48 protein-coding genes and 2 pseudogenes (1 of these 50 running past the window's edge) are annotated in these 56766 nt (G+C 70.8%); 30 read left to right on the top strand and 20 right to left on the bottom strand.

Annotated features, from left to right (window positions below; translation table 11 throughout):
- The 3 genes from serS to ACZ6TI_RS05620 form a co-directional block, all read left to right on the top strand.
- Window positions 1-898: the 3' portion of a serine--tRNA ligase gene (gene serS, locus ACZ6TI_RS05630; protein ID WP_465343799.1), read on the top strand. The gene continues 362 nt to the left of window position 1, outside the view; the window shows 898 of its 1260 coding nt (coding positions 363-1260); the start codon falls outside the window, past its left edge; its stop codon occupies window positions 896-898.
- A gap of 108 nt (window positions 899-1006) precedes the next feature.
- On the top strand, window positions 1007-1819 hold the full coding sequence (locus ACZ6TI_RS05625; RefSeq protein ID WP_465343798.1) for an HAD hydrolase family protein: 813 nt from the start codon (window positions 1007-1009) through the stop codon (window positions 1817-1819).
- On the top strand, window positions 1819-2619 hold the full coding sequence (locus tag ACZ6TI_RS05620) for an HAD family hydrolase (RefSeq protein ID WP_465343797.1): 801 nt from the start codon (window positions 1819-1821) through the stop codon (window positions 2617-2619). The genes ACZ6TI_RS05625 and ACZ6TI_RS05620 overlap by 1 nt, the downstream gene beginning before the upstream one ends.
- On the opposite strand, the gene ACZ6TI_RS05615 is transcribed toward ACZ6TI_RS05620, so the two are convergent.
- Window positions 2616-3179, bottom strand: coding sequence for a bacterial proteasome activator family protein (locus ACZ6TI_RS05615; RefSeq protein WP_465343796.1), 564 nt, complete (start codon window positions 3177-3179; stop codon window positions 2616-2618). The genes ACZ6TI_RS05620 and ACZ6TI_RS05615 overlap by 4 nt on opposite strands.
- Before the next feature lie 8 nt (window positions 3180-3187).
- Window positions 3188-4030, bottom strand: coding sequence for a dimethylargininase (ddaH, locus tag ACZ6TI_RS05610; protein ID WP_465343795.1), 843 nt, complete (start codon window positions 4028-4030; stop codon window positions 3188-3190).
- A 74-nt stretch (window positions 4031-4104) separates the two neighbouring features.
- Here ddaH and ACZ6TI_RS05605 point away from each other — a divergent pair, with 74 nt between their 5' ends.
- Complete coding sequence (locus ACZ6TI_RS05605; RefSeq protein WP_465343794.1) at window positions 4105-4566, top strand: Lrp/AsnC family transcriptional regulator; 462 nt, start codon at window positions 4105-4107, stop codon at window positions 4564-4566.
- On the opposite strand, the gene ACZ6TI_RS05600 is transcribed toward ACZ6TI_RS05605, so the two are convergent.
- Complete coding sequence (locus tag ACZ6TI_RS05600; RefSeq protein ID WP_465343793.1) at window positions 4532-5203, bottom strand: TetR/AcrR family transcriptional regulator; 672 nt, start codon at window positions 5201-5203, stop codon at window positions 4532-4534. The genes ACZ6TI_RS05605 and ACZ6TI_RS05600 overlap by 35 nt on opposite strands.
- 91 nt (window positions 5204-5294) lie before the next feature.
- Between ACZ6TI_RS05600 and ACZ6TI_RS05595 the strand changes: the two genes are divergently transcribed.
- Complete coding sequence (locus ACZ6TI_RS05595) at window positions 5295-6146, top strand: NAD(P)H-binding protein (protein WP_465343792.1); 852 nt, start codon at window positions 5295-5297, stop codon at window positions 6144-6146.
- Window positions 6147-6180: 34 nt separating this feature from the next.
- Window positions 6181-8085 (top strand): beta-propeller domain-containing protein, encoded by a 1905-nt coding sequence (locus tag ACZ6TI_RS05590; RefSeq protein WP_465343791.1) that lies wholly within the window; start codon window positions 6181-6183, stop codon window positions 8083-8085.
- Here ACZ6TI_RS05590 and ACZ6TI_RS05585 read toward each other — a convergent pair whose 3' ends face one another.
- Genes ACZ6TI_RS05585 through mobA form a run of 3 tightly spaced genes read right to left on the bottom strand, consistent with a single transcriptional unit; the run spans window position 8086 to window position 10013 of the window.
- The gene (locus tag ACZ6TI_RS05585; protein ID WP_465343790.1) at window positions 8086-9165 is read right to left on the bottom strand and encodes a T3SS (YopN, CesT) and YbjN peptide-binding chaperone 1; all 1080 of its coding nucleotides are present in this window, start codon (window positions 9163-9165) and stop codon (window positions 8086-8088) included.
- 24 nt (window positions 9166-9189) lie between these two features.
- Window positions 9190-9459, bottom strand: coding sequence for a DUF6457 domain-containing protein (locus ACZ6TI_RS05580; RefSeq protein ID WP_465343789.1), 270 nt, complete (start codon window positions 9457-9459; stop codon window positions 9190-9192).
- A 2-nt stretch (window positions 9460-9461) separates the two neighbouring features.
- Window positions 9462-10013 carry a molybdenum cofactor guanylyltransferase gene (gene mobA, locus ACZ6TI_RS05575; RefSeq protein WP_465344291.1) on the bottom strand — a complete coding sequence of 184 codons (552 nt, stop codon included), beginning with the start codon at window positions 10011-10013 and terminating at the stop codon, window positions 9462-9464.
- Between the two features lie 165 nt (window positions 10014-10178).
- Here mobA and fdhD point away from each other — a divergent pair, with 165 nt between their 5' ends.
- Both fdhD and ACZ6TI_RS05565 read left to right on the top strand, forming a co-directional pair.
- On the top strand, window positions 10179-11006 hold the full coding sequence (gene fdhD / locus ACZ6TI_RS05570; protein WP_465343788.1) for a formate dehydrogenase accessory sulfurtransferase FdhD: 828 nt from the start codon (window positions 10179-10181) through the stop codon (window positions 11004-11006).
- Between the two features lie 59 nt (window positions 11007-11065).
- Window positions 11066-12682, top strand: coding sequence for an alkaline phosphatase D family protein (locus tag ACZ6TI_RS05565; RefSeq protein ID WP_465343787.1), 1617 nt, complete (start codon window positions 11066-11068; stop codon window positions 12680-12682).
- Between the two features lie 8 nt (window positions 12683-12690).
- Here ACZ6TI_RS05565 and ACZ6TI_RS05560 read toward each other — a convergent pair whose 3' ends face one another.
- A complete protein-coding gene (locus ACZ6TI_RS05560) occupies window positions 12691-13671 on the bottom strand; it encodes a DUF4192 domain-containing protein (protein ID WP_465343786.1) in 981 nt (326 codons plus the stop codon).
- A gap of 59 nt (window positions 13672-13730) precedes the next feature.
- A complete protein-coding gene (locus ACZ6TI_RS05555) occupies window positions 13731-14234 on the bottom strand; it encodes a GNAT family N-acetyltransferase (RefSeq protein WP_465343785.1) in 504 nt (167 codons plus the stop codon).
- 56 nt (window positions 14235-14290) lie between these two features.
- Between ACZ6TI_RS05555 and ACZ6TI_RS05550 the strand changes: the two genes are divergently transcribed.
- The 6 genes and pseudogenes from ACZ6TI_RS05550 (at window position 14291) to ACZ6TI_RS05525 (ending at window position 23212) form a co-directional block, all read left to right on the top strand.
- Window positions 14291-15172 carry a fructosamine kinase family protein gene (locus ACZ6TI_RS05550; protein WP_465343784.1) on the top strand — a complete coding sequence of 294 codons (882 nt, stop codon included), beginning with the start codon at window positions 14291-14293 and terminating at the stop codon, window positions 15170-15172.
- Window positions 15173-15355: 183 nt separating this feature from the next.
- Window positions 15356-16393 (top strand): GTP 3',8-cyclase MoaA, encoded by a 1038-nt coding sequence (gene moaA / locus ACZ6TI_RS05545; protein WP_465344290.1) that lies wholly within the window; start codon window positions 15356-15358, stop codon window positions 16391-16393.
- A gap of 99 nt (window positions 16394-16492) precedes the next feature.
- Window positions 16493-16735 carry a MoaD/ThiS family protein gene (locus ACZ6TI_RS05540; RefSeq protein ID WP_465343783.1) on the top strand — a complete coding sequence of 81 codons (243 nt, stop codon included), beginning with the start codon at window positions 16493-16495 and terminating at the stop codon, window positions 16733-16735.
- Window positions 16736-17388: 653 nt separating this feature from the next.
- Window positions 17389-18090: pseudogene (locus tag ACZ6TI_RS05535) on the top strand (HAD-IC family P-type ATPase); the annotation flags it as partial.
- 321 nt (window positions 18091-18411) lie between these two features.
- A complete protein-coding gene (locus ACZ6TI_RS05530; RefSeq protein ID WP_465343782.1) occupies window positions 18412-19968 on the top strand; it encodes a metallophosphoesterase in 1557 nt (518 codons plus the stop codon).
- Window positions 19969-20047: 79 nt separating this feature from the next.
- Window positions 20048-23212: a UvrD-helicase domain-containing protein gene (locus ACZ6TI_RS05525; RefSeq protein ID WP_465343781.1), complete on the top strand. Its 3165-nt coding sequence runs from the start codon at window positions 20048-20050 to the stop codon at window positions 23210-23212.
- 177 nt (window positions 23213-23389) lie between these two features.
- Here ACZ6TI_RS05525 and ACZ6TI_RS05520 read toward each other — a convergent pair.
- A pseudogene (locus ACZ6TI_RS05520) lies at window positions 23390-23644 on the bottom strand (prepilin peptidase); the annotation flags it as partial.
- Between the two features lie 227 nt (window positions 23645-23871).
- Between ACZ6TI_RS05520 and ACZ6TI_RS05515 the strand changes: the two are divergent.
- The 4 genes from ACZ6TI_RS05515 to ACZ6TI_RS05500 all read left to right on the top strand — a co-directional run bounded on the left by ACZ6TI_RS05515 (window position 23872) and on the right by ACZ6TI_RS05500 (window position 27962).
- Window positions 23872-24582, top strand: coding sequence for an LppU/SCO3897 family protein (locus ACZ6TI_RS05515; RefSeq protein ID WP_465343780.1), 711 nt, complete (start codon window positions 23872-23874; stop codon window positions 24580-24582).
- Window positions 24583-24691: 109 nt separating this feature from the next.
- Window positions 24692-25894, top strand: coding sequence for an AAA family ATPase (locus tag ACZ6TI_RS05510; protein ID WP_465343779.1), 1203 nt, complete (start codon window positions 24692-24694; stop codon window positions 25892-25894).
- A gap of 35 nt (window positions 25895-25929) precedes the next feature.
- A complete protein-coding gene (locus ACZ6TI_RS05505) occupies window positions 25930-26469 on the top strand; it encodes a DoxX family protein (RefSeq protein WP_465343778.1) in 540 nt (179 codons plus the stop codon).
- Between the two features lie 209 nt (window positions 26470-26678).
- Entirely contained in the window at window positions 26679-27962 is a 1284-nt protein-coding gene (locus ACZ6TI_RS05500; RefSeq protein WP_465343777.1) for a glycosyltransferase 87 family protein, read from the top strand.
- Here ACZ6TI_RS05500 and ACZ6TI_RS05495 read toward each other — a convergent pair.
- From ACZ6TI_RS05495 to moaC, 4 genes are read right to left on the bottom strand one after another with little or no spacing between them, the layout of a single operon-like run.
- Window positions 27949-28368, bottom strand: a complete 420-nt coding sequence (locus ACZ6TI_RS05495) for a molybdenum cofactor biosynthesis protein MoaE (RefSeq protein WP_465343776.1) — start codon at window positions 28366-28368, stop codon at window positions 27949-27951. The two genes, ACZ6TI_RS05500 and ACZ6TI_RS05495, sit on opposite strands and share 14 nt — an antisense overlap.
- Window positions 28368-29588 (bottom strand): molybdopterin molybdotransferase MoeA, encoded by a 1221-nt coding sequence (locus tag ACZ6TI_RS05490; RefSeq protein WP_465343775.1) that lies wholly within the window; start codon window positions 29586-29588, stop codon window positions 28368-28370. Before ACZ6TI_RS05490 ends, ACZ6TI_RS05495 begins: the two co-directional genes overlap by 1 nt.
- A 7-nt stretch (window positions 29589-29595) precedes the next feature.
- Window positions 29596-30066, bottom strand: a complete 471-nt coding sequence (locus tag ACZ6TI_RS05485) for a MogA/MoaB family molybdenum cofactor biosynthesis protein (protein ID WP_465343774.1) — start codon at window positions 30064-30066, stop codon at window positions 29596-29598.
- Window positions 30063-30554, bottom strand: a complete 492-nt coding sequence (gene moaC, locus ACZ6TI_RS05480; RefSeq protein WP_465343773.1) for a cyclic pyranopterin monophosphate synthase MoaC — start codon at window positions 30552-30554, stop codon at window positions 30063-30065. The genes ACZ6TI_RS05485 and moaC overlap by 4 nt, the downstream gene beginning before the upstream one ends.
- A gap of 535 nt (window positions 30555-31089) precedes the next feature.
- On the opposite strand from moaC, the gene ACZ6TI_RS05475 reads away from it, so the two are divergent.
- The 5 genes from ACZ6TI_RS05475 to ACZ6TI_RS05455 are packed head-to-tail and all read left to right on the top strand — an operon-like array spanning window position 31090 to window position 36768.
- Window positions 31090-33627 (top strand): putative bifunctional diguanylate cyclase/phosphodiesterase, encoded by a 2538-nt coding sequence (locus ACZ6TI_RS05475; RefSeq protein WP_465343772.1) that lies wholly within the window; start codon window positions 31090-31092, stop codon window positions 33625-33627.
- Window positions 33624-34871 (top strand): glycosyltransferase 87 family protein, encoded by a 1248-nt coding sequence (locus ACZ6TI_RS05470; protein ID WP_465343771.1) that lies wholly within the window; start codon window positions 33624-33626, stop codon window positions 34869-34871. The genes ACZ6TI_RS05475 and ACZ6TI_RS05470 overlap by 4 nt, the downstream gene beginning before the upstream one ends.
- Window position 34872: 1 nt before the next feature.
- Window positions 34873-35304, top strand: a complete 432-nt coding sequence (locus ACZ6TI_RS05465) for a TFIIB-type zinc ribbon-containing protein (protein ID WP_465343770.1) — start codon at window positions 34873-34875, stop codon at window positions 35302-35304.
- 46 nt (window positions 35305-35350) lie between these two features.
- A complete protein-coding gene (locus ACZ6TI_RS05460) occupies window positions 35351-35977 on the top strand; it encodes a maleylpyruvate isomerase N-terminal domain-containing protein (RefSeq protein WP_465343769.1) in 627 nt (208 codons plus the stop codon).
- On the top strand, window positions 35977-36768 hold the full coding sequence (locus ACZ6TI_RS05455) for an SDR family oxidoreductase (protein ID WP_465343768.1): 792 nt from the start codon (window positions 35977-35979) through the stop codon (window positions 36766-36768). Before ACZ6TI_RS05460 ends, ACZ6TI_RS05455 begins: the two co-directional genes overlap by 1 nt.
- 215 nt (window positions 36769-36983) lie before the next feature.
- On the opposite strand, the gene ACZ6TI_RS05450 is transcribed toward ACZ6TI_RS05455, so the two are convergent.
- Window positions 36984-38189, bottom strand: coding sequence for an SUKH-3 domain-containing protein (locus ACZ6TI_RS05450; RefSeq protein ID WP_465343767.1), 1206 nt, complete (start codon window positions 38187-38189; stop codon window positions 36984-36986).
- 105 nt (window positions 38190-38294) lie between these two features.
- Between ACZ6TI_RS05450 and ACZ6TI_RS05445 the strand changes: the two genes are divergently transcribed.
- The 4 genes from ACZ6TI_RS05445 to ACZ6TI_RS05430 are packed head-to-tail and all read left to right on the top strand — an operon-like array spanning window position 38295 to window position 44163.
- The gene (locus tag ACZ6TI_RS05445; RefSeq protein ID WP_465343766.1) at window positions 38295-38699 is read left to right on the top strand and encodes a YbaB/EbfC family nucleoid-associated protein; all 405 of its coding nucleotides are present in this window, start codon (window positions 38295-38297) and stop codon (window positions 38697-38699) included.
- Complete coding sequence (locus ACZ6TI_RS05440) at window positions 38692-39024, top strand: hypothetical protein (RefSeq protein ID WP_465343765.1); 333 nt, start codon at window positions 38692-38694, stop codon at window positions 39022-39024. The genes ACZ6TI_RS05445 and ACZ6TI_RS05440 overlap by 8 nt, the downstream gene beginning before the upstream one ends.
- Window positions 39021-43952 (top strand): toxin glutamine deamidase domain-containing protein, encoded by a 4932-nt coding sequence (locus ACZ6TI_RS05435; protein ID WP_465343764.1) that lies wholly within the window; start codon window positions 39021-39023, stop codon window positions 43950-43952. The genes ACZ6TI_RS05440 and ACZ6TI_RS05435 overlap by 4 nt, the downstream gene beginning before the upstream one ends.
- Complete coding sequence (locus ACZ6TI_RS05430; protein WP_465343763.1) at window positions 43930-44163, top strand: hypothetical protein; 234 nt, start codon at window positions 43930-43932, stop codon at window positions 44161-44163. Before ACZ6TI_RS05435 ends, ACZ6TI_RS05430 begins: the two co-directional genes overlap by 23 nt.
- A 105-nt stretch (window positions 44164-44268) precedes the next feature.
- Here ACZ6TI_RS05430 and ACZ6TI_RS05425 read toward each other — a convergent pair whose 3' ends face one another.
- Complete coding sequence (locus ACZ6TI_RS05425) at window positions 44269-46953, bottom strand: replicative DNA helicase (RefSeq protein ID WP_465343762.1); 2685 nt, start codon at window positions 46951-46953, stop codon at window positions 44269-44271.
- A gap of 529 nt (window positions 46954-47482) precedes the next feature.
- On the opposite strand from ACZ6TI_RS05425, the gene ACZ6TI_RS05420 reads away from it, so the two are divergent.
- Window positions 47483-50707 carry a hypothetical protein gene (locus tag ACZ6TI_RS05420; protein WP_465343761.1) on the top strand — a complete coding sequence of 1075 codons (3225 nt, stop codon included), beginning with the start codon at window positions 47483-47485 and terminating at the stop codon, window positions 50705-50707.
- A 145-nt stretch (window positions 50708-50852) separates the two neighbouring features.
- The gene (locus ACZ6TI_RS05415; RefSeq protein ID WP_465343760.1) at window positions 50853-51251 is read left to right on the top strand and encodes a YciI family protein; all 399 of its coding nucleotides are present in this window, start codon (window positions 50853-50855) and stop codon (window positions 51249-51251) included.
- Window positions 51252-51395: 144 nt separating this feature from the next.
- Here ACZ6TI_RS05415 and rplI read toward each other — a convergent pair whose 3' ends face one another.
- The 5 genes from rplI to ACZ6TI_RS05390 form a co-directional block, all read right to left on the bottom strand.
- Window positions 51396-51845 carry a 50S ribosomal protein L9 gene (rplI, locus tag ACZ6TI_RS05410; protein WP_465343759.1) on the bottom strand — a complete coding sequence of 150 codons (450 nt, stop codon included), beginning with the start codon at window positions 51843-51845 and terminating at the stop codon, window positions 51396-51398.
- Window positions 51846-51859: 14 nt separating this feature from the next.
- Window positions 51860-52099 (bottom strand): 30S ribosomal protein S18, encoded by a 240-nt coding sequence (gene rpsR, locus ACZ6TI_RS05405; protein ID WP_007073789.1) that lies wholly within the window; start codon window positions 52097-52099, stop codon window positions 51860-51862.
- Between the two features lie 29 nt (window positions 52100-52128).
- Entirely contained in the window at window positions 52129-52695 is a 567-nt protein-coding gene (locus ACZ6TI_RS05400; RefSeq protein ID WP_465343758.1) for a single-stranded DNA-binding protein, read from the bottom strand.
- 68 nt (window positions 52696-52763) lie between these two features.
- The gene (rpsF, locus tag ACZ6TI_RS05395) at window positions 52764-53054 is read right to left on the bottom strand and encodes a 30S ribosomal protein S6 (RefSeq protein WP_225254282.1); all 291 of its coding nucleotides are present in this window, start codon (window positions 53052-53054) and stop codon (window positions 52764-52766) included.
- Between the two features lie 269 nt (window positions 53055-53323).
- Window positions 53324-54304, bottom strand: a complete 981-nt coding sequence (locus tag ACZ6TI_RS05390; RefSeq protein WP_465343757.1) for a hypothetical protein — start codon at window positions 54302-54304, stop codon at window positions 53324-53326.
- Window positions 54305-54432: 128 nt separating this feature from the next.
- Between ACZ6TI_RS05390 and ACZ6TI_RS05385 the strand changes: the two genes are divergently transcribed.
- On the top strand, window positions 54433-55209 hold the full coding sequence (locus ACZ6TI_RS05385; RefSeq protein ID WP_465343756.1) for a deoxyribonuclease IV: 777 nt from the start codon (window positions 54433-54435) through the stop codon (window positions 55207-55209).
- Window positions 55210-56766: the final 1557 nt, after the last annotated feature.

The following is a 56766-nucleotide window of genomic DNA, read 5'->3' as shown; positions in this document are numbered from 1 at the left end:
GCGCGAGGTCGGCGACATCCCGCGGATCGCGGCGCCGAAGGACCACCTGGAGATCGGCGAGGCGCTGCGCGCGATCGACACCGAGCGCGGCGCGAAGGTGTCCGGATCGCGGTTCTACTTCCTCACCGGGGTGGGCGCGCTGCTGCAGCTCGGGCTGTTGCAGATGGCCATCCAACAGGCCGTGGAGCACGGGTTCACGCCGTCGATCACGCCGTCGCTGGTGCGGCCGGAGGCGATGGAGGGCACCGGGTTCCTCGGCTCGCACGCGAGCGAGATCTACCGGCTGGAGGCGGACGACCTCTATCTGGTCGGCACCTCGGAAGTGCCGCTGGCGGCGTACCACTCGAATGAGATTCTTGATCTCGAGACGCCGGAGCGCTTTGCCGGCTGGTCGTCGTGTTATCGGCGGGAGGCCGGCTCGCACGGCAAGGACGTGCGCGGCATTCTGCGGGTGCACCAGTTCGACAAGGTGGAGATGTTCTCGTTCTGCCGGCCCGAGGAGGCCGAGGCCGAGCACCAGCGCCTGCTCGCGATGGAGGAGGAGATGCTGGCCAAGGTCGAGGTGCCCTACCGGGTGATCGACGTGGCGGCCGGTGATCTCGGCTCGAGCGCGGCCCGCAAGTTCGACTGCGAGGCGTGGGTGCCGTCGCAGAGCCGCTACCGCGAGATCACCTCGACGTCGAACTGCACCACGTTCCAGGCGCGGCGGCTCAACATCCGCTACCGCGACGCGGACGGCAAGGCGCAGACCGCGGCGACGCTGAACGGCACGCTCGCCACCACGCGCTGGCTGATCCCGATCCTGGAAAATCACCAGCAGCCCGACGGGTCGGTGCGGGTGCCCAAGGCGCTGCAGCCCTTCCTCGGCGGCCGGGACGTGCTCGAACCCCAGCGTTGACGTGATCGCCACCGGCCCGCTACGTGAAGTCATAGCCGCAGGTAGCCGGGCCGGTGTAACGTTTTCCTTCCGCCCTCCGCGGGGGTCACCGACCCACGGAGGTCTGACATGGCTCGCCCCGGCCTTCCCAAGCTGATCGCCACCGATCTCGACGGCACCCTGGTTCGCAGCGACGACACGGTGTCCGACTACACCCACGAGGTTCTCGATCGGGTTCGCGCGGCCGGCATCCGAGTCGTCGGGGCGACCGGCCGGGGCCCGCGCCTCACCGAGCTGACCCGCGGCGACATCCGGGCGGCCGACTTCCTGGTCCTGGCGCACGGCGGCTGGGTCTACGACGTGACCGACCACCGCCCGCTGCGCGCCGAGCGGCTCTCCGGGGCGCTGCTGTCCGATGCGCTGGCCGACCTGGAGGCCTCGGTCGGGCCGTTGACCGTGATGGTGGAGGCGCTGGAACACCACGGCGCGCCGCTCTGGGGCACCCGCGCACCCGACTGGCGCTATGAGGTCGTGGTCGAGGAGCGCACCCGGCCCGAGTGCCTGTCCGGCGACGTGATCAAGGCGTACGCCTGCGCGGACGGCCGGCCCGTCGACGACCTGCTGGCCGTCGCCCGCAAAGTCATCCCGCCGCACGTGGCATCGATCACCCAGGCCGGCCTGAACGTGATCGAGATCTGCCCGCCGAATGTGGACAAAGGCACCGGGCTCGCGGTCGTCGCGGAGGCCGTCGGCGTCGACCCGGCGGACGTCCTGGTCTTCGGTGACATGCCCAATGACCTGCCGATGTTCGCCTGGGCGGGCTGGCACCGGGTGGCCGTGGCGAACGCCCACCCGAGCGTGCTGGCGGCCGCCGACGAGGTGACGCTGACCAACGACGACGACGGGGTCGCGGTCTTTCTCGACCGGCTACTGTCGAGGTGATGCCAGCACCGATCAGACTCGTCGCCTCCGACATCGACGGCACCCTGATCCGTGGCGACGGCACGCTCAGCCCCGGCACCATCGACGTGATCGACCGCTTGCCGGTGCCGCTGGTGCTGGTCACCGGGCGGCCGGTGCGCTGGATGCGGCAGCTCTATGACCAGATGGCCCGGCCGGTGACGACGGTGTGCGCGAACGGCGCCGTGGTCTACGACCCGGACACCGACCAGGTGCTGCGGGCCGACCCGATGGACACCGAGCTGATGCTCGAGGTGATCAAGAAGCTGCGCGAGGCGGTCCCGGATCTCACCCTCGCCGTGGAGGTCGAGGACGGCCGGGCCTTCTGGCACGAGGAGACCTGGCCGATGCACTGGGACCACAAGGCCCGTGCGGTGCGCCCGATCGCGTCGCCCGAGGAGCTCACCTCGGTGCCGGCTGTGAAGCTCTTGGCCCGCTCGGCCTCGTCGACGCCGGACGCCTTCTATGAACTCGTGTCACGGACGCTGGGCACCCTGGCCGAGGCCACCCACTCGTCGTCGTCGACGCTGGTCGAGATCTCCGCGACCGGCGTGACCAAGGCGGCCGGCCTGGCCTGGCTGTGCGAGCGCGACGGGCTCACCGCGGCGGACGTGGTGGCCTTCGGCGACATGCCCAACGACGTGCCGATGCTCAGCTGGGCCGGGCGCTCGGTGGCGATGGGCAACGCGCACCCCGCCGTCGTCGAGGTCGCCGACGAGGTGACGGCGACCAACGACGAGGACGGCGTGGCGGTCTATCTGCGGAAGCTCTTCGGCCTCTAGAGGTATTGGCCGGTGCGGCCGTCCGCGCCCGGCATGCCCGGCATCGCGGCGCCGTTCGGGCCCATCGGCAGCGCGGGCCGGTTGCCGTTGCCGCCGCGCATCTGCTCGAGCTGCAGCCGGGCGGCCATCTGCTGAGCCACCAGGGCGGCCTGGATGCCGTGGAAGAGGCCCTCGAGCCAGCCGACCAGCTGGGCCTGGGCGATCCGCAGCTCGGCCTCGCTCGGCGGGGTGTCGCCCTCGAAGGGCAGCGACAGCCGCTCGAGTTCGTCGCGCAGCTCGGGCGCGAGACCGTCCTCCAGCTCGGTGATCGAGCGCTGGTGGATCTCACGCAACCGGGTGCGGCTCGCCTCGTCCAGAGGCGCCGCCCGGACCTCCTCGAGCAGCTGCTTGATCATGCTCCCGATGCGCATGACCTTGGCCGGCTGCTCGATCAGGTTGCCGGGCTCCTCGGGCTCCATGCTGCCGTCCGACTCGACCTTGCCCAGGGGACGGCCGTCGGGGCCCACCACGATGACGGAGCCGTCGTCCTGCTTGTCTTCGGTGCGGGTGTCGTCGGTCATGCGTTCCATCATGTCGCAAGGGGTGCAACGCGCAGCTCCGCCACCGCGCACTTGACGCTGCCGCCGCCGCGCTTGAGTTCGCTCAAGTCCACCGGAATCGGGAGGTAACCTGCGGCTTCCAGCTTCTCGGCCATGCTCTGCGCTTCCGCGTTGAGCACAACGTGGCGACCATCACTCACCAGATTCAGCCCGAAGGATTCGGCATCCGAGCGGTCGGCGAGCACCGCGTCCGGGAAGAGTTGCGCGAGCACCCGCTGGGCGGCCGGCGAGAACGCCTCGGGGTAATACGTGATGTGCCGGTCGTCGAGCACGGCCAGCGCGGTGTCGAGGTGATAAAAGGCCGGGTCGACGAGCTTCAGCGACAGCACCGGGCGGCCGAGCACCTCCTGCGCCTCGACGTGCGCGGCGGGCTCGGTGCGGAAACCGTGGCCGGCCAGGATCATCCCGCCGTACGCGCCGGGCAGATAGGCGAAGTCGCCCTCACCCTCGTTGATCTGCGCCGGGTCGACGAACGTCCACGGCCCGTTGCGGTAGTAGACCGAGTGGTGCAGCGCCTCCTCGGACCGCTGCGGGTGGCGGAACCGGGCGCCGTAGACCGTGCCGTCCACCGAGAACGCGCCGTTGGCGGCATAGACCATGTCCGGCAGGCCCGGCTGCGAGTCCAGCACGTGGACCGCGTGGCCGAGCCCGGCGAGCGTCTCGCGCAGCAGTTCCCATTGCTTGAGCGCGAGGGCGGCGTCCACCGTGACCGTGGTGTCCATCCACGGGTTGATGGCGTACTCGACCGTGAAGTGGTTCGGCGGACACATGAGATATGTCCTGTTTCGCGGCAAGCGCTCCGTCTGGCTCATGAGGTAAAGGGTAGGTACGCTGGCCGCGTGCGAAACAGCTCATAATCTTGCTCGTCGGAGGCGAATCGTTGCGCATGGACGCCATTGACCAGCGAATCGTTGCGCTGCTCGTCGCGGACGCCCGTTCCTCGTTCGCCGAGATCGGCGCGAAGGTCTCGCTGTCCGCCCCGGCCGTGAAGCGGCGGGTCGATCGGCTGCGGGCCAGCGGGGTGATCAAGGGATTCACCACGATCATCGACCCGGCCGCGGTGGGCTGGACGACGGAGGCGTTCGTCGAGCTGTTCTGCACCGGACGGACCACGCCGGCCCAGCTCATCGTCGCGACTCGGCGGCATCCCGAGGTGGTGGGGGCATACACGGTGTCGGGCGAGGCGGACGCGCTGGTGCACCTGCGGGCGGCCGACATCGGGCATCTCGAGCAGGCGCTGGAGCGGCTGCGGGCCGAGTCCTTCGTAACCTCCACCCGCAGCATGGTGGTGTTGTCGCGGCTGGTCGAGACCCCTACCTCGATATCCGGTCCAGCCACTCGGCCATGACGCCGCGCTCGGCGTCGGTCAGCGCGGTGACGGCGGGCAGCACCGCGCGCAGCGCGACGGCGGCGCCGGCCGGGCCCGGGGTGGCGAGCACCGGCGCGTCCGTGGTGACCGCGGCGATGCAGGCCTCGCGGGCCAGCGTCGACAGGGCCGGGTCGCGGCCGTCCTCGGGCATCGCCAGCAGCGCGAAGACGGTGCCGCTGCCGGAGGCGTGAATGAGCTCGGCCGCCTGGTGCTCGGCGAGTCGGAGGCGACCGGCCGCAGCGATGGCCCGGACGTGCGCGCGCAGGATCCGCAGCGCGGCCTCGTTCGCCGGTGAGTTGGCGCCGGGGCGCGGCTGGCCGTACATGAGGCTGTAGAGCGCGGGGTTCGCCAGGCCGAAGCCGATGTGCAGATCCCAGCCGGCGCGCAGCGCGTCGACCGGATCGCCGCCGGCGTCGGGTGCCCGCTTGTCCGCCAGATACGCCGCGAAGCCGTGCTCGGCAACGGCGTCGAGCAGACCGGCCTTGTCGCCGAACAGCCGGTAGATGGCCGGGGCCTGCACGCCCGCCGCGGCGGTCACCGCGCGCGTGGTCACCGCGTCGCGACCGCCCTTGGCCAGCAGTTCCGCGGCCACCGCCACGATCTTCTCCCGTTGCACGGTGTCAAAGATAACAGTCGTGGAGTAGCAATGTTATTCAGCGTGCTAGCGTCGGGGCGTTAACAGCGCTAACACCGAGGAGAACCCAGGCATGATCATCGTTACCGGCGCCACCGGCAAGCTCGGCGGCGCGATCGTCGAGCAGCTGCTCGCCCGCCTTCCGGCCGATCAGGTCGGGGTCAGCGTGCGCGATCCGCAGAAGGCCACCTCGCTCGCCGACCGCGGCGTCCGGGTCCGGCACGGCGACTTCGCGGACGCGGCCGGCCTGGCCGCCGCGTTCGAGGGCGCATCGCAGGTCCTGCTGGTCTCCGCCTCCACCGTCGGCGCCGAGGCGCTGCGGTGGCACGGCACGGCGATCGCCGCCGCGCGCGAGGCCGGCGCCGGGCGGATCGTCTACACCAGCCACGCCGGCGCCAACCCTGCCTCGCCGTTCGCGCCGATGCCCGACCACGCCGCGACCGAGGGGCTGCTGCGCGACTCCGGCGTCCCGTTCACTTCGCTGCGTAACGGCTTCTATGCCTCGACGGTGTTGATGCTGCTCGGTCAGGCGATCCAGACCGGGGTGCTCGCCACCCCCGCGGACGGCCCGGTCGCCTGGACCACGCACGCCGATCTGGCCGAGGCGGCCGCGATCGTGCTCACTGCTGGCGGCTTCGACGGGCCGACCCCACCGCTCACCGCCGGCACCACCTTCGACCTGGCCGAACTCACCGGGATCGCGGCCGAGCTCACCGGGCGGCCGATCACCACCACGGTGATTCCGGACGCCGATTACCGGGCCGGCCTGGTCTCGCACGGCGTGCCGGAGGCCGCCGCCGAGATGCTCGTGGGCATGTTCGCGGCCAGCCGGCAGGGTGAGTTCGCGGCCGTCGACCCGACGCTGGAGAAGCTGATCGGCCGCTCGCCCGCGACAGCGCGTGACGTGCTCGCCGCCGAACTGTAGGGAACCGAACCCGGTGGCGCGTCGTCCCACCCGCATGTCACGCCGAATTCTCCTGGGCCTCGCCCTGGTCGCATCTTTGCCGCTCGCGGGCTGCACCGCGGACGTCGACCCCGCTCCCAAGCCGGGTCCTCCTCGACTGGCCAACGCCATGCGGCTGGTCGCCTTCGATTCGTGTGAGCAGCTGCGGGACGACCTGCGGGCGGCGGCCAAGGAGTCGGTCGGGCCATGGGGCTTCGGCGGCGACGTCCTGGCAGCGTCGTCGGCGAACGCCGGCGCGATGCCGCAGGCGCGCAGCGCCGCCGACAGCGCGGCGGGTGCTCCGGCCGCCGAAAAAGCCTTCTCGGGTACGAATGTGCACGAGGCCGGCGTGGACGAGCCCGACATCGTCAAGACCGACGGCCGTCGCATCGTCACCGTCGAGCAGGGCGTGCTGCGGGTCTTCGACGCCGCCTCGAAGAAGCAGACCGGCAAGCTGGTGCTGGGCGAGGGCGCCTATGACGCGAACCTGCTGCTCTCCGGCGATCGCGCGCTGGTGCTGCTGCGCGACGGCGGCCAGATCCGATACCGCGGCGACGCCCCCAAGCGCTATGTCCCGGCCGGCCCGCGGGTGGTGCTCGTCGACCTGGCCGGCGCCGTCCCGCGCGACATCAGCACGTTCGAGGGCCAGGGCCGGCTGGTCGACGCGCGGCAGAACGGTGACACCGTCCGGGTCGTGCTGAGCAGCACCCCGACCATCCAGTTCCCCGAGAACCGGCGCATGGACGACGACGAGGATCGGGTCGAGGCCAACCGGAAGGCGATCGACAAGGCCGACCTGAACGCCTGGCTGCCGGAGTGGTCGGTGACCACCGACGGCTTCACCGAGCGCGGCCGGCTCGGTTGCGGCGACGTCAGCCGGCCGGCCGTCTTCTCCGCGCGAGCGATGCTGAGCGTGCTGACCTTCGACCTCAAGGCGCCGAAGCTGGACAACGGCCGCCCGGTCGCGATCGTGGCCGACGGCGACACCGTCTACGGCACCCCGACCAGCCTCTACGTGGCCAACGACCAGCGCTGGCGGCTGGACATGTGGCGCGGGCGGGACAACCGGTCGACGCCGCAGGAGACCGAGATCTACAAGTTCGACGTGGCCGGCGCCGCGCCGCCGGTCTACGCCGCGGCCGGCAAGGTGAAGGGCTGGCTGGTCAACCAGTACGCGATGTCCGAATGGGACGGTCACCTGCGAGTCGCCACGACGAACGACGAGGCCGGGTCGTCGGCGGTGCGGGTGCTGCGCCCGGACGGGGACGCGCTCGAGCTGGTCGGCGAGGTCGGTGGGCTGGGTAAGAACGAGCGCATCTATTCGGTGCGGTTCATCGGGGCGCGCGGATACGTGGTCACGTTCCGGCAGACCGACCCGCTCTACAGCGTCGACCTCAGCGATCACACCAAGCCCCGGGTCACCGGCGAACTGAAGATCACCGGCTACTCGGCGCACCTGCAGCCGGTGGGCGAGGATCGGCTGATCGGGATCGGGCAGGAGGCCGACGAGAACGGTCGCCGGCAGGGCACCCAGATCTCGCTGTTCGACGTGTCCGATCCGGCCTCGCCGCGGCGCCTCGCCCAGCAGGTGGTCGAGAACGGCTACTCCGAGGCGGAGTTCGACCCGCACGCCATCCTGTGGTGGCCGGACACGAAGCTGCTGGTGGTGCCGGTGACCTCGTACACGGAGGTTGACGGGGTGATCGCGGAGGACAAGCCGGCGGCGCTGGCCGTGCGGGTGACCGACGACGGTCTCGCGCCGGCCGGATCGATCAGTGAGGAGCGGCGGCCGGCCGGCTACACGCCCGTGATCCGGCGCACGCTGGTGATCGGCGACGAGCTGTGGACGATGTCGGACCGTGGGCTGACGGCCTCCCGGCTGTCCACCTTGGACCGGATCGCGGACGTGCCGAACAGCTAGCTAGAGATACATCCCCGGGCGGTGGTCGCCGTCCGGGGTGGTGGGGGTGGCGGGCTTGTCCGGCTTGTCGCCCTCGCCGAAGAACCGCTTGCCGCCGAACTCGCCGTGCAACCGGTCGTCGAGCTCGTCGGCCAGGCCGGTCATCACCTGCACGGCGAGCATGAGGTGGGAGGCCTGGAAGTTGCGGCCGAAGACCGGGATGGACGCCCAGACCGTGTCCTGCGCACAGTAGAGCCGGCCGATCGGCATCCGGTTGGTCAGCTCGGAAAGCTTCACATAGAGCTGCTCGGTGGGCTCGACCTCGGTGAGGATCGGCGAGAAGACGTCGACCAGCGGCGGGTTGTCGCGCACCCGGACGAAGACCATCGCACTGCCCGCGCGGATGCCGACGTCGCCGTCCGCGTCCTCCTGGAGCTGGTCGACGGTGGTCTTGGACATCGTCGCGACGACCGTGCGGACGCGCTCCTCGAGCGGGATCGCCTCCTCCGCCGCGTGCGCCATGGCGGCGGCGTCCTTGAGCTCGTCGAAGTTGAGGCCCTCTTCGAGGGACGGCTCGTGCCGCGCGGTGCCGAGCGGATCGGTGTCGATCGGCTCGTCCTCGATGTCGTGCACCAGATAGACCAGGAACGCCGGGTGCGGCGCGCCGTAGACGTCGCGCAGCGTGCGCGAGACGATGGTGGCGATGCGAGACGCCTGGTCGATGGTCGTGCGCAGGCCGAACGAGTCGCCCGAGTCGGGCAGCACGCCGGGCGGGGACCAGCCGAGCGCGATCAGGTCGGCGACCGCGGCGCGGTCCATCCGGTAGTCCTTCGGCAGCTCCGCGTTGCCGACCGCGAGCGCTTCGAGCACGCCGTCGTCGAGCACCCGCATGCTGACCGAATAGATCGCCGTGCCGGTGCCGGAGGCGGTCGGGTCGAGCGTGACGTCGATGTGCGCGCCCGCGGACAGCTTGGGGATCAGCGTGGCGAGCGCACTCGCGAACTCCCGCCACGCCTCGGTCACCTTGGCGCGCAGGTCTGCGGTGCTGGGTTCCTCCAGCAGGAGGAGCTCGGGCTGATCACCCGTCGGTTCCGCGGTCATGACAGCCACCCTATCGAGTGGTTGTTACGCATCTTTCGTTTCGGGTCCGGTCCCGGTTTCCGACCGATTTTCCCAGGTCTGCGCGAGCCGGGAGATGCGCTGGGCCGCGTCGGCCGGGTCTGCGCCGCGTCCCACGGCCACCCCCATCAGGTACGCGGTGACCGGCGCCCCCGGCCGCAACACCTGGTGGGCAACGTCCCGGGCGACGTCCAGCACCCGCCTGGTCTGGTCGTCCTCGGGGCGCAGACCGAGCTCGTGCACGGCCGCGGCCACCCAGGCGTCGAGCTCGTTCATGCTCAGCTGGCCCATTCCTCGGCGGTGCGCAGGTCGTCGTCGGTGTCGCAGTCGAACCACGGTGGCGGACCCGGGCGGCGCCAGGACACCTCGGCCACCCGCAGGAACTCCATCAACTCGCGCACCGAGGCGCCTCGCAGGTGGCCGCGCTCCTGCTGCAGCCGGTCGAGCGCCTCGCGCAGCGCGACCGTGCGCCACACCCCGCAGAGCATCTGCCGGCGCCCTTCGGCGTCCCGATAGACCGCGCCCTGCATCGGCGCCGACTCCACGGTCAGCCGCAGCACGTCGATCGCCTCACCGGTGAGCAGCGGCAGGTCGGCGGCCAGCAGCGCGGTGAACGTGACGTCGGCCGGCACCAGCGCCAGCCCCGCCGCGGTCGCCGCCACCGGGCCGCCGCCGGGCGGCTGCTCGGTCGTGGTCAGGACGGGGACGGGCAGGTCGGGCGGCACCTTGCCGACCACGATGCGCGGGTTGGCGTCGTGCACCGCGGCCAGCACACGGGTGATCATCGACTGGCCCGCGACGGGCAGGGTCGGTTTGTCCGCACCACCCATTCGCCGTGCCGCACCACCGGCCAGCACCACCGCCGCAAATCCCCCCACGTACGTACCGTATCCCGGCCGGGACTCGAGCGTGACCACGAGCGGCCGCCACCGGGCTGCGACCAGGCTCGCGCACGACCGCTGTGCGGACGCCGCCGACCGGCCTACGCTCGGCACATGGCCCGGACGATGAACCGCCGTCCCGTAACGAAGATCAATCTTGACGCGACCGCGGAGCCCCGCCGCCGCCCGGACGACCTGGCCGCCGAGGAACCACTCGAGATCCGGATCCGGAAGGCGCCGCTGGCCGTCACCATGCGCACTCCGGGCCAGGACATCGATCTGGCCATGGGTTTCCTGCTCACCGAGGGTGTGATCCGCACCGCGGACGACGTGGTCACCGCCCAGCTCTGCGCCGGCACGGACACCCCGAACACCTACAACGTGGTCGACGTGGTGCTCGGCGACGACGTGCCGCCGCCGGACACCGACCCGACGCGGAATTTCTACACCACCTCCTCCTGCGGGGTCTGCGGCAAGGCGAGCATCGATGCGGTCCGCACTCGATCACGGTTCGACATCACGACCGACGGCGTTTCCGTCACAGCTCAGACACTTGCCACCCTTCCGGACAAATTGCGCGCGGCCCAGCGCACCTTCGATCGCACCGGCGGACTGCACGCCGCCGGGCTCTTCACGGCCGGCGGCGACCTGCTCGTGCTGCGCGAGGACGTGGGCCGGCACAACGCCGTGGACAAGGTGATCGGCTGGGCGCTGCGCGAGGGCCGGCTGCCGCTGACCGGCCACGTGCTGCTGGTCTCCGGCCGGGCCAGCTTCGAGCTGACGCAGAAGGCCTGGATGGCCGGCATCCCGCTGCTCGCGGCGGTCTCCGCGCCCAGCACGCTGGCCGCCGAGCTCGCCGCCGAGGCCGGGATGACCTTGGTGGGGTTCCTTCGTGGACCGACGATGAACGTATACACCGGAGCCGAGCGCGTCACCGTTTGACCGCCTGACGGTAAACCGCACGGCCATCCACGTTCATCCATGCTCGCCAGAGTGCGGGCATGGCACTCTCGCGACGAACCCTCATCCTGGGGAGCGCGGCCACGGCCGGCGCGCTCACCCTGCCGTCGTCCGCGTTCGCGGCGCCGCTCCGGACCGACCCCTTCACGCTCGGCGTGGCCTCCGGCGATCCCGCACCGGACGGCTTCGTGCTGTGGGCCCGCCTCGCCCGCGAACCGCTGGCCGAGGACGGTCTCGGCGGCATGCCCGGCCGCCCGATCCCGGTCGAGTGGGAGGTGGCCGCCGACGAGCGTTTCCGCCGGATCGTCAAGCGCGGTGTGACGACCGCGCTGCCCGCCCGCGCGCACAGCTTGCACGTCGTGCTGCACGACCTGCCGCCGGCCCGCGAGTTCTTCTATCGCTTCCGCGCCGACGGCTATCTCTCGCCGGTCGGGCGCACCCGCACCACGCCCGCGCCATGGGCGATGCCGGCCAGCCTGGCCATGTCGTTCGCCTCCTGCTCGCAGTACGAGCACGGCTACTTCACCGCCTATCGCCGCCTGGCCGACGACGAGCCCGACCTGATCCTGCACCTGGGCGACTACCAGTACGAATATCCGGCTGACACCTACACCATCCCGGGCGGGAACCCGCGCGACCACCAGGGCCCGGAGACCGTGACGCTGGCCAACTATCGCCAGCGGCACGCGCAGTACAAGACCGACCCGGATCTGCAGGCGGCGCACGCGGTGGCGCCCTGGGCGGTGGTCTTCGATGACCATGAGATCGAGAACAACTGGGCCGACGAGGTGCCCGAGCAGCCCGACCCCGCCTTCCTCGCCCGGCGGGCGGCTGCCTTCCAGGCCTATTACGAGAACATGCCGTTGCGCCGCAGCTCGCTCCCGAGCGGCATCGACATGCAGCTCTATCGCCGGATCAAGTGGGGCCGGCTCGCCACCTTCCACCTGCTCGACACCCGGCAGTACCGCGACGACCAGGGGTGCGGCGACGGCTACAAGGACTGCCCGGCCGCGATCGACCCGGCCCGCTCGATCACCGGCGCCGAGCAGGAACAGTGGCTGATCGACGGCTTCCGCCGCTCGGACGCCCGCTGGGACGTGCTCGGCCAGCAGGTGTTCTTCGGCCAGCGGGACAACAACTCCGGCCCGGCCAAGGTGGTCAGCATGGACTCGTGGGACGGATATGCCGCGTCCCGCGACCGGATCACCCGCGGCTGGGTGGACGGCGGCGTGCGCAACCCGGTGGTGCTCACCGGCGACGTGCACGCGCACTGGGCCGACGAGCTCAAGCTGGACTGGAACGACCCGACCTCGCGCACGGTCGGCACCGAGCTGGTCTGCTCGTCGATCACCAGCACCGGCGACGGCGTGGACGTGATCGGCGGGCAGCACCCGTGGACGCCGTGGAACCCGCACCTGCGCTTCTATAACAACCAGCGCGGCTATGTGCGCACCACGATCACTCGTGAGTCGATGACCGCCGACTTCCGGGTGGTGCCCTATGTGACCCGGCCGGGCGCGCCGGTGCACACGCGGGCGACCTTTGTGATCGAGGACCGGGTGCCCGGCCTGCACCAGACAACGGACAATCCGACGCCGGGCTCGGTGTCCGCACTGCGGGCCGAAGACACCGTCCGCCAAGAGACCGAGCGTCCCTAGCGAAATGCTCACGCCGCCCGTCCCCGGTTTCGCCTGCGCCGTCGCGTGGACGAGACCCGGGACCGGCGGCGGCCCGGCCAGTCTGCCGCGGCCTCCGGGGAGAGGCCCCGGCTGAGGATCTCGTCGAGCAGCAGGGCGGGTTCGAAGCGCGGGTCCACCTCGAGCGCGCGATCGAGGGCGATGCGGGCGGCCGGGCCGAAGCCACGTCGCCACGTGGCGAAGCTGAGCAGGGTCGCGGGTGCGGGGACGAAGGCGCGGTCGACCCGGCGGACCACGTCGGTCCACAGCACCTGGTCGACATCGCCGGCCTCGATGCGTTTCCAGGCGTAGTCGCACACCACTGTGTCGAGGAGCAGCACGCCCAGCCAGGCGACCTCGTCGTCACGCATGCGCCGGCCGGTCTCGGTGCACCTTTCCGCCGCGCGTACCGCTGCGAAGCCGGCCCGGCGCACCAGCCGCGCGAAACGCGCGTCGCTCGGCTCGCGGGCATCCCACTCCGCGAATCGGGCCTGTGCCCGCGCGGTCGCCGCCGTCATCGCGGCCCTCTCCGCGCCGGTGACCTGGGCGAACTGTGCGACCAGCGCGTCTCGGCCGGGCAGCACGGCGAGGCCCTGAAAGGTGGCCTCCGCGGCGACCACGCTCGTCTCCGGGTCGATCGGGCGGCCGGGACCGGGACGCAGGTAGGACCAGAAATGGCCGTGCTCGACCCGGACCTCGTCGAGGACCCGCACGCCGGCCTCGCGCAAGGCAGCGCCGGTCGCCGGGATCGCCTCGGATCTCGGACCGTAACCGATGACGATCGCCTGCTCGGCGCCGTGATGGGCGAGGAGCGCGGCCACCCCCGGTGGATCGCCGCCGGGCAGGTCATGGCGCAGGCCGAAGTGCAGCTCACCGCCCTGGACGGCGGCCACCACGACGCTGTCGGCCGGATGGAAACCCAGCAGATAGGGAATCGCGGCGAGGATCTCGGGCGTGGACGTCAGTCGCATGCCGAAGACCCTGGCGGATTTCGCGGCGGCCCGCGGGGGGCCTGTGGATAACTCGGCGGCTACGAGCGGAACTGCAGCTCATGCAGCTCGAGGCTGTCCGTCTGCCACTCGTGCGTGTGCCGATCGAGGTCCATGGTGAGCTCGATCGAGGACACCACGTCATAGCCCGCCGCGTGCAGCGACCGGATCGCGTCGACGTTGCGCGAGGAGGGCGAGATGGTGAGCGAGGTCATGGTGCGCTTCTTCGCCTCGCCGGCCACGTGCCGCAGCAGCTTGCGCCCGACGCCCTTGTGCCGGTGCGAGGTCGTCACCACGACCGGCTCGACCTCGCCGCCGCGGCCCCGCATGACCAGACCGACCATTCCGATCACGCCGTCGTCCGCGTGGTCGGCCACCCAGAGACCGCCCAGGTCGAGACGGGTCAGATATTCCTCGAAGCCCGCGCCCGCGTCATTGGCCGCATCGCCGTACATCAGGTTGTGCTGATTGGTCAGTTCCGACCAGAGGCGGCGGCCGGCGCTGTGGTCGGCCGGCCGGTACGAACGCACCGTGACAGGGCTCATGCCGACATTTTGACTCCGATTCGAGACCTCCGTAACCCGAAGTGGAAGATAGGGCGGTGGATCTGGCGTACCTCCGCGCGCACCCGCAGCATCTCCCGACATTTCTCACCCATCAGCGCATCCGGGAGACGCCCGTTTCGGGTGGTTCCGTCGCGCACGCATCCCGTCTGACCTTGGACGATGGCACGTCGATCTTCACCAAGACGTGGCCGTCAGGCGTGCCCCAGGCGGGCTTCTTCGAGGCGGAAGCGGCCGGTTTGGAGTGGTTGCGAGCGGCCTCGGCGGTGCCCGTTCCGGAGGTTTTCACCGCACTGCCGTCGATGATCGCCATGGAGTGGATCGACCACGGCACGCCCTCCGCGCAGGCCGCGGCCGCGTTCGGTCGAGGGCTGGCCGCGTTGCACCTTTCCGGCGCGCCCGGGTTCGGCGCCTCGTGGCCGGGCTTCATCGGGCCGTTGCCGCTGGACAACACGGTCTCGGCCGGGCCGTGGGGCCCGTGGTTCGCCGAGCGCCGATTGCTGCCCTACCTGCGGCTTTCGGCCGATCGGGGCGCGTTGTCCGGCGCCGACATCGCGGTCGTCGAGCAGACGATCAACATCCTTTCCGGGTACGCCCACAGCGAGCCGCCCGCCCGCCTGCACGGTGACCTGTGGCCGGGCAACGTCCTGTGGGCGGCCGACGGGCGGGCGTGGCTGATCGATCCGGCCGCGCACGGCGGTCACCGGGAGACCGATTTGGCGACGTTGGCGCTGTTCGGCGGGGCGCCGCATCTCGACGCGATCCTGGGCGCCTATCAGGAGGTGCATCCGCTGGCCGACGGATGGCGGGCGCGGGTGCCGCTGCATCAGTTGCACCTGCTGCTGGTGCACACGGCGGCTTTCGGGTCGGCGTATCAGGGCGCGGTGCGGGCGGCGGCCGAGGCGGCTGCGCGGATATAGGCGCCGGCTATGACCGGCGGTGGTTTGTGCAGAGTTTGAATGATGCGCGGCGCATGGCGTGCGAGGTTATCCACAGGCATGGATCACTCTTCGCCGAAGGGTCCGCCAGCGGGATAGATTCGACCGGTGAGCGAGCTTCGCGGGACTGCGGGACCAACCAGTGAGCTCGCCCTGCGCCCTTTTCTGGCGCCGACGCCGGCGGTCGCCGCGAGTTCGGGGCAGTTGGTTGATCGGTTCGGGCGGGTGGCCACCGACCTTCGGGTCTCGCTGACCGACCGGTGCAATCTGCGGTGCACCTACTGCATGCCCGAGGAGGGTCTCGCCTGGATGCCTCGGGAGCAGCAGCTCTCCGACGACGAGGTGGTCCGGCTGATCCGGATCGCGGTCGAGTCGCTCGGGGTGACCGAGGTGCGTTTCACCGGCGGAGAGCCGCTGATCCGGCGCGGGCTGGTCGGCATCATCGGTGAGGTGGCTCGGCTGCGTCCCCGGCCGCGCATGTCGGTGACCACCAACGGGATCGGGCTCGAGCGGATGGCCGTGTCGCTGCGGGATGCCGGGCTCGACCGGGTCAATATCTCGATGGACACGTTGGACCCGGTGCGGTTCCGTGAGCTGACCCGGCGCGATCGGCACGCGGACGTGCTGGCCGGGCTGCGAGCGGCGGCCGACGCGGGCCTCACGCCGGTCAAGATCAATGCGGTGCTGATGCAGGACGTCAACGACGACGAGGCGCCGGCGCTGCTGCGGTTCGCGCTGGAGCACGGTTACGAGTTGCGGTTCATCGAGCAGATGCCGCTGGACGCCCAGCACCAGTGGGACCGCCACACCATGGTCACCGCCGAGGACATCCTGGCCGCCCTCGCCCCCTTCAATCTGGAGCCGGATCCGGTTTCACGTGGAACGGCGCCGGCCGAGACCTGGATCGTCCCCGGCCACAGCGCGTTGGACGGCGGCCCCGCCCGGGTAGGCGTCATCGGCAGCGTGACCAGGCCTTTCTGCGGCGATTGCGACCGCACCCGCCTGACCGCCGACGGCCAGATCCGCAACTGCCTCTTCGCCACCGAGGAGTCCGACCTGCGAGCCCTGCTGCGCGGCGACGCCACCGACGACGAGATCGCCGCGGCCTGGCAGGTAGCCACCCTCGGCAAGCGAGCCGGCCACGGCATCGACAACCCCGCCTTCCTCCAGCCGTCCCGCCCGATGTCCGCGATCGGCGGCTGACGTGCATTCATCCGCGTTCCTGAGCCGCGCTTGCCCACCAAGCCGGCGCGGCGTGAGTCCGGGGCGCTTGGGTGCGTGCGCCACGAGCGAGGGCAGCGCATGCTGACGGTCCGCTACTTCGCCGGGGCACGCGCTGCCGCGGGCGGGATCTCGCAGGAGTCCGTCCAGGCCCGTTCTCTCAACGAACTGACCGACACCCTCACCGCAAGCCACGGCGAACGGCTGGCCGTGGTCCTGAAGGCGGCAAGCTTCCTCGTCGACGGCCTGACCTGCCACAACCCTGAAGCAGACCTCCCGGCGGACGCGACGGTCGACGTCCTGCCACCCTTCGCCGGCGGCTGACCGACACCTCGCCAGACCGAGAACCCGACGGCCACCACCGGCGACATCCCCCCGCCGCAACCCCTTCGGACGCGACAGTCGACGTCCAGCCACCCCTTCGCCGGCCGCTGACCGACACCTCGCCAGACCGAGAACGCGACAGCCGCCAACGGCGACATCCCCCGCGCCGCAGCCCCTCCCGCCCGACGATCGACGTCCTGTTGCCCGTCGCCGGCGGCTGATCGAGGCTTCGCCAGACCGAGAACGCGGTAGTCGTGTCATCGGCGAGATCCGGCGCGGCGCGGCGCGGCCCGACGCCTTTGCTCTGCTTCCCCAGAGGGAGCACTTCCCGGACGGCAGCAGGAGGGCTTCGATCCCCGAGGGATAGCGCTTCCTAGAAGGAAGCAGAGAGGCTCTGCTCCCCGAGAGACAGCGCTTCCCAGGAGGAAGCAGAGAGGCTCTGCTCCCCGAGAGACAGCGCTTCCCGGAAGGAAGCAGAGGGGCTCTGCTTCCTGAGAGACAGCGCTTCCCAGGAGGAAGCAGAGGGGCTCTGCTTCCTGAGAGACAGCGCTTCCCAGGAGGAAGCAGAGGGGCTCTGCTTCCTGAGAGACAGCGCTCCCAGGAGGAAGCAGAGGGGCTCTGCTTCCTGAGAGACAGCGCTCCCAGGAGGAAGCAGAGGGGCTCTGCTTCCTGAGGGGGAGCGCTTCCTTGGAGGAAGCAGAGCAAAGGGCGTGCAGACGTGGGTTGAGGTGGTTGTCGACGGGGTGGTTCGTGGGCAGATCGGGCTCTCTGATCCGGTGCGTCCGTCCAGTGCCGCCGCTGTGCGTGACTTGCGGGAGCTGGGGTTGGATCCGGTGCTGCTCACCGGTGACGCGGAGCCTGTTGCCCGGGCTGTGGCGGCTGAGGTTGGCATCACTGAGGTGGTTGCTGGTGTCTCGCCGGTCGGCAAGGTCGAGGTGGTCCGTGGTCTTCAGCGGCGTGGCCGGGTGGTGGCGATGGTTGGTGATGGTGTGAACGATGCCGCGGCTCTGGCTCAGGCTGATCTGGGTTTGTCGATGGGGGCGGGCTCCGATGTGGCGATCGAGGCGTCCGATCTGACGCTGATCCGTGGCGACCTGAGCGCGGCGGCCGACGCTGTGCGGCTCTCCCGGCGCAGCAACCTGCCGCATCGTGTGCATCGACGGATTTCGCATCGCCTGGGCCGCCTGGGCACCATCCGAGGGAACCTGTTGGGCCATCGCCTGCAACGTGGCAGCCCTACTCGGGCCGCATTAGGGCTGTTCAACGCCATGATCGCCGACGCCGCGTCGACCTGGAGCTCGATCGGCATCGCGTCGATGGCGTTCCCCCGGACGGCCGGCCTTTGTGGCCCTTGACGGCCCGCCTCCGCGGCTCCATGCCCGCCACAACCTGAGCGCCCCGACTTCCTTTGCTCTGCACACATATACGCAACACCCGGGGGCCACAGGGCTGATCCGGCTCTGCGCGTCGCAGTGTGGCGGGCACATCCGCCGTCATCACTGAGGCGAACGGCCGCACCCTGCATATAGGGCGGCCGTTTCGCCGGGCGGCAGGTGGGGTGGGGCCAAGGGCGCGGTGAGCTGTGAAGATGCTGTGATCACGGCGGAATTAGTGGGTCGTGCTGGGAGGATGGGGCGAGTGTCGTCACTCCTGGGCGGCCGGGCCGGGAGTGTTGCGTGATTGGGTTTTTTGGGTTCGTCCTGGTCGTGGTCATGGGCATCCACCTTTATCTGTGGAAGCGGCTCGTGCGCGACCCGCTGCGGCCCGGGCCTGCTCGCAAGATCGGCGGGCTGGTCATTCTGCTGCTGGCGATCCTGCTGCCCGCGAACCTGATCCTGGTGCGCGCCGCCGATTTCAAGGGGCTGGCCTGGCCTGGATATCTCTGGATCGCGCTGATGTTCTATCTGCTGGTCACGCTGGTCGTGTTGGAGATTCCGCGGCTGGTGATCTCGCTGATCTGGCGTGCTCAGGGCAAAAGCCTTGGTGGCGAGGCGTCGCAACCGGTCAGTGCGGCGGCTTCGGCCGGCACGACGCGTAGCTCGTCGGGAGGCGGCGCCCGGCCGGGCTCGGAGACCGACGGTTCGGCCGGCAACAACGACACCACCACCGCCGGTGGCGGCCCGTCTGCCGACGACACAACCGGTAGCGGCCTGACTGGCGGCGACACCCACGGCAGCAGCGCGACCAGCGCCGCCACGGCCGACGGCAACGCCGAAGACAACGACATGACCGCTGGCGACACCAGCCACGGCGCGACTAACAAGGACACGACCAACGGCAGCCTGGCCGGCGGCGAAACGGCCGGCGGCGATGGAAGCGAGAGCGCAGCGGCCGTTGGCGGCGAGAGGGCCGGGCGGGATCGGTCCGGGTCGGACGATGACGACGCGGGTCGTGAGCGCGGGATTGAACGGCGGCTGGTGCTTGCTCGGGGGGCCGCGATCTTCGCTGGGCTCACCGCCGTCGGGGTGACCGGTTACGGGGTTCGGACCGCGCTTGGTGCGCCTCGCCTCGATCGGGTGCAGATTCCGCTCGCCAAGCTTCCCCAGGCCATGGACGGCACCCGGCTCGCCGTCGTGTCCGACATTCACCTCGGGCCGCTCACCGGTGCGCGGCACATGGGGCGGATCGTTGAGATGATCAACTCGGTGGACGCCGATGTGGTGTGCATCGTGGGGGACATGGTGGACGGGTCGGTGGCTGAGCTCGGGCGGTTCGCCGAGCCGCTGCGGGACATCCGGTCTCGGCAGGGGGCCTACTTCGTCACCGGGAATCACGAGTACTACTCGGGGTTCCAGGAGTGGGTGGACGAGGTCGCGCGGCTCGGGGTGCGGCCGCTGCGCAACGAACGGCTCGAGATCGTCACCCGTGGGGGTGCCTTCGAGCTGGCCGGCGTGAACGATCTCGGCGGCACCGACGTCGGGGACGGGCCGGACTTCGAGGCCGCGCTCGGCGATCGGGACAAGACCCGCCCGGTGGTGTTGATGGCGCACCAGCCGATCGTCGCCCGCGACGCCGCCCGTTTCGACGTCGATCTGCAGGTGTCCGGGCACACCCACGGCGGGCAGATGGTTCCGTTCAACTACCTGGTCAAACTGGAACAACCCGTCGTCTCCGGATATGGCGAGGTCGATGGAGTGCCGGTCTACGTCACCAATGGCGCCGGATTCTGGGGGCCGCCCGTTCGGGTCGGCGCGCCTCCGCAGGTCTCGCTCATCGAGCTCAAGGCACCCTGAGCCGCGCGGGAGCGTCCATCAAGATCCATAAGTGGCCTTGAGCGTGGCGGCGCGCGGGCCACTCCGCGGACATGACAGGATGCAGCGCGTGCCCTCGGACAGCGCAGGGTCCTCGGTCGCCGCGGACACATACGTCGCGGATCTGCACATCCACTCCCGGTTCTCCCGCGCCTGCAGCCGAGACCTGACCCTGCCCAACCTGTCCTGGTGGGCCCGCCGCAAAGGCATCGCCGTGCTGGGCACCGGCGACTTCACCCACCCGGCCTGGTTCGATCACCTGCGGGACAGCCTCGAGCCGGCCGAGCCGGGCCTCTATCGCCTGGCCCCGGACGCCGAGGCGGACATCACCAAGCGCCTGCCCGGTTCGCTGCAGGGCGCCGCGCCGCCACGCTTCATGCTCAGCGTCGAGATCTCCACGATCTACAAGCGCGACGACCGCACCCGCAAGGTGCACCACCTGATCTACCTGCCCGACTTCGCCGCCGCCGCCCGCTTCAACACCGCGCTCGGCCGGATCGGCAACCTCACCGCCGACGGCCGCCCGATCCTCGGCCTCGACTCGCGCGACCTCCTCGAGATCGTGCTGGAGTCCAGCCCCGACGGTTACCTCGTGCCGGCGCACATCTGGACCCCGTGGTTCTCCGCCCTCGGCTCCAAATCCGGCTTCGACGCGATCGCCGACTGCTATGCCGACCTGGCCGGGCACATCACCGCGGTGGAGACCGGGCTGTCGTCCGACCCGGAGATGAACTGGCGGGTCTCCAGCCTGGATCGTTACCGCCTGGTGTCCAACTCGGACGCGCATTCGCCGGCCGCGCTGGCCCGCGAGGCGACGCTCTTCACGGGGGCGCCGGACTATGCCGCGATCAAGAGCGGGCACGGCCTGGCCGGCACCATCGAGTTCTTCCCCGAGGAGGGCAAGTATCACGCCGACGGCCATCGGGCCTGCGGCGTGAACTGGGCGCCCGCCCGCACCCGCGAGCACGGCGGCCGCTGCCCCGAGTGCGGCAAGCCGCTCACCGTCGGGGTGCAGAGCCGGGTCGAGGATCTCGCCGACCGCGACGCACCGCGGCTGCGCGCTCAGCGGGTCGAGCACCTGATCCAGCTGCACGAGATCCTCGGCGAGATCAACGGCGTCGGGCCGAAGTCGAAGACCGTCGAGGCGCAGCTCAACCACCTGGTCGCGACGCTCGGGCCGGAGCTCGACATCCTGCGCGGCGTGCCGGTCGACGAGATCGGGCAGGCCGGTGGCGAGAACCTGCGCGAGGCGATCATCCGGCTCCGGCGCGGACAGGTGCGGCGGATCGCGGGCTACGACGGCGAATATGGCGTGATCACCCTCTTCGAGCCCGGCGAGCTGCGGAACAAGGCCAGTGCCCCGCAGGTCGAGACGCTGTTCGACATGCCGGACCTGCCGAAGCAACGCAAGCCGGAACCGGCGGTCGGGCGGGCGGCCGTACCGAAGATCAAGGAAGTGAAGCGGACACCGCCGCCGCCACCCATCGCCCCGCCGCCGTCGCCGCACGAACCCTTCGAGCCGATGCTGGCCGGCATGGAGGAGGTCGGCACCGGGCTGCTGGACCGGCTGGACGCGATGCAGCGGGTGGCCGCCTCGGCGCCCGGTGGACCGCTGCTGATCGTGGCCGGTCCGGGCACCGGCAAGACCCGCACGCTGACCCACCGGATCGCCTATCTGTGCGCCGAGCTCAAGGTCTTCCCCGAGCGCTGCCTGGCCATCACCTTTACCCGCCGGGCCGCCGAGGAGCTGCGCGAACGCCTGGACGCCCTGCTCGGCGACGAGGGTGAGGACATCACCGTCGGCACCTTCCACTCGCTGGGCCTGACCATCCTGCGGGAGAACGCGAAGGCGGCCGGCCTGCCCGCGAAGTGGCGGATCGCCGACGACGCCGAGCGCGCCGAGGCCCGAGAGCAGGCCGGCGACGACGACATGGCCTATCGCAAGCTGCTGCGCCAGCAGGACCTGGTGGATCTGGACGACCTGATCACCATGCCGGTGCAGTTGCTGCGCGACGAGCCGGCGCTGGTCGAGAAGTATCGCCGCCGCTGGCAGTGGATCTTCGTGGACGAGTATCAGGACGTCGACGAGCACCAGTACGAGCTGCTGCGCCTGCTCAGCCCCGCGGACGGCAACCTGTGCGCGATCGGCGACCCGGACCAGGCGATCTATAGCTTCCGTGGCGCCGACGTGAAGTACTTTCTGCGCTTCAACGAGGACTTCACCGACGCCCGGCTGGTGCGGCTGACCCGCAACTACCGCTCGTCGGCGCCGATCCTGGCCGCGGCGGTGCAGGCGATCGCGCCCTCCTCGCTGGTGCGCGGCCGGCGGCTGGACCCGGCCCGGCTCGACCCGGAGTCGCCGCTGGTGGGCCGCTATGCCGCCGCCAGCACCGCGGACGAGGCGGACTTCGTCGTGCGTACCGTCGATGAACTTGTCGGTGGGTTGTCGCACCGATCGCTGGACAGTGGGCGGGTGGACTCACGGGCGATCGCCCCGGGCACGCTGTCCTTTTCTGACATCGCGGTGCTCTATCGCGCCGACGCGCAATCCGGGCCGATCGTCGAGGCGCTGTCCCGGGCCGGCGTGCCGGTGCAGAAGCGATCGCACAACCGGCTGCGCGATCGGGCCGGTGTGCAGGTCATCGCCCGCGAGCTGCGCAACGCCGACGGGCTCGCCGGCCCGCTGGCGTCGCGGGTGAAGGTGACCGCGCAGGTGCTGGCGCAGCGTTACGCCGCGCCGACGCTGGACGCCGAGCAGCTCGCCCCGGACGACATCTGGTCGGCCGCCGAACTGCTCATGCCGCTGGCCCACCGGATCGGCGAGGACCTGGGCACCTTTCTGCAGGAGATCGCGACCGGCGCCGAAGTGGATGCGCTGGACCCGCGGGCCGAGGCGGTGCACCTGCTCACCCTGCACGCGGCGAAGGGCCTCGAGTTCCCGGTGGTCTTCCTGGTCGGCTGCGAGGACGGCCTGCTGCCACTGCGCTGGCCGGGCGCGCCCGCGAGCGACGAGGACGTGGCCGAGGAGCGACGGCTCTTCTTCGTCGGGCTGACCCGGGCGCAGGACCGGCTCTATCTCAGCCACGCCGCCCGGCGCTTCCGGCACGGCAGCGAGCGGGAGCAGTCGCCGACGCCGTTCCTCTCCGCGATCGACGCGGGCCTCTTCGAGCGACTCGGCGACGCGGTGCCCGCCCGCCCACGGGACCGGCAGCTGCGCCTGATCTAGCAGCACGGCGAGCAGCGCACCGGCCAGCAGAGCCGGGCCGAACGGCAGTGCCGACCGCCGCGTCACCCGGCGCCGGGCCAGCAGGACCAGCGCGACCGATCCGGCGATCGCGTGGGCCGACAGCACGCCGACCAGCACGGCCGGCCAGCCCAGCATGCCGAGCCCGAAGGCGAGCACCGCCGCGAGCTTGACGTCACCGAGGCCCAGGCCGTCACCGGGCAGCAGGGCGAGCAGCAGATAACCCGCGCCGACCAGCACCGCCGCGATCAGGCCACGGCCGATCGCCGCCGGGGCGCCGAAGATCACCGCGGGCACGCCCAGCGCCAGCGACAGCGCGCCGACCAGCGGATCGGGCAACCGCAGGGAGCGCAGATCCGTGGCGGCGAGCCGGACGCCGATCGCGACGGCGGGCAGCAGGACGAGAAGAAGCACGGCGGGACCGTAGCGAGAAGTGGGTGTCCCCCGTTGGTTCAGTGCTGGAGCCTGTGGATAACTGCGGTCACGTTGCCGACAGAGACGCGACAGAGAACACCGCAGACCGGGTGAATTGCGCCGCTTGTCGCCGAGATGTTGCCTGGTCGGCGCGATTCCGGGATCTGCGCCTGTGAAGGTCCACGCTACGGTGGCAGACAGCGAAACCGCGCCTGGAGGAACCGCTGATGACGCAGAACGGCCCGTATCCCGGCCCGCCGTCGCAGCCGTGGTCCGGCCGGGGTTCGTCCGACGAGCCCTACACGGAGCCGGCCGATCCGTGGGGCGACCACCCGACCTCCGACGCGTCGAACCCGGCGTGGGGCGGCCAGCCGACCTCGATCCCGCCGGCGGCCGGCGACGCGTCGACCGGCTTCCGCACGGGCGGCCCGCAGCAGTTCGGCGCTTCGCCGCTCAACGCGCCGCCGCCCGGCTGGGGTCAGCCGGCGCCGCCGATGCCGAAGAAGAAGCGGAACACCCCGATCGTCGCCCTGGTGGTCGTGCTCGGCCTGCTGATCTGCGGCGGCCTGGGCACGACCGCGTGGCTGATCTCGGGCCGCGGCTCCGACGACACCGGCGGCGGTGTCACGCCGTCCACCCCGGTGACCACCACGGCCACCGACGAGGTGACCGACCCGCAGCCGCGCAGCAGCGAGGACGCCCGGTTCGTCAGCAAGGGCCAGTGCGTCCGTAACGAGGGCACCGCGGACAAGCCGGAGATGAAGATCGTGGCCTGCGCGAGCGGCACGTTCGAGGTGCTCAAGCGAGTGGATGGGCGCACGACGGGCGAGGACGACGCCGAGTCGAAGTGCAACAAGGTGCCGAACTACACCAAGTGGTACTTCTACGACAGCGAGCTGGACAGCCTCGACTTCGTGCTCTGCCTCCGCGAAAGGTAGGGGCATCTAACTATCTCTAGCAAAATAGCTAGATTAGGCTAGACCCGCTCATAGAACGGTCTACGAAGATCTAGCGCAAATGCTAGAGAGCCCGATACGGTGCTATCCCATGGATCCCGTGCGGAACCCGTACGCTCCCGGCGCAGGTCAGCGCCCTCCCGAGCTGGCCGGCCGCGACCGCGAGCTGGACGCCTTCGACGTCGTCCTGGAACGCGTCGCCCGCGGCCGCCCCGAGCGCAGCCTCGTGCTGACCGGCCTCCGCGGCGTCGGAAAGACCGTTCTGCTCAACACCCTGCGCTCCGCCGCGATCGGCCGCCTGTGGGGCACCGGCAAGATCGAGGCCCGGCCGGACCAGTCGCTGCGCCGCCCGGTCTCCGCCGCCCTGCACATGGCGATCCGCGAGCTCACCCCGCATCACCGCAGCCCGGACCGGGTGGACGAGGTGCTGGCCGTGCTCAAGGCCTTCGCGCTGCGGGCCAACGACGCCAACTCCAAGCTGCGCGACCGCTGGGCGCCGGGCATCGACGTGCCGCCGGCCCGCGGCCGCGCCGACTCCGGCGACATCGAGATCGACCTGGTCGAGCTCTTCACCGACGCCGCGTCGCTGGCCACCGACGTGGGCACCGGCATCGCGCTGTTCATCGACGAGATGCAGGACCTGGGCCCGGCCGACGTCTCCGCGCTGTGCGCCGCCTGCCACGAGTTGTCCCAGCTGGGAGCTCCGCTGATCGTGGTCGGCGCCGGTCTGCCGCACCTGCCGGCGGTGTTGTCCGCGGCCAAGTCCTATTCCGAGCGCCTCTTCCGTTACCAGCGCATCGACCGTCTCGACCGGATCGCCGCGGACCTCGCCCTGTGCGCCCCGGCCGCCCGTGAGGAGGTCGAATACGAGCAGAAGGCCCTCGACCTGCTGTACGAGAAGTCCGGCGGCTACCCGTACTTCGTGCAGGCCTATGGGAAGGCGACCTGGGATCACGCCCCGCAGACACCGGTGACCGACGCGGACGTGCGGGTGGCGGCGCCGGAGGCCGAGGCGGAGCTGGCGGTCGGCTTCTTCGGGTCACGGTTCGAGCGGGCCACGCCGGCCGAGCGGGACTACATGCGGGCGATGGCGACGCTCGGGGCCGAGGCGGCCGACGACATGGACGCCGCGGTGCCGACCTCGGACATCGCCACCGCGCTCGGCCGCAAGCCCGCGAGTCTGTCGCCGGCCAGGGACGCGCTGATCAAGAAGGGGCTGATCTACTCCGGGGAGCGGGGCACCGTCGCCTTCACCGTGCCGCACTTCGGTCGCTATCTGCGTACCCAACCTTGAGGATTTGAGTCCTTGACCGGGGTATACAGAGCTGTATGAAGCCCGTGCGCACCGCTGCCCGCGTCATGCTCGCCGCCATCTTCGTGCAGAGCGGCGTCAAGGTCCTGCTCAATCCGGAGGCGAAGGCCGCGACGGCGAGCCGCGTGACCGATCGGATCGGGCCGCTGATCGAGAAGGTCGACCCGCGCCTGCCCACCGACACCGTGACCCTGACCCGGATCAAGGGCGGTCTCGATGTGCTGGCCGGGCTGCTGCTCGCCAGCGGTCACCTGACCAGGCCGTCCGCCGCCGTGCTGGCGGCCAATCTGGTGCCGACCACGGTCGCCGGGCACCCGTTCTGGTCGGTGCCCAAGGAGGAGCGCGCCGGGCAGCAGACCCAGTTCCTGAAGAACCTGGGGCTGCTCGGCGGTCTGCTGCTGGCCGCGGCCGACACCGAGGGCCGGCCGGGTCTGAAATATCGGACCTCGCACGCGGTGGATCGCTCGCAGCGACGGGTCAAGCGCGCGGTGCGGACGGCACGCCGGGAGGCGAAGATCGCGGCCGTGTCCGCTTCCGCAGGTCGCAAGCTCGGGTGACCTTCCCGCGCCCCCGGCGTTGAACCGAGGGGGCCCACGAACTGGCCGACGCCTGATCCCTATTTCCAAATTCGCCTCGCGTTCAACGCCTCGCGATCGAATTTGAAAACAGGGCCTAGGCTTGGCCCCGCGGCAAAGCAACCGGGGGTCGAGCCATGCCGGCGATGGTGGAGAGAGCGCGCAGACTGCTGTCCGCGCGACGGTCCATCGTGGTCATTCTGAGTGCCGCGCTCGCACTCTGCGCGGTGGTCTTCCTCTTTGACTTGTACGGTTCCAGCGGCCTCACGCTGGATCGAGGCGCGGTCCGGAGCTGGCTGCAGGGCGACGGGCTCTACTCCTACCGCGATCCGGGCTCACACCTGGGCGCCGCCATGTCGCCGCCCGCCGCCTTCGCGATGATCCCGGCCGCCTTCCTGCCCACCACCCTGGCCGCCTGGCTGCTCGCGCTGGCCGGCCTGGCCGCGCTGACCCTGGCGACGATCGCGCTGGCCGCACCCGTGGCCCGCCGTTACGGCCGGGCGGTCACCCCGATCGTGCTGGCCGCCGTCCTGCTCGCGCTGGCCACCGAGCCGGTCCGCGCCGCGATCGGCCTGGGCGAACGCGACCTGCTGGTGTTCGGCCTGATCGTGGCGGATCTGGTCGCGCTGCGCCGGAGCGCCTGGGCGCGCAGCCGGGCCGCCTGGTGGCCGGGCGGCGTGGCCTCGCGCGGCATCTGGGCCACCGGCGGCTGGGCCGGCCTGGGCATCGGCATCGCGACCGCGCTGTCCGTGGGACCCGGCCTGTTCATCCTCTATCTGGCCATCACCCGGCAGTGGCGGGCGGCGCTGACCGCGCTGGGCACGGCGCTGACGCTGGCGGTGAGCGCCCTGCTGATGGCGCCGCGCGAGACGGCGGCGTGGTTCGGCGAGGTCCTGTGGCGCCTCGACCGCACCGGCGGCGTCGACCAGATCGGCAATCAGTCGCTGGCCGGCGTGCTGGCCCGGCTCTACGACTCGGAGACCACGCCGATCCTGCTCTGGCTCTCCTTCGCGATGCTGATGATGGCGGTCGGGTTCATCCGGGCCCGCGCGGCGCATCGCGACGGCGACGAGATCGCCGCGTTCACGCTGGTGGGGCTGACCGGCGCGATCATCGGCCCGGTGACCGGCACGCACGAGCTGATCTGGGTGCTGCCCGCGGTGCTGATCCTGGTGGACGCGGCCGCGCGGCGCCGGGTGTCGACTCGCCGTCCGCTGCCCGGCCGCCGCCACCGCCACCCGGGGCTGGGCCTGGCGATCGCGGCGCTGCTGACCTTCGCGCTGTTCGTGGCCGCTCCGGTGTGGAGCTTCGACGACGTGTTCCTGCGCAACTCCTATGCGCTGGCCCTGATCCTGCTGGTCAACGCGCTGCCCTGGCGCCCCGGGGTGGCGCCGGCCTTCCCTGTCAACCGCTGGATTTCGCGCCGGCCGGCGTCCCGGTCGATCCCGCCGGCGCGGCGCCCTATGGGCAGTTGACCCACTCGTCGGTGCCGTCCGTGAAGACCTGCCGCTTCCAGATCGGCAGCCGGGCCTTGGCCTCGTCGACCAGGCGCCCGCAGGCGGCGAAGGCGGCCGCCCGATGGGCCGTGCTGACCGCGGCGACCAAGGCGACGTCGCCGATGCCGAGGGCGCCGATGCGATGCGAGATGGCGACCGCGTAGACGTCCGGGTCGGCCGCGATCTCCTCGGCCACCTCGCGCAGCACCGCCTCGGCGTTGGGATGGCCCTCGTATTCCAGCAGGGCGACCCCGCGGCCGTCGTCGTGGTCGCGGACCACGCCCTGGAAGGAGACCACCGCTCCGGCCCGCGCCTCGGCCACCGCGGCCTCGTGTGCGGCCAGGTCGAGCGGCTGGTCGAGGACCCGCACCAGGACGGCCGGCATCAGCGCTCCCCGGCGAGCAGTGGCAGCGGCAGGAACGGGATCAGGTCACCGGCGGCGGCCTCGGTGCCGGGACGCACCACCAGGAAGCCGTGCGCGTTGGCCAGCCCGCGCAGCATCGCCGAGCCGACGTGCCCGACCGGTGTCGCGGATCGTCCGTCGTGGTCGAGCGCGGCCAGCGCGAGGTGGGTCTGGTCGCCGCGGCCGGCGACCCCGGCGGTGGTGACCACCTTGGGCAGTGCGGCGAGGCGCCGGCCGGCCAGTCCGGCGAGCAGCGGCTGCACGAGCGTGACCAGGGCGATCACCGCGGATTGCGGGTTGCCGGGCAGGCCGGCCAGGAAGCGGTCGCGACCGTCGGGGCCGGGCACGCGGGCCAGCAGCATCGGGAAGCCGGGCCGGACCCCCACGGTGTTCACGATGTATTCGGCGCCGAGCCGGGCGAGCGCGGGGTGCAGGTGGTCGACCGGGCCGTGCATCGTGCCGCCGGTGGTGCAGACCAGGTCGGCGGTCTCGAACGCGGTGCGGATCGCCTCGACGTGGGCCTCGAGGGTGTCCTCGACCGGCCCGGCGACCGCGTCCGGCCCGATCAGGGCGCCGCAGCGGCGCAGCCAGCCGGGCATCTGCGGGCCCAGCGAGTCGCGCACGTGGCCGTCGCCCGGTGGGCCGCTGGTGAGCAGCTCGTCGCCGAAGACCCGCAGCGCGGCCCGCGGCTGGGCGCTCACGGTCAACGTCTCGTAGCCGCAGGTGGCGGCGACGCCGATCACCGCCGGGTCGATCGCGGCGCCGACCGGCAGCAGTTCCTCGCCCTTGCTCGCCTCCTCGCCGGGCAGCCGCCACTCGGGCACCGGGCGGGGCCGGGGCTCGCCGCTGACCCGACCGTCGTCGTCCGTCGTGGAGTCCTCGATGCGCAGCAGGAAGTCGGTGCCGACCGGAACCATCGCGCCGGTGGCGATCTCGACGCAGGTGCCGGCGTCGGTCAGCGGCCCCGGCGTGTGTCCGGCCAGGATCCGGCCGACCGGCCGCCACGGGGCCGGGCCGCGCACCGCCCAGCCGTCGATGCTCGCGGTGGGGAAGGCCGGCAGGTCGGTGAGGGCCAGCAGCGGCTCGGCGAGGGTGCGACCGTCCGCCTCGTGCAGCCGGACGACCTGCGCCGGCCCGGCCGCCGCCTGCCCCGCTTCATATGCCAGCCGCCGAGCGGTCTCCCAATCCACAGGTCTCACCATCCGAAGCCTAGTGGTCGCCGCCGCGGATCTGCTCGACTGTGTGCTTCAGGATCGGGGCGAGCACGGCCAGCCCGTCGCGGGCGCCGCCGGTCGAGCCGGGCAAGTTCACGATCAGCGTGCGCCCGGAGACGCCGGCCAGCCCGCGGGAGAGGGCGGCGGCCGGCACCTTGTCGCGGCTGTGCGCCCGGATCGCCTCGGCGATGCCCGGGATCTCGAAATCCAGCAGGCCGCGGGTCGCCTCGGGGGTGCGGTCGGTCGGGGTCACGCCGGTGCCGCCGCTGGTCAGCACGACGTCGACGCCATCGGACACGGCCGCGCGCAGGGCGGCGGTGACCGGGTCACCGTCGGGCACCACGACCGGCTCCTCGTCGACCTCGCAGCCGAGGTCGCGCAGCCCGGCCACGAGCAGTGGCCCGCTGGTGTCGGCGTAGACGCCGGCTGATGCGCGGTTGGAGGCGACGATCACTCGGGCCCTCATCCGCGGTGCTCCGGGCGTACCCAATCTCCGGTCTTGCCGCCCTCCTTGCGCATCACCCGCACCGCCTCGATCGAGGCCGCGGGGTCGACCGCCTTGACCATGTCGACCAGGGCGAGGCCGGCCACCGCGACCGCGGTGAGCGCCTCCATCTCGACGCCGGTGCGATCCGCGGTCTTCGCGGTCGCGACGATCTCCACGCCCTCATCGGTCACCTCGAGGTCGACGGTCACGCCGTGCAGCGCGATCGGGTGACACAGCGGGACGAGATCGGGTGTCCGTTTGGCGCCCATGATGCCGGCCAATCGGGCCACCGCGAGTGCGTCGCCCTTGGGCAGACCGTCACCGCGCAGGAGCGCCACCACTTCCTTTGTGGTCACCAGGCGACCGGCGGCAACGGCTCGGCGGACACTCACCGTCTTGGCCGACACGTCAACCATGCGGGCAGCGCCCGCTTCGTCCACGTGAGTCAGCAGGGATTCGTCGGGCATAACGGGAGTTTATAGCCCGCCCGGCAGAATTGGATTCGCAAATTGCCAGCCGGAGCCGCACAATTCCTCTACGGCGTCTCTACGTCGAATGACGGAGATCTCTCCGCTGCTCAGCGGCAGTATCCTTCCGTTGATAACTACATCTCAGCGGATACCGCTTGTCAATCCTTTGCGTAAACCGAACACCACGTTCCGCTATTCGGATACTCCGGCCAAACCGCCACTCTACATTGCCCTGAGTTCTTGATTCAAAACATTCCGTGACGTTGGCTGAACGGATTCTCGCTTTCTGCGCATAGCGACATGAATCCCTACCAAAGCCTTAATGGATCACATAGCGTTCCATGTGTCGCGACAAGGTCTTGATCGCAGCAGTTCCGAGGGGCACGCGAATGCCTCCGCCGGAGCCTCAGGGGGTAAGGAGTTCGCCATGCGCGGTGGAGAGTGGCAGTAAGAAGCTAGATCGGGCTTCGCATCCGCAATACGCTGATGTCTGTTCGGCGCTCGTGCCGATCGCTCGCGGCGGAGAGGCCTTATGACCCGCGAACTGAGCTTGAACGATGACGCGACTGACAAGCGGCTCTCGCTGCTGGTCAGTCTCGTCGTCGTTGGGGGCAGTTTCGCCGTGGTGGCCTCCCTCGCCGCCGCCTGGGCCGATCCCGACGGCCGCCCCTCGCGCGTGGTGTCCGCAGCGATCATCATCGCGATCGCCCTGGGCAGCCGCACGCAGTGGCTGATCCGGGTCCGCTCGCACAAGCGCGGCATCTCCTGGCCCGAGGTCGGCATCCTGGTCGGCCTGACCCTGGCGTCGCCCGCCTGGGTCGTCCTCTGCACCTGCGCGGCCATCGCGATCGTCAAGATCAGCTTGCGACTGACGATGCAGAAGACCCTCTTCGCGCTCGGCAAGGACGTGCTCGCCTCGGCCGCCGCCGGACTGGTCTTCATCGCGCTCGACGTGCACCCGGGCGGCGACCACGGGCTGCTGCGCGAGGCCGTGGCCCTGGGGGTGGCCGCGCTGGTCATGTGGATCGTCGACGAGTCGCTGATGGTGCCGGTCATCGCACTGGCCACCCGGGTCGACATCCGGCAGTCGTTGCGCGACAAGTGGGGCCTGCGGGTGGCCGGCACGCTGACCCGCTACGTCGTGGCGCTGCTGGTCGCGATCATCCTCGCGCTGGGCGGTGACCCCCGGCTGCTGTTGCTGGTCGCCCCGGTGGTGTTCAGCGTCCACCTGTGGCAGACCGCACAGGTCCGCCGCCGGGAGCAGCTCGAGTCCTGGCAGCGGCTGGCGCAGACCGCCGACGAGCTGAACGTGGTGGACCTGACCTCGGTGCTCGACGTGGCGGTGACCCGGGCCGCGGAGCTGTTCTCGGTCGATGAGGCGGACATCGTGCTGCGACTGGACGACCAGACGCGGCTCGTGCGGGGCACCGCGGCCGGCCTGACCTACGACGGCGCCGCCACCGACGCCCCGGCCGGTCAGGGCGCGGTGATCGTCCAGCAGCTCGCCGGCCACGACGACGTCAATCCGATCGGAGAGCTGCGGCTGCGGCTGAACCGCTCGGTCAACCTGACCGAGTCGGAGACCTACAAGCTGCAGACGTTCGCGTCCGCGCTCTACACCGCGATCCGCAACGCGGCGGCCTATGCGGAGCTTGCACGCATCTCCGAGGAGCACGCCTACGCCGCCGCGCACGACCCGCTGACCGATCTGGCCAACCGGCGTGAGCTGCTGGAACAGGCCGAGCAGATGTTCACCGAGCGACGCGACGACGGCATGTTCGCGCTGCTGCTGATCGACCTCAACCACTTCAAAGAGGTCAACGACACGCTCGGGCACGCGGCCGGCGACCAGGTGCTGCGCGAGGTGGCGCGGCGGCTCGAGCGCGCGTCACGCCCGGACGATCTGGTCGCCCGGCTCGGCGGCGACGAGTTCGCCGTGCTGCTCACCGGCCTGCCCACCCCGGCGATCGCCAAGCACCGGGCCGAGTCGCTGCTCGCCGCGCTGGAACGCACCATCGAGGTGGACGGCATGCGGCTCACCGTCGAGGCGTCCGGCGGCATCGCGCTCGCCCCCGGCAGCGGCGGCGTCACCGAACTGCTGCGCCGCGCCGACGTGGCGATGTACCAGGCGAAGCGGTCCGGCGACCGCACCGTCGACTACGCGCACTCCCGCGACACCGCGGACGTCGGCCGGCTGATGCTGGGCGGCGAGCTGCGCCGCGCGGTGGCCGAACACGAGTTCGTCGTCGACTTCCAGCCGATCGTCGACCTGGGCAGCGGCGACGTGGTGTCGGCCGAGGCGCTGGCCCGCTGGGGCCACCCCGAGCACGGCAACCTGCCGCCCGGCCGCTTCCTGGAGTCCATCGAGCGGTCCGGCCAGCTGCCCGCTTTCGCCGACGCGGTGCTCGAGCAGGCCCTCGCCGCGGCCGGCACCTGGCAGGAGGCCGGCTTCGACCTGCCGGTCGCGGTCAACGTGTCGCCGCGCAGCCTGCTCGACCCGTCGTTCCCGGCCTCGGTGCTGGCCCGGCTGGAAAGTCACGGTGTGCCGGCCGACCGCCTGGTGCTCGAGCTGGCCGAGACGCTGACCATCAGCCAGCTCGAGGTGGTCGAACGGGCGCTGGCCGAACTGCGCGACGCCGGGGTGCGCCTCGCGCTCGACGACTTCGGCACCGGCGTCTCGTCGCTGTCGGTGCTGTCCCGCATCCCGGTGCACCAGCTCAAGATCGGCCGCGAGTTCGTGGTCGCGGTGGAGACCTCCTCGGAGGCGGCCGCGGTCATCCGGTCCACCGTGGACCTGGCTCGCAGCCTGCATCTGACGGTGGTGGCCGAGGGTGTGGAGAGCGAGCCGCAGCGGCACGCGCTGTGGGAGCTGGGCTGCGTGTCCGGCCAGGGGCACCTGTTCGCGCGGCCGATGCAGGCCGGGCGGATGCTCGCCGCTCTGCAGCGCGGGGCGGGCGGCCGGCCGGGCGCGCTGGCCTCGGCACTGCATGACGCGGGCGCCGTGGTGCGGCTGCCGCGCCGCAGGTCACCGGGGCACGGCCGATCTTCTCTGCCACACTTGCCCGCGTGACCAACCTGCTCGCCCGGGCTTCCCGAGCCGCGGACGGGCGTGCTCTCGACCTCGCGCTCTACGGCATCTCCGCCCTGTTCGCGCTGGTCACGGCGCTCAGCTCGACGTTGCTGCCGCATCGGGCCTGGGGATCGGTGGCCGTCTGGGGTTATCTGGCGGCGTTCCTGGTGATCGCCGTCCAGCAGCTCTCCCCCCGGCTGCGCGTGGGTGGGCGGATGGCCCTGACCTGGGCGACGTTCGCGCTGGTGGCGCTGCTGCCGCTGGTCCTGCAGGCGATCCAGCGGGCCGGCGGCCGGGCCGATCGCGCGCAGGAGGAGGTGCTGGTCGTCGAGGAGATGGGCGGCCGGCTCGCGGAGACCGGCACGCCCTACCTGTCGCACGACGCGATCGCCGCGCTGCCCGCCGGGGCGCAGCTCGGGGCATACAGCCCCTACCAGCCCGGGATGGCGGTCTTCGGGTTGCCGCGCGCCTGGTTCGGGGACTTCTGGTGGACGGATTCGCGGGTCTGGTTCGCGGTGCTGACGGTGGGTGCGCTGGCCTGGGCCGTCTCGCTGGTGCCGGAGGTGCGGGCGGCGCAGGCGGCGACGGTGTTTCCGATCTGTGCGCTGACGCTCGCGACCGGTGGCGATGATCTGCCGGTGCTGGCGCTCTGCCTGCTCGCGCTGGCCCTCTGCGGGCAGTCCCGGTTCGGTGCGGCGGGGGTGGCGGTGGGTGCGGCTGCGGCGTGCAAGCTCTTCGCCTTCCCGGTCGTGATCGTGCTGGCCGTGCTGGCCGTCGCCTCCTCGGCCGGTGGTTCTCGGGTTGCCGCCGGGCGCTTTCTGCCCGGTGCTCTTGGCCTGCCGCTGCTCGTCCTGGTGCCGCCGCTGCTCGTCGACGCGGACGCCCTGGTGGAGAACGTGATCCGTTTCCCGCTCGGCCACGGCCTGGTGACCAGCCCCGCCCAATCCCCGTTCCCCGGATATCTGATCTCCTCGGCGGTTCCCGGCGGTCGCTATGTCGCGGCCGCGCTGCTGGTCGCCGCGGGACTGGCGATCGCCGTCCTGCTCCTGCGCCGTCCGCCACGCACGGCCGCCTCGGCCGGCCTCTTCTGCGGGTACGGGCTCCTGACCGCGATCCTGCTCATGCCCACCACCCGTTTCGGTTACCTGCTGTATCCCGTAGCCCTGCTGGTCTGGGCCGCAGCACTCAGCAGACGCACAGCAACTACAGCCCCGCGAGGTGACGTGGCCTTGTACCGTTTGTGAGATGCAGACGACCTGTCCCAAGTGTCACGGCGAGATGCGGACGTATGAGCGCTCCGGCGTCACCATCGACCAGTGCACCGAGTGCCGCGGCATCTTCCTGGACCGTGGCGAGTTGGAGAAGATCTTCGAGGCCGAGGCGACCTTCAACAGCCGCCAGGCCGCTGCCCCCGCCGCGCCGCCGCGCCCGCAGGCGCCGCCGCCCGGTGGATATCCCCCGCCGCCCGGTGGTGGCTACGCGGCGCCGCCGCCCCCGCCGGTGCACGGTCAGCCTGCCTATGGCCAGCCCGGTTACGGCCAGCCCGGTTACGGTCAGCCCGCCTATGGCCAGCCGGCCTACGGCGCGCACGGTGGCCACCACGGCCACTACCGCCAGCGCGGGCACCACGGCCACTACCGCCGCAAGAAGACTTTCCTCAACGAGCTCTTCGACTGAGGCTCTTCCCGCTGCGCCGCGTCCGGGGTCGTGCCATCCTCTGCTGATGTCTGCTCTGGACGCGGCGTATGCCGGCATCACCCGGGTCGTCACCGGCCTGGACGAGCACGATCTGCTGCTGCCCTCGGGCTGCCACGGCTGGACCATCGCCGACCTGCTGCTGCACCTCACGCTTGACGCCCAGCGCGCGCTGGTGACGGTGGCGACGCCCGCCGCGGGTCCCCCGGACGTGGACGCCGTCACCTATTGGCAGGCCTTCCCCGCCGACCGGGACACCTCGGAGCAGGCCCATTGGCTGCGCCGCGCATCCGCCGCCTTCCCGAGCCCCGGCGCCATCGTCGAGCTGTGGACCGAGACCGCTCCAGCGGCCGCCCGAGCCGCCGCGCTGGCCGACTCCCACGGTTACGTGGCGACCCAGGGTCACGTGCTGGCCCTGCCGGATTTCGTGGCCACGCTGGTCACCGAAGCGGTCCTGCACCACCTGGACCTGATCGTGTCGCTGCCGGACGCCCCGCAGCCGCCCCCGTCGGCGGTGGCCGTGACACTGTCCACCCTGGAGGGCCTGGCCGACCTCCCGAAGGATTGGTCCGACCGGGACAAGCTGCTGAAGGCGACCGGCCGAGCCCCACTGACCGACGCCGAGCGGGCCGCCGGCTTCCCGGTCCTGAGCTGATGACCCTCGCCGACGACCGCAGCGCCACGCTGCAGGGTCGCGTGGTCGTAGTGACCGGCGCGAGCCGGCGCATCGCGATCGGCGCGGCCATCGCCCGCGCCGTGGTCGCACAGGGCGGATCGGTGCTGATCCACTCGTGGGCGCCACACGACGCCGAGCAGCCGTGGGGCGCCGACCCCGAAGGCCCACTCGCGCTGGTGGCGGAGCTGGGCGACCGAGCCGCACACGTCTCCGCCGACTTCACCGACCCCGAGGCGCCGGCCGAGGTGATCGCCGCGGCCCGCGCGGCCTTCGGGCACGTGGACGCGGTGGTGGCCAACCACGCCCGAGCCAGCATGCAGGCCCTGGAGGACCTCACCGCGGAGGAGCTGGACCTCAGCTACGCGGTGAACACCAGGGCGACGTTGTTGCTGGTCAAGGAGTTCGCCGCCCAGCACGACGACACCCGCGCCGGCGGCCGGGCCCTGCTGTTCACCTCGGGCCAGTACCACGGCGCCATGCCCGCCGAACTCCCCTACATCGCCTCGAAGGCCGCCCTGCACGAACTCACCCGAAGCCTGGCCGTGCACCTGATGCCCCGCACCATCACGGTCAACTGCATAAACCCAGGACCAAACGACACCGGGTACGCGGACGACACCCTCCGCGCCGCCGTCACCAAGGCCAACCCGGGCGGCCGCTGGAGCCACCCCACGGACACCGCCCGCCTGGTCACCTGGCTGCTGAGCGACGAAGCCGACTGGATAACCGGCCAGACAATCGCCTCCGACGGCGGCTGGTCAGCCCGCTAGCCGACGCCCGCAGTCACCTTGACTCCGCCCGACTCGATCCTCGCGCTTCCTCACAGGCAGCCTCGCGCTTCCTCACAGGCAGCCTCGCGCTTCCTCACAGGCAGCCTCGCGCTTCCTCACAGGCAGCCTCGCGCTTCCTCACAGGCAGCAGAGCCCCTCTGCTTCCTCTGGGGAAGCGCCGGCGGTCGCGGCGCTCGAATCGCGTCGCCGCGCGGCTACCAGGTGCCGTCGTCTCGGATGCGCTCCGCCGGGCCGTCCCCCGTCAGCAGGTTGATCAGCACCTCGTCGAGGGTCTCGCCCAGATACCACTCGCCGCCCTGATCCAGCGCGAAGATCCGTCCGCGCTCGTCGATCGCGAAGATCGTGTCGTCCCAGTGCTCGGCGCCGATCGGGAACAGCCTCTCCCCGATCACCGTCGCCAACTCGCCCAACACAGCGGCCGTGTGCCCCAGGTCACGCGGATCGATCAGCACCGACCGGATCGCCCGCCGCACCCCGGAAATGCCCGGCCTGGTGAGCACCAACGGAAAGTCGATCAATGCCTGCCGGGCCGCGGGAAAGGCGCTGTGGCCGTACCCCGCAAGGTCTTTGATTTTGCGATCTGCGACGGACTCGCGGGCGACCTCGTGCATCGGGTGCCACCCGGCGCCGGCCAATGTGCGCGCTATCACGTCGGGGAAGCGGCCCGGCTCGGCGACGCGGTCGTCGAACTCCGTCTCATAGCCCTCGGCATGCGCGAGTTCGGGCCACGGCAGCACCGCGAAATCGACCAGAACGCGGATGCACGACTCGCACAATCGGGCCGGCTGCCCAGCCAGTGGATCACCCGGTTCGCGGATGAAAAAGGCTTCAAATTCACTGGTACGCAACAGATCGCGCGCGTCACCCAGCGTCGCCGGCTGAAGAACATGCAGCGCATCCGACAGCGCGATCAACTCCGCATGCCGCTCGCCACCACGCACCAGTCTGCCCTGGTCCATTGTGGCCAGATGCTCGGAAACCAGCGGATGATGCGCGATTTCCTGATCACCCTTGGCGCCCCGGGCCATGAACATCCGCCCACCGACGGTGAGGTGCGCGGCCGTGGTGGGGCTGGGCCGGCGACGAGCGTTGCGCAACAATTCGACGGCCGGATCAAGGGTGCGCCGCCGGGCCGTGAGCTCGGGCCGGCGCGCGCGATAGAGGTCGGCCAGCGTCTCCGTGGGCACGGCCGGCCAGGTGGTCAGCAGGCCGGTGGCACGGTCGATCACATGCCGCCCGCCGTCGCCCGGGATCGGCGTCACCGACTCGGGCGGTCGCGTCCACACGACGTAGCCAAGATCGAATTCGGCGAGCACGGGCGTGCACACGTACCCCAGCCTCGCGGTCTCCTGCCGCGCCCAGCCGGCAGCGATCTCCTCGGCCTCCGCCGGCGTGATCATGGCGCCTCCCCGGTCCCGTGTGCGCTGCGAAACTACCGGACCACGGAAGGTTGCGCGGCCCGGTACTCTCCGAACCGGACTCGCGGGCTTGGCAGGGGAGGTCAGGTGGCGGAGACGGCTGATCGCGACGCGAACAGTGCCTTGCGCGCACGCTTCGATGATGTTGTCGGTCACTATCGCAAGCTGCGCTCAGGCCTGGGTGACCTGCAGAAACAGCTGGCCGAGCTGCGCGTGACCGCGACGTCGCGGGACGGCACGGTAACGGCGACGGTCGATGCCCGCGGCCGGCTCGTCGACCTCAAGCTGCATCGCGCGTCATCGGCCGATTTGGACAAAACCATCGTCGCCACGACGCAGGCCGCTGCCACTCGCGCGACCGGCCGGGTGCAGGAGCTGATGGCCACGACGCTGCCCCCCGACTCCGGCGCGGTGTCCTTTGTGCAGGACGGCGACTTCGGCTCGCTGCTGCGCCGATCCGACGACGTGATGCGGCGGGCCGGCGATGAGTGACGGCGTATATCTGGACGCCCCGGTCACCTCGGCCGGCGCCGTCGATCTGACCGCGGCCGGCCAGGATCTGGTGACCCTGCTGACGACGGAGGGTGCGGCGCTGGCCGCGCAGTCCCAGGCCCGGCCGTGGGGCAACGACGACATCGGCCAGGGCTTCGACCGCGGCTACCGGCCCGCCGAGCAGCAGTTCTTCGCCGCGCTGGGCGCGCTCGGCGGCCATCTGCGCACGCTCGGCGAACAGGTCACGATGGTGGTGGCGGAGAGTCAACAGACAGATCAGGCTTCCGGGGCACGCGTGCACAACGCGTACCGGGAACAGATATGACGATCCTGCCCAGCCCGATCCCGCACCCGCTCGACTTCAGCCCGTGGGACCTGCCCGGCTGGTGTTACGAAGCGCTCGAGTGGGTGGTCGGCTTCGACTGGCCGGAGGGCAACGAAGCCACCACCTGGGACCTGGCCGATCGCTGGTTCTCCCTGGCCGGCCTGCTCGCCGAGCCCTCCGAAGACGCGGCTGCCGCCGCTTCCAAAATCCTTTCCGGGTACGCGGGCGACGGCGCCGATGCCTTCGCGGCAGCGTTCAATCAGGTGCCACTCGACGCGCTCATCGAGGTCGCGAACGAGCTCGGCAAAATGATCGAGGAGTGCGGCTGCGACATCGAGGGCGCGAAGATCGAGGCCTGGATCGAGATCGGCCTGTTCGTGATCGAGCTGGTCGGCATGGCGGTCGCGGTGACGGTCACGCTGGGTGCGGCATCCCCGGCCGCGGGCGGGCTGATCGCGGCGACGCGGTTCATCATCCAGCAGATCTTCAAGAAGCTCGTCGAGCAACTCAGCCGCAAAGCGTTGAAGCAGGCCGGATCGCGGGCCGTGGCGCAGTTGTCCACCCGGGCGGGGTGGAAGACGCTCGGGCGCGGGGCGCTGCGGGAGGGGATCGACGAGGCGCGGGAGGAACTGGTCACCAACGCGGGGATCCAGGGATATCAGAGCGCCGGCGGGCGTGCGGACGGGATCTCGGTCAGTGAGCTCGGGTGGTCGGCGGCGGCCGGGTTCGGTGGCGGGTTCGCTTCCGGGGGCGCGCATGTCGGTGCTGGTCATCACGGGTCGTCCGGGTTGGGGCGTGGGGCGGCCGGGGAGGTGCTCGGGGAGTTCGGCGGGGCGGCGGTCACCGGGGATCTGCCTTCGGCCGAGGGGTTGGCCAAGGCGGGGACGTCGGGGGCGGCCGGGTCGGCGATGCAGGCGGGCGGGTCGGCGGATCTGTCGGCGCTGGCACCTGTTTCGCTGCCGGGGGCGGGCACGCAGCCGTTGGTGGCGGCGTCCGGCGATCCGGTTGGGCTGGGCGCTCCCGTCTCTGCGGCAGACCCGGGCACCGTCACCGACCCGGACGCGACGATCGTGGCCGCGATGCCTGGCGACCCGGTTCCCGCGTCGGGTGATCTTGAGGCGGCTGGACTGAGCGATCCCGTCCCTGTCGTGGCCGCGGCGCCCGGCGATCCGGTTTCCGTCTCGGGTGATCTTGGGACGGCTGGGTTGAGCGATCCCGTCCCTGTCGTGGCCGCGGCATCCGGCGATCCGGCTTCCGTCTCGGGTGATCTTGCGACGGTTGGGCCGGATTCTCCCCTCTCCGCGGCTGGTTCGACCGGCGCCGCCACCGATCCGGCGGCCGGCTCCGGTGTCGCCGTCGACCCGGCCGGCGGCGCTGGCGCGGCCTCATCAGCTGCTCCCGCCGCTGCGGCGGGTGGCGCTTCCCATCAGGTCGGTGACACGGAGACGACACATTCGCCGATTTCGGTCGCGGGCCCGGTCGGCGATGTGATGCCCGCCGCGAACCCTCAGGGCCAGGACCTGTCGGGTGTCTCGACGGCGGTCGGTCCGGACCCTTCGCCGAGCCTCAGCGCGGCTGCCGCGGCACCGGCGGCACCGTTGCCTGCAGCCGGTTTCCCGGATCCGACCGGCTCGCCGCAGATCCCGCCGCCGGGTCAGATCCCACCTTCAGCCGGTGTGCCCGCGGTATCCGATGTAGATCTAGGCGGTCAGCAGTCGCCTTCAGACCAGCGGAACCGACCTGCCGCAACGTCAGATCCGGCCTCCCGGGCCGAGGGTCGTGCCACGGTCCCCACGCCGCGACCAGACCCGGCAAGCCCGTCGCCGCGAGCAGACGCGGCAGGCCTTTCGACGCGACCGCCCGCATCTGACCTGTCCCGCACGAGCCCGCATCTCGACGGCCCAGGCCGCAACTCACCCTCACCGGCGACCTACGCCGGCGCCGACCTGCGGACCGGCACCACGGCACCTGACCCAGCCACTACACGTCCCGGCCTGACGTCTCCCGTTTCCACAGACGCCGGCGTCAACACCACGACACCCCGGTCCGGCCCTGCGCGCACCGACAGTGGCGTGCCGCACGTCAGCCCGCCGCCATCCGACTCCCCGCCCGCCGATGTGAGAACCGCCCTACCGCGGACCAGTCCCGGACAATCTGAAGGCGGCCTGCCGCACGTCAGCACGCCGCCACACGGCTCCCCGCCCGCCAACACCACAACCAGCCCACACCGGACCACACCCCCGCGAACCGAAGGTGGCCTGCCGCACGTCGGCACGCCGCCGCCTGGCGATGTCAGCGGCATGACACCGCGGACTGGGCCTGCGCCGGCCGACATGACTTCGCCGCGACCCGGCACGCCGGCTGCCGAGGTGGGTCCGCCGCGGATGGGGCTTGCGCCGACGGAGACCGTTCCGGGGCGTCCTGCATCGGGCGATGTCGCCGCGCCGGCGCAGCCTGATGCGCGAGCGGCCCAGCCTCGGACTCATCCGATCGACGGTGGGACGACGCCGGGTGACGAGAAGGCGGTGGGGATTGGCACCACTGTGCCGCGGACTGGGGACACCGGGGCGCCGCGGAGTGGGGTGCCGGGGGCGGATGGGGGCTCACCGCGTACCCAACTGCCTTTGGAGGCTCGCCGGAGTCCGGAGGCGGAGGCGGACCGCTCGGATCTCGATCTCATTGCCGCCGCTCTGGGGCCGCCGCCGGCGGTTCGGAAGGATCCGGACGCGCTCGAGGTCGAGGCCTACTTCGGGTATCAGCAGCATGCTCGGAACAACTTCGAGACCGGGCGTCGTGAGGACGTCTCGGCGTTTCTGCGTGGGCGATCGGTGAAGGTGCGGTTCGACGCCACCGGCATGAATCGGGACGCGGATGTGGCCCTGCGTGACGGGTTGACGCTGCGGGCGGAGCATTTGCGGGCGTCGGCGCGGGAAGCCGTGCACGAGTCGCAGGACCTGCAGACCCAGGCGGCGCGGGTTGCGGTGGGTGAGTTGCCACCGGCGGTGGTCGAGGTGTCCGGCGCCGACTGGACGCGCATCAACGACGACGTCGGCAACCTGGTCCCCGGCGGCCTCGACACGGACGACACGTCGCGGCTGACCGGTGATGATCATCCGGCGGCGGTCAATCGCAGTCGGCGCTACGACATGCCGGGCGGCTTGCGGAGGCCGTTGGCCGTACATCAGAAGGACCTGGAGCGCGCGATGCCGCGCGACGGCGACGGCCGGGTGGTGCGGCAGGCCGACCCGCGCGAGGGCACGTGGTTCGACCTGGCCAACGACGGCGGCCCGGAGGCCGACCCGACCAGAGGCATCAACTGCGTCGACGGTGTGCTGTCGCTGTTCGACACCTATCTGCATGGTCGCCCGCGCGTGTCGGCCCCGCGGACCTTCGATTCCTACGCGTGGGGCGACCCGAACCGCCCCCTCGGCCCGGAGGCCGGCGGAATCGCCCGGATCCAACAGGTAACCCAGGGCCACTTTGCCAGCCTGACCCCGCCGGACGCCGACCCCAGCCAGTCGGTGGACCAGGCCATGCATCGCCTGAACTCGCATCTGCTGAGGCTGGAACACGGCGCTTTCGCGTTCATCGTCACGCAGTCAGAGGGCGGCGACGCACATGCGTGGGCAGCGGTGAACCACGGCGGCACGATCTTGTACCTGGATCCCCAGACGAGGCAGATCTCGGACGAGATCCCGCTGTACCGCCACACCGGCCAGCCATCACCATCCAATGTGGTCTCGGTGGCGGCGCTGGTGACAGATCCGGACGGCAACTACTCGAGCCCGCAGTTCCACGAGTCGAACCGCCCAGGAAACCCACCCGACCCCACCGGCGCCGAGTCGCCGACAGGTCCTGCCGATGCTGCAGCAGACGACCAACCGCAGGGAGATAGGGCTGGACCGACAGACCCTCCGTCGCGACGTGAGACTCTGCGTAACCACCTGCGGCACGGATTCTCGGGCGCGGAAGCCTCTGCACGCGAGGAGTCCAGGGTCCTGCGGGCTCTCAAGCCCCACGAACACGCGGCACTCGAGGCGTCGATCCTCGACTCAAAAGTCGCCGCCGCACGGATTTCGGGAGATCTGCATCGCCTCGTTGGCGGCATGGAACCCGATCACGAGCAGAGTCGCCCGGCAGTAGTCGACGAAGAAAACCGTGTCAAAAGCCTTGGCTCACTTGCCCGGAAGTTCGTGCAACGCCGAGCCGTTGGCACGGCCGACTTGGGCGCATACATCAATAACGCGCATGACCGCGTGCGCTTCTCGATCCAGCTAGCGGAAGACAACTACACGAGCAGAGTCGTGTCCGTCTTGAGGATCCTTGAAACACGGGGTTATCAGATTGAGGAAAACTCGAGTTTCTGGGGAGATGGCAAGGGTAGACACAATGGATTCAACAGTGTTCTGGTGGATCCTGCGGGGTTCAGGTTCGAGATACAGTTTCCGACTCCGTTGTCTCGTTCCGTCGGGAAGAACACCCACGATCTCTACGAGATCATTCGCCTGACTGGACGTGGTCTTCCTGAGGCAGTACTCGTTAGAGCTTTCCTCGCAACCCTTGCGTTCAACAAGTTGGCTGACCTCGCCAACCATCAACCCGCAGGCATTAACGATATCGACGGCGTGGAACTGATCGACACTTCATTCGCCAACTGGGCAGGGGGTCGCGGCAGAGACCCCTGGGTGTACTCTCTGGTCCTCTTGAAGCACGCAGGATTGGAAATCACAGAAGTACTCGCCACCTGGGGCCTGACGGTAGAGGACGTGCCAGGTATAGATAGGGTTGGTGCACTGAATGAGCGAGAACGTGTTCAAGTATCAAGCCTTCTTCAAAGACAAGCGGTCGACCGAGGTCAGCAGCTTGAGCGCCTCCTTGGTCCGTTTGGAAGGGCCATTTCAGGCGGTGATCTGGGAGGCGACCTATAAAGAATGGATCTATGCGCCGGGCATAGTCTTCGGGCTTCTCTACGACGACGATGACGAGATCCCGTCAATGCCAGTTGATCGTGAACAGGCCGAGCAGCTTGCCCGCGACCATCTCCACACCGAGCTACCGAGCGTCGACACCCTCGATGCCATGATCGAAGAAGGCGATCGGCGAGGTTGGGAGTACGGCCCTCCCCGCGACGAGCAATGACCACGACGTTCACTGTTCTGCGGCGTAGCAATCGCCTGGGCCGCCCTCGGCGCCAGGATCAAGGATGGCGCGGTTGACCCACCGCCCGCGTCGGAACGGCGGCTGCTAGACGATGGCCATGTCGACGAAGCGGGACAAGTGCAGCTGTGCGGCCACCGTCACCGTGTCTGTTGGGCCGTTTCGGTGCTTGGCGACGATGAAGTCCGCCTCGCCGGCCCTCGGGGACTCTTTGTCGTAGTAGTCGTCTCGGTGGAGCAGGATCACGACGTCGGCGTCCTGCTCGATCGAGTTGTGCGTGGCGATGCCGTTGGCCACGAAGTTGTGCACTCCCATGACCGTCGCGTCGTAGACGTCCTGCTCGCCCAGCGGGTCGATCGCCACGATCTCGTCCCAGAGCACGTCGTTGGTGGCGAGGAGCTCGAGCTCGGCGTTGTCCAGCACTTCAGCGACCCGCGCCAGGCGCTGACGGCTGGGCGCCTGCTTCCACAGTGCGCTGCCGCTGAACGCGGTGCCCAACGCAGCCGCGAAGCGGCGATGCGTCATGCCCTTGTCGAGCAGGATCTTGCGGACATCGACCCAGACCTCTTTGGGAACGGTGTCCACGTCCGGGTTGCCGCGCACCGACTCGAGCGCGGCCAGCAAGAGCTCGCACGACGCCGATCGCGCGCCGTGCACCCCGATCTCGCGGAGGAAGCGAAGTTGGTCGTCCCGCCCGGAGATGTCGAGCGTGAACTGTGAGCGATGTGGCCCCGGCGTGACCTGCCGGATCCTGGCGGTGATGCCGAAGCGGAGCAGCAACCGCGACACACCATCGAGCAGCCGGCGACTGGTGGAGGCGTAGTAGACACGGCCACCACGACCGGACTTGTCGATCGTGACCGAACCGTCGGTCGCCCACAGGTGATGCAGGAACGCCCGGATCTGATCTTTCGGCACGTTGAAGAGCGACTCGGGCACGAACTTGTCGTGTGAACGCAGCCCGAACAGGCCGAGGCCGTCCAGCCACTCCGCGATCGGGTTTCGGCGGCCACGGGCGAGCCGCATGGGCGCCGGCAGACGCAGCGTGGTGACCCGAGCCGCCGGGTAGTCGTCTCGGACGGCGGTGACCCCGAAGTGCTTCGCCGCCTTCTCCACCGCCATCAGGTTTTCCTCGTCGACGCTCGCATATCGCAGCGGCTGGCGTCGGACGAACGAGCCGTCACCGAGCAGATGCGCCAACAGGACGATCTCGGCGTCGTGCCAGCCCGTCGTCATCATCGGCGGCGGAACGTGCCGTGGCACCGCGATCCGGCCGCCCACCGCGAGCTCGCCCAGCGGCGTCCAGCCGGCATAGGCCAGGAATGGGTGGTTCGCGGTGGCGTCGATCTCTCGGCCGGAAGCCAGGCGCAGCCGGAAGACCGGCTTGCGGCCGCTCGGAAAGACGTGCGTCATGGTGCGAGGGGTGTATTGCAGCCGCTCGTTCAGCGCCCACACGGGAATGTCGCTGCTTCCCTTGGCCAGCAGTTCACCGAGGGTGACTTCCTGGTTGTTGTCGGCGCGCATGACCCGGGTGCTTGCCGTCAGGCAGCCCGACTCGCGCAGGTCTGACAGCTGCGGGCGCTTGTCGGTGCGCTGCTCGGGGCCGCGGTTCAGCTGGCTCACCGCGATCACCGGGCACTCCACCTCCTTGGCCAGCAGCTTGAGGCCACGGGACAGGTCGGCGACCTCCTGCTGGCGGCTCTCGGTGCGCTTCGGCGATGTCATCAGCTGCAGGTAGTCGACGACGATCAGCTTGAGGTCGTGGCGCTGCTTGAGGCGGCGCGCCTTGGCTCGGATCTCCATCAGGTTCATGCTCGGGGTGTCGTCGACGAAGATCGGGGCCTCGCTGATCTCGCCCATGCGGCGGGCCAGCTTGGTCCAGTCGTCGTCCGACAGCTGGCCCGAGCGCAGCACGCCCAGTGGCACCCTGGCCTCGGCGGACAGCAGGCGCATGACGATCTCGATCTTGCTCATTTCGAGCGAGAAGATGGCGCTGGCGCAGTTGGCCCGGATCGCCGCGTTGCGGGCGAAGTCCATGCTCGCCGTCGACTTTCCCAGACCCGGGCGGCCGGCCACGATGATCAGCTGGCCGGGGTGTAGGCCGTTGAGCAGCCGGTCCAGGTCGCTGAAGCCGGTCGGTACGCCGGTCATCATGCCGTTGGTGGCGCCGACCGCCTCGATCTCGTCGAGCGTGGGCTGCAGCATGTCGGCGAGGATCGCGAAGTCTTCGCTGACCCGGCGCTCGGTGACGTCGTAGACCGCCTGCTGCGCCAGGTCGACGATGTCGTCCACGTCGCGGCCGCCGTTGCCCCCGGTGCCATAACCGAGCTGCACGATCTTGGTGCCCGCCTCGACCAGGCGGCGCAGCACGGCCCGCTCCGAGACGATGCGCGCGTAGTACGACGCGTTCGCCGCCGTCGGCACACTCTCGATCAACGTGTGCAGATAGGGCACGCCACCCACGCGCTGCAGGTCGCCCTGGTCGGACAGAGCCGCCGCCACGGTCACGCCGTCGGCCGGCTCACCTCGCCCGTACAGGTCGAGAATGATGTCGAAGACCGTGGCGTGCACGGGCCGGTAGAAGTCGTGGGTCTTGAGGATCTCCACGACGTCGGCGATCGCGTCCTTGGACAGCAGCATGCCGCCGAGCACGCTCTGCTCGGCCGCGATGTCCTGCGGCGGCGACTTGTCGAACCCACCGCTCTCCGGCGACCGGCCACCCGGCGCGGGCTGCGGACGGGACTCCGGCCGCGCGTCGTCCGTGATCGACACTCGGACCTCCCTCCACTCGCCGACGCCAGGACGCGCCGCATTGAAAACCGGACCCGCAATGATCAAACAACCCGGGTACGACACTTTTGGATGAACGTGGAGCCCGACTCCACCCGGCAGGGCGGCAGAAGCATACGAAGCCCTCGGTGACCTGCCCAACCGAGCCCGGTGGACGAACCTGTGGACATCTGGCCTGGAGCTGTGTGCAGCCCTGTGCACAGCCTGTGTATAACGTCTGGGGATGACGCCGGTTGTGCCTTCCCGAGCAGGGACTTCGTTGTCCTCACCATGTGGATGAACAAAACATGGCCCGGACGTGCAAAAACTGCCCGCGGTGACCAAGCCGTCGCTTCTGGGCGTTGCGGTTCGGCCTGCCAGCGGTCACGCTTTTCAGGTGGACCAACGGGATTGGGACTATGGGGCCCGCCTGCCGCGCGAAAGTCGCGCCCAGGAGCCCTGGTCTACCCAAGATAGTCCGGAAAATCCCGATAATTCGCGCACGTGGAGTTCGGTAACCGACACCGGGAGTATGCAACCCATTCCCGAGGCCGTCGCCTGGGCCGAGCGGGCGGACGCGTGGGCCGCGCAGCCGGAGGAGAACCAGGGCGGTCAGCTTCAGCCGAGCCGCTGGTCAGACGTGGCGGCGTCGGGTCGCACCGCCTTCCCGGAGGACGGCGTCGGCTGGCGCACGGAGACCGCGGAGTGGCGCGCGACCGAGCAGACCGCCCGCTGGCGGCAGACCACCGAGTGGCGTTCGACCTCCGGCACGCACGGCTGGCGGTCCACGACGGAGGCTTGGCACACCGGGGCCGGCGCCGAGGGTTTCCTCCCCCCGGTCGAGTCGCAGACCAATCAACCCCTGGCAATCTCGGGTACGGCGTGGAACGCCCCGCAGGGTGACGACGCTCCGCCGGCCGAGCAACCCGACCCGGCCCGTTCGTGGCAGACCACCGACGGCAACGGCTCCACCACCTGGCACCGATTCACCGAGAGCACCCCACCGGCCGATCAGCGCCCGGCGTGGCAGCAGTTCACCGCGCCACCCGGCATGCCCGGCCCGTCCGGTCCGCCGGCCGCGCCCCCGTGGCAGCCGTCCGACCGGCCCAGCGCGACGCCGTCCTGGCAGCAACTGGTCGAGCCCACGCCCTACGACCCGCCGTCCCAGCGCACCCGTCCGAGCTGGGACTCGTCCCCGGGCCCGGCGCCGACGATCAACAGCAGCGCCACGGGCGGCTTCGACGACGGCCGTCACCTGGTCCGCGAGGACGACCGCGACCGGTGGCGTCGCGAGTCGGGGCTGGACGACGGTTCCGGTGGCGGCCGCCGCCGGGCCTCCGACCCGGGCTCGCGCTCGGGCGCCGGCTGGAGCACGCGCTCCGATTCCGACAACTGGGCGGGCCACGACGACACCGGCAGCATGCAGATGTTCGACGCGTCGGCGCTGGCCGCCCCCACGTCGGCGCCGAGCTGGCGGGGCACCGAGGAGCCGCCGACCGACTGGCGCGGCCAGCCGGAGCGGCCGTCCTGGAACGACCCGGCGGCCCGCAGCGCATCGGCGCCGCCGGCCTGGCGGGCCGACCCGGGCGCACCCCGGCACGTCTCGTCCGCCCCGGCCTGGAACCCGGAGGAGGCCGGTCCGGCCGCCGGCCGCCCCGGCGAGGAGACCCCGCCCGGTCGCTGGCAGGCGGACGACGCCCGCACCTGGGGCAACGCCGGCAGCCCGGCCGAGCGCCGCCGTGACTACGAAGAGCCGCCGACCCGCCCGGTCACCGGCGCGACCGGCTGGCGCACCGCGGAGCCGCCCACCGAGAGCTGGCGCCGCGACGAGCCCGGGCCCGGCGCCGAGGGCTGGCGTCCCGGTCAGCCGGTCCCCGGCGCGGAGAGCTGGCGCGGCACCGACCCGGCATCCGGCGGCCCGGCCGGCGACAGCTGGCGTCGCGTCAACCCGGCCTCGGGCGCGCCCGGCGGCCGGCGCCGCGGTGAGCCCGGCCCGGAGCCCTACCGCCCGCTCGACGAGTCCATGCAGCCGCGGCGCGCCCGCGACAGCGCCGAGCCGCCCACCGGCGGCGCCGCGGCCATCGGCTGGCGCACTGCGGAGCCGCCCACCGAGAGCTGGCGGTCCGCGCCGGACGAGACCGCGCCTCGCCGATACGAAGAACCGCCGACCCGCCCGGTCACCGGCGCGGCCGCGGCCATCGGCTGGCGCGAGGAGCCCCAGCCGCCCCGGCGCCGGGACTACGACGAACAGACCGGTCGGCCGATCAGCCCGGTCGACTGGGACCGTGGCGAGGCCGACCCCGGCCGGCGCCGCGACTACGACGACCCGCAGCCGCCGCGCCGTGCGGCCAACGGTGCGGCCGCCGCGATCGGCTGGCGCGAGGAGCCCCGGCCCGCCGACTGGCGTGACGACCTGGCCGGCGACGGCCGGCGACGCCCCGAGATCGAGGGCCCGCGTCGCGACGACCGCCGCCCGGGCTGGCAGGACGACGACACCCGCCCGGCGTGGCGCGAGGGTGACGGCCCGGACCGGCGCGCCGAGCCGCGGCGGCCGGCCTGGCAGGACGAGCTGCGCGACGACATCGCCCGCGACGGCGAGCCGCCGATCCGGCCGCGCAGCGGCGCCGCGCCGGGCGGCCGGCGCGAGGAACCGGGCTCCCGGCGCCGCGAGATCGAGGCGCCGACCGAGCAGTGGGCCGGCAACAACGCCGAGACCGGGCTGATTCCGCCGGTGCGCGAGCCGGGCGCCGGCACCCGGGGCGGCGGTTCGCGTTCGAGTGCGGTCGGCCGGGCTCGCCCGAGCAACCCGAACCGTCGTCGTGACGGTGACCCCGGCGGCCTTCGTCCGGGCGACACCGGCACCCGGATGAGCGCGGCGCCGCTGAGCCCCGAGGTCTATCAGCGGGGGCCCGGCGCCGGCCGCGCCGGAGACGGCAACTGGCCGGACGAGCAGCCCCGCGACGTGGACTGGCGCGACCAGATGCGGAGCGAGACCGAGCCCTATGTCGGGGATGCGGTCACCGAGATCCGCCGCTTCGACCAGGCCGACTGGCAGCGGGAGCAGGCCGCCCGAGGCACGGCGACCTACCGCGAGAACGACACCGGCGACTGGCGGCGTGATCTGGCCGCGGAGAGCACCGATCTGGCCGACGGCGAGTCGCGGCGGTTCGGCACCCAGGACTTCGTGCCGTTCAAACCGGTCAACGGCTCGGCCGCGGCGCCGCCCGCACCGGTGTCGCCGAACGTCCAGGCCATCCCGCCGTCGTCCACCGGCACGCGTCAGCCGATGGTGGAGCCGGCTGCGGACACCGAGTGGCCGCCTCGCCGGCCGGCGGGCTACCAGAGCCCCGCGACGACCGGCTCCTACGAGCGCCGGCCGGTCGGTGGCGGCCTGGCCACCGAGGACCGGCCCAACAACCTGCTCGAGCCGGACGAGGACGAGATCGAGGAGGACACCGGCGGTCCGCTCGCGGCGGTCGGTTACACGGTCATCTGGTACGGCGTACCCGTCGTCCTGTTCCTGATCTATTACATCGTCATGCTGAACACGAACGAGCAGGCGCACGCCCTCGACACCCTGGTCGGCGCGGCGCCGCAGTTCGGCCTGTCGCTGCTGCTCAGCATCGGTGTGGCGGTCGGCCTGCGGTGGGCCAGCGGCTCCTGGAAGGCTGCGAGCGTGGGCCTGGCGGCCGCGGTGATGGGCGGCGGCCTGGCCACGGTCCTGTCCTCGGCCATCACCGGCAACAGCCTCAGCTGACCCGGCCCGGGCGTCGCCCGCGTGGCGCGCCGAGCGGCGGAAATCCGGTGAAGATTGTCCGGCGCAGTGTCGAATCCGGTGCGAGTCGTTCGTAGAGCAGGTGAGAGGCGACCACGGCCGGCCGCCGGGACAAGGGAGCTATGGGATGTCGCAATACCTGATCTCGTTCAACGAAGGCTCGATGGACCACGTCTCGGACGAGGACCTGCCCGAGGTGGGCAAGGCCGCGCAGGCGGCGGCTCAGGAGGCCATGGACGCCGGCGTCTGGCTGTTCGGGGGCGGGCTGGAAAGGCAGCAGGCGAGCGTCGTGGCCACGGACGGGACGGTCACCGACGGCCCTTTCCCGGAGACCAAGGAGGTCATCGGCGGGTTCGCGGTCGTCGAAGTCGCCACCCGTGAGGAGGCTCTGGTCTGGGCAGCCAAGCTCGCGGCCGCCTGCCGCTGCGCCCAGGAGGTCCGCCTGCTCGGGCCCGGCCCCGAGATGGAGGCGATCCTCCGTGAGGCCGACCACCGACGCCCGATCTCGGAAGACCCGGCACGCTAGAACAAGACCCGCATGGCAGTGGCGAGCATCGGCGTCCATGCGGTTGCTGAGTCGTGGAGATTTGGGGGCTCGGTCCCCGAGCGGACATGACAGGAGGCCCCGGCCTGCGTTTTCCGCAGACACGGGGCCTCCGCCCGCCGGACCTTACTTGGCGCCGACCACGTTCACCGGGAACGTGGCGGTCACCTCGGGGTGCAGCTTGATCTTGATGTTGTGCGTGCCGGTCGTCTTGATCTGACCGGTCGTCTCGAGACGACGCCGGTCCAGCGACGGACCGCCGGCGGCCTTGACCGCGTCGACGATCTCGGCCGGGGTGATCGAACCGAACAGCCGGCCGCCGTTGCCGGACCGCGCCGACAGCGTGACCTTGAGACCGGCGAGCTGGTCCTTGACCTCGTTCGCCTGGCCCAGGTCGCGGATCTCCCGGGCGTCACGCGCCCGCTTGATGACCGTGACCTGCTTTTCCGCGCCCTTGCTCCAGCGGATCGCGAAGGCCTGCGGCAGCAGGTAGTTACGGCCGTAGCCGTCCTTCACCTCCACCACGTCGCCGGGGCCGCCGAGGCCCGAAACTTCCTGAGTAAGGATGATCTTCATATCCGGGCCTCCCCTCAGCGCGCCGTTGCCGTGTACGGCAGAAGCGCCATCTCGCGGGCGTTCTTAACCGCGCGGGCGATCTGCCGTTGCTGCTGCGAGGTCACACCGGTGACCCGCCGAGCGCGGATCTTGCCGCGGTCGGAGATGAACTTACGCAGCAGCGCGGTGTCCTTGTAGTCGATATAGGTGATCCCGTCCTTGTCGAGCGGGTTCACCTTCTTCTTCGGCTTGCGAAGTGCCGCAGCCTTGGCCATTGCTCGTGCTCCTGGAATTGTCTTTTCCCTTAGAACGGGGGCTCGTCATCGAAGTTTGAGGTGCTGCGACCACCGCCGGAGGAGGAGGACGCCGGCGCTGCCGTGGCCCACGGGTCGTCGAAGGAGGTGTTGCTTCCTCCGCCGCCACCGCCGTTGCCACCGCTGGGCTGCCGGGCACCGCCACCACCGCCACCGCCGGAGGCGCCGAAGCCACCCCCGCCGCCGCCGGAACGGCTCATCTTCTGCACCTTTGCCGTGGCATAGCGCAGTGACGGGCCGATCTCGTCGACCTCGAGCTCGTAGACGGTGCGCTTCTCGCCCTCACGCGTTTCGTATGACCGCTGACGCAGCCGCCCCTGCACGATTACCCGAGAACCGCGTTGCAGCGACTCGGCTACGTGCTCGGCTGCGTCGCGCCAGATGTTGCACGCGAGGAAGAGTGGCTCGCCGTCTTTCCACTCACCGGATGCGCGGTCCATGGTCCGCGGCGTCGAGGCGATGCGGAACTTGGCGACCGCCGCACCCGAGGGGGTGAAGCGGAGCTCGGGGTCGTCGGTCAAGTTGCCGACGACCGTGATGGTGGTTTCTCCTGCCATGATCTTCTCCTCGCCGCTGAGCGTCGTTCACGCAAGAGGCTCTCAGAGCCCCCTGACAAAAACGAGCGTCAGCGGGTCTCGGGCCGGATGACCTTGGTGCGCAGGATGGACTCGTTGAGCCGGAGCTGACGATCCAGCTCGGCCACGGCCTCGGGGGTCGCCTGCAGGTCAACGACGGCGTAAATGCCTTCGGCCTTTTTGTTGATCTCGTACGAGAGCCGGCGACGGCCCCACACGTCGAGCTTTTCGACCGAGCCGCCCGCGGTCCGGATCACGTTCAGATACGTGTCGAGCGACGGGGCGACGGTGCGCTCCTCGAGACTGGGATCGAGGATCACCATGAGTTCGTAATGACGCAAGACAATCTCACCTCCTGTGGGCTGAACGGCCACGGTCTCTCCGTGGCAGGAGGTCTTGTGTCTGTCACGCGGGCACAGTGATGCCCGGGTGACGGTCAAGTGTAGCGAAGCCTCTGCCGGACACGGAATCGGGCCCCGCCGCAGTGCGACGAGGCCCGTCCGAGGAGCCGCGGGGCGTCCGGTCCGCATTCGCTGGGTGGGACCTGGGGAGGAACGACCACACCGATGAGGTTGGACGCAGCCGCCCCGCGGAGCTTTCTGCCGGTAGCTTACGCGATGTTTGACCGAGATGCACGTTGCGACACAATTGCCCGAATAGCCGCGGCGGCGACCCCGAGCGTCAGCACGCCCGCCACCATCGCGAGCATGCCGACCGGCTGCCGGTTCTGGATCGGCTTCATCTCGGCGACCGGTTCGGCGGCCGCGATGTTCGACGGCGGCACGCCCGGTGCCGCGCCGACGGCTTCGGACATGGTCGGCAACCCCAAGGTGGGTACGCCCGGGACGATCGTCTTCCGGTCACCGGGCGGCATGCCGGAGAACGTCGGCGTGCCGGCTCCCGTACCCCGGGTGATCCTGGTCTTGACCCTGATCGGCGAAGCCGCGCCACCCTGCGGCATGGTCTGCAGCGCGGAGGCCGCGGCCTGGGTCATCGGCCGGGACGTGATCGGGTGCGTGACGCCCGGACGCGTGCTGGTCACGGTGGTGCGCGAGGGGCGGGTGGCCGGCGGCACCGAGTCGGGCAGCGCGGAACCGGTGCCGGTGGAATCGGTGCCCGGCGCGGACGGCGAGTCGGAGTCGTCCGGTTCGATCGGCGTGGCGTCGTCGTCGGTCGGGCCCGGAATCGGATCGGGCGTCGTGCTCGGCGTCGCGGTGATCAGCACCGGCGTCGACTCGGCGCCCAGCGCGCAGGACGGACTGAGCTGGACGGCCGTGGTGCCGCGGCGGAAGACCACCTCGGTCGAGCCGTCGTCCGCGAGCGTGCCCTTCGAATCGCCGCCGAGCGAGAGGCGCGCGCTGTGCCCGGTGCGATTGACGACCCGGACCGTGGAGTCGGCCGGAACCGTCATCGAGTTCACATTCGGCGTCGAGCGGCACGACAGCCCGAGCACGCCACCGCCGCCGAAGACCACCTGCCGGCCGCCGCCCTCGACCTGCTCGGCGCTCGCCGTCCCGTTCGTCAGCAGCGGAACACCGAGGAGAAGACCCCCCAGCGTCAGTGCTGCCACCCGGTATCGGACCTGCGACATGCGATCTCTCCCAGCTACGGCCGAAGATCCGGCCACGACGGCGAAACGTGATCAATCCGTTAACGAGACGTCGCGCGCGGCGGTGACGCGGGCGGTTTTGGTCGTACCGGCGTCGTAGGCTCGTGGCCATGCGCATCGGAGCTCACGTCGACCCGGCTGATCCGCTGACCGCGGCGGCCGACCGCAAGGCGGACGCGGTCCAGTTCTTCCTGACCGACCCGCAGGGTTACAAGACCCCCGTGCCGCGCGAGGACGCGGCCGATCTGCGGGCGTCCGACGTGGACATCTATATCCATGCGCCCTACATCGTCAATGTCGCGACGCTCAACAACCGGATCCGCATCCCGAGCCGGAAACTGATGATGGCGCACGCTTCCGCGGCGGCCGAGCTCGGCGCCAAGGGGCTGATCGTGCACGGCGGCCACGTCGGCGCGGGCAACGATCTGGCCGCCGGTTTCGTCAATTGGCGCAAGGCTTTCGAATATGCGGAAAAGGACGGCGGGCTGCCGCTGCCGGTGCTGATCGAGAACACCGCGGGCGGCGACAACGCGATCTGCCGCAAGTTCGACAACCTGGCCCGGCTGTGGGACGCGGTGGGCGACTTCGGCGCGGGCTTCTGCCTGGATACGTGTCACGCGCACGCCGGCGGCGAGGAGCTGCTGGACATCGTCGACCGGGTCAAGGCGATCACCGGCCGGATCGACCTGATCCACGCGAACGACTCGAAGGACGCCTTCGACAGCGGCCGCGACCGGCACGACAACCTCGGAAGTGGCAAGATCGACCCCGAACTGGTGGCGGCCGTCGTTCGAGCAGCCGGCGCACCGGTCATCGTGGAGACTCCGGGTGGAGTCGAGGGGCAGTCGGCCGACATCGCGCTGCTGCGGGCGCGAGCGGGCAGCTGAGCAGGCGGCACAGGGGAGAGCCATGACGACGGACAAGCCGGCGTCCGGCCCGGCCACGCCCGCCTCCGGCCCGCCAGGGGCCACCCGCCCGTCGGCGGACGAGCCCACGACCACCCCGGCCAGCGACACAACACCGCAGCCTGAGCGCACCGCAGCCGAGGCGGCGGTCAGCGACACCTCACCGCCGCCCGAACGCTCCGCGGCCGAGCCCACGACCGCTGCGGCGGCCAGCGACACAACGCCGCAGGCCGAGCGCTCCGCGGCCGAGCCGGCCGCAACCCGGCGCGACACTTCGCCGCCTCCGCACGAGGCCGGCGGAAACGATCAGCCCAACCCGTCGAGCTCCGACTCGTTGGCTGCCGGGACCAGCCCAAAGAGTCCTCGTCGTCGCGCGCCGCGCAAAGCGGGCAGAGTCGAAGGGCAGGGCGATGACCGGGACGCGATGACTCAACCCGGCTCTCGTGACGAGCCGCCGCAGGGCGAAACTGCCGCCGGCGGCACCTCGGGTCCGCGCTCGCGTCCGAGCGAGAGCGATCGGCTTGGGCCGACAGGTGTCGGGGCGACGGTTGCTGGGCCAGACCAAGCGGGCCCGGTTCGACGGTCCCCGAGCAATGGCAACGCCGACGCACAGGCCGCCGGGCCTGGCCCGGCCGTTCAACCCGGACCCGAACCGCGCGACGTGCCCCCGCGCCGCGAGACGGCCGTCAACGGCACTGGCGGGCCGTCCTCACCCTCGCGTCAGACCGACGGGAACAATCGGGCCAGCTCGGAGAGCTTCGCGGTCCCCGCGCCTCAGACTCAGGGCCTTCCGGACCGTGAAGCACCGCACCCGGGCGGTGCTGGGAGGCAGTCCGCAATCTCTGACTCGACCTCCAGATCCACACCGCGCGAAGCCGGGAGTGCCGATCAGCGCGCCCGAGGCGTTGGTCCGGCTTCCGGGAGCGCGACGCCCGAGAGCACCCGCACCGATCAACAATCCCCAACCCGCCAACCCACACCCCGCGAGTCCGACAGCACCGGCCAGCAGGTCTCAGGTCGCGGCCCCGCTTCTGCGGGTGCAACGGGTGAGGGCGGCGGCGCTGATGACCGGCCCTCAACCCGCCGACCCTCGCCTGAGCGAGGCCAAGTGGCACCCTTCAGGGACTTGGGGATTCGGGGGGCGGGGGAGACGCCGCGGGGGCCTAGCGGCAGCCGCGGGCCGGCTGCCTTCTCCGGCACCATCGAGGGCGCCGGTAGTGCTCCGAGCGGGCCTTCAGGGCGGTCGGCTTTCGCGAGGCCACGCACTGAGTCAGCCGGACCGGTCGGTGCAGGAACGGCGGCCGGCTCAGGCGGCGCGACTGGCTTTCCCGGTGTGTCCAACGCACCCGGGACATCTGGCGCCGAGAGCGCTGGTGGCGCAGCAACCGGAGGCGCCGAACCAGCGAAGACCGGCACGACGGCCGCTGCCAGCACGGCGGCCACGGGCAGCACGGTCGCTGCGGGCAATGCAGCGGGTGCGAGCGCGGGCGGCTCGGCGGGGCCCGCCAGCGGCGGCGCGGCGGGCGCAGCCGCAGTAAG

Source organism: Actinoplanes sp. NPDC051388 (genome assembly GCF_055586225.1).
The sequence above is the reverse complement of the archived record's forward strand: the minus strand, read 5'-3'. Positions and strand labels throughout refer to the sequence as shown.

Excerpts from the sequence above, each read along its gene's own strand:
- ACZ6TI_RS05385 (WP_465343756.1), top strand. The coding sequence starts at position 54,433 with ATGCGCATCGGAGCTCACGTCGACCCGGCTGATCCGCTGACCGCGGCG.
- fdhD (WP_465343788.1), top strand. The coding sequence starts at position 10,179 with ATGGCCCGGACGATGAACCGCCGTCCCGTAACGAAGATCAATCTTGAC.
- rpsR (WP_007073789.1), bottom strand. The coding sequence starts at position 52,099 with ATGGCCAAGGCTGCGGCACTTCGCAAGCCGAAGAAGAAGGTGAACCCG.
- ACZ6TI_RS05595 (WP_465343792.1), top strand. The coding sequence starts at position 5,295 with ATGATCATCGTTACCGGCGCCACCGGCAAGCTCGGCGGCGCGATCGTC.
- ACZ6TI_RS05525 (WP_465343781.1), top strand. The coding sequence starts at position 20,048 with ATGCAGCGCGTGCCCTCGGACAGCGCAGGGTCCTCGGTCGCCGCGGAC.
- ACZ6TI_RS05555 (WP_465343785.1), bottom strand. The coding sequence starts at position 14,234 with ATGAGCCCTGTCACGGTGCGTTCGTACCGGCCGGCCGACCACAGCGCC.
- ACZ6TI_RS05625 (WP_465343798.1), top strand. The coding sequence starts at position 1,007 with ATGGCTCGCCCCGGCCTTCCCAAGCTGATCGCCACCGATCTCGACGGC.
- ACZ6TI_RS05435 (WP_465343764.1), top strand. The coding sequence starts at position 39,021 with ATGACGATCCTGCCCAGCCCGATCCCGCACCCGCTCGACTTCAGCCCG.
- ACZ6TI_RS05460 (WP_465343769.1), top strand. The coding sequence starts at position 35,351 with ATGTCTGCTCTGGACGCGGCGTATGCCGGCATCACCCGGGTCGTCACC.
- ACZ6TI_RS05490 (WP_465343775.1), bottom strand. The coding sequence starts at position 29,588 with ATGGTGAGACCTGTGGATTGGGAGACCGCTCGGCGGCTGGCATATGAA.
- ACZ6TI_RS05515 (WP_465343780.1), top strand. The coding sequence starts at position 23,872 with ATGACGCAGAACGGCCCGTATCCCGGCCCGCCGTCGCAGCCGTGGTCC.
- ACZ6TI_RS05495 (WP_465343776.1), bottom strand. The coding sequence starts at position 28,368 with ATGCCGGCCGTCCTGGTGCGGGTCCTCGACCAGCCGCTCGACCTGGCC.
- ACZ6TI_RS05485 (WP_465343774.1), bottom strand. The coding sequence starts at position 30,066 with ATGAGGGCCCGAGTGATCGTCGCCTCCAACCGCGCATCAGCCGGCGTC.
- ACZ6TI_RS05605 (WP_465343794.1), top strand. The coding sequence starts at position 4,105 with ATGGACGCCATTGACCAGCGAATCGTTGCGCTGCTCGTCGCGGACGCC.
- ACZ6TI_RS05620 (WP_465343797.1), top strand. The coding sequence starts at position 1,819 with ATGCCAGCACCGATCAGACTCGTCGCCTCCGACATCGACGGCACCCTG.
- ACZ6TI_RS05420 (WP_465343761.1), top strand. The coding sequence starts at position 47,483 with ATGCAACCCATTCCCGAGGCCGTCGCCTGGGCCGAGCGGGCGGACGCG.
- ACZ6TI_RS05390 (WP_465343757.1), bottom strand. The coding sequence starts at position 54,304 with ATGTCGCAGGTCCGATACCGGGTGGCAGCACTGACGCTGGGGGGTCTT.
- ACZ6TI_RS05540 (WP_465343783.1), top strand. The coding sequence starts at position 16,493 with ATGCTGACGGTCCGCTACTTCGCCGGGGCACGCGCTGCCGCGGGCGGG.
- mobA (WP_465344291.1), bottom strand. The coding sequence starts at position 10,013 with ATGGGTGGTGCGGACAAACCGACCCTGCCCGTCGCGGGCCAGTCGATG.
- rplI (WP_465343759.1), bottom strand. The coding sequence starts at position 51,845 with ATGAAGATCATCCTTACTCAGGAAGTTTCGGGCCTCGGCGGCCCCGGC.
- ACZ6TI_RS05585 (WP_465343790.1), bottom strand. The coding sequence starts at position 9,165 with ATGACCGCGGAACCGACGGGTGATCAGCCCGAGCTCCTCCTGCTGGAG.
- ACZ6TI_RS05450 (WP_465343767.1), bottom strand. The coding sequence starts at position 38,189 with ATGATCACGCCGGCGGAGGCCGAGGAGATCGCTGCCGGCTGGGCGCGG.
- ACZ6TI_RS05440 (WP_465343765.1), top strand. The coding sequence starts at position 38,692 with ATGAGTGACGGCGTATATCTGGACGCCCCGGTCACCTCGGCCGGCGCC.
- ACZ6TI_RS05510 (WP_465343779.1), top strand. The coding sequence starts at position 24,692 with ATGGATCCCGTGCGGAACCCGTACGCTCCCGGCGCAGGTCAGCGCCCT.
- ACZ6TI_RS05565 (WP_465343787.1), top strand. The coding sequence starts at position 11,066 with ATGGCACTCTCGCGACGAACCCTCATCCTGGGGAGCGCGGCCACGGCC.
- ACZ6TI_RS05580 (WP_465343789.1), bottom strand. The coding sequence starts at position 9,459 with ATGAACGAGCTCGACGCCTGGGTGGCCGCGGCCGTGCACGAGCTCGGT.
- ACZ6TI_RS05505 (WP_465343778.1), top strand. The coding sequence starts at position 25,930 with ATGAAGCCCGTGCGCACCGCTGCCCGCGTCATGCTCGCCGCCATCTTC.
- ACZ6TI_RS05400 (WP_465343758.1), bottom strand. The coding sequence starts at position 52,695 with ATGGCAGGAGAAACCACCATCACGGTCGTCGGCAACTTGACCGACGAC.
- ACZ6TI_RS05615 (WP_465343796.1), bottom strand. The coding sequence starts at position 3,179 with ATGACCGACGACACCCGCACCGAAGACAAGCAGGACGACGGCTCCGTC.
- ACZ6TI_RS05560 (WP_465343786.1), bottom strand. The coding sequence starts at position 13,671 with ATGCGACTGACGTCCACGCCCGAGATCCTCGCCGCGATTCCCTATCTG.
- ACZ6TI_RS05415 (WP_465343760.1), top strand. The coding sequence starts at position 50,853 with ATGTCGCAATACCTGATCTCGTTCAACGAAGGCTCGATGGACCACGTC.
- ACZ6TI_RS05465 (WP_465343770.1), top strand. The coding sequence starts at position 34,873 with ATGCAGACGACCTGTCCCAAGTGTCACGGCGAGATGCGGACGTATGAG.
- ACZ6TI_RS05590 (WP_465343791.1), top strand. The coding sequence starts at position 6,181 with ATGTCACGCCGAATTCTCCTGGGCCTCGCCCTGGTCGCATCTTTGCCG.
- ACZ6TI_RS05475 (WP_465343772.1), top strand. The coding sequence starts at position 31,090 with ATGACCCGCGAACTGAGCTTGAACGATGACGCGACTGACAAGCGGCTC.
- ddaH (WP_465343795.1), bottom strand. The coding sequence starts at position 4,030 with ATGAGCCAGACGGAGCGCTTGCCGCGAAACAGGACATATCTCATGTGT.
- ACZ6TI_RS05455 (WP_465343768.1), top strand. The coding sequence starts at position 35,977 with ATGACCCTCGCCGACGACCGCAGCGCCACGCTGCAGGGTCGCGTGGTC.
- moaC (WP_465343773.1), bottom strand. The coding sequence starts at position 30,554 with ATGCCCGACGAATCCCTGCTGACTCACGTGGACGAAGCGGGCGCTGCC.